We start from the raw sequence: 57,671 nt of genomic DNA on the forward strand, positions 1-57,671 counted from the left end.
AAGGTGGTTATTGCGGCGGGGCTCACCTCTTCCCATCCCGAACAGAGTAGTTAAGCCCGCCTGCGCAGATGGTACTGCAGTTATGTGGGAGAGTATGTCGTCGCCTTTCTTTAAAGACCCCGTTCTAACGAACGGGTTTTTTTATTCATACTTCTTCATTGTAAGTAAAGTATAATGGTACCTTAGCTCAGATGGTAGAGCAATGGACTGAAAATCCATGTGTCCCTGGTTCGATCCCTGGAGGTACCACATAATGCTCGGATGGTGAAATTGGTAGACACGCTGGACTTAAAATCCAGTGAACAGCAATGTTCGTGCGGGTTCAAGTCCCGCTCTGAGTACATTAAACTTCAGTTGGCTAACGCTGGCTGAAGTTTTTTTTATTTTACGATTACTATAAGAACTTTCTTTTTATTATAAAAGTAATCTGAATTTAAATTAGAGCATGCTTATGGACTTCATTTAAAGAATCCTTGTCATTATTTTAGACTGCACCCAAAAGTTTAGACGAATTTATAAATAATTTTGATAATAATGAGCTCGATATTGTATCGAGCTCATTCCTTTTAAATTTAGTTTGATTCTTTCGTTATTGTAGTATTTTATATATTCTTTAATTTCTGATTTCAAATGGTTTATATCCTTAAACTTCATGATATAAAAGAGTTCCGATTTTAATATTCCGAAGAAATTTTCTATAATTGCATTATCTAAGCAATTCCCTCTTCTTGACATGCTTTGCATGATTCCTTTCTCTTTGAGTAGTATTTGATATTGTTTCATTTGATATTGCCAGCCTTGATCGGAGTGTAATATTAAGTTGGGATTATCAGGTATTCGTTTAAAAGACTTTTTTAGCATATTGATTATTTGGTTAAAATTGGGTCTTTCAGATAATTCATAACTTATTATTTCTCCATTAAATAAATCAATAATAGGTGAGAGATACAATTTACTCCCAGAGACATTAAATTCAGTGACATCTGTTGCCCATTTCTGATTGGGTTTTGCTGTCTTAAAATTACGCTGTAATATATTTGGGGCGATTTTTCCTTGTTCGCCTTTATATGATTTATATTTTTTAATCCGTATTAGACTTTTTAATCCTAAAATTTTCATTAATCGAAACACTGTTTTGTGATTAATTATAATTCCTTTTTGTCTGATTATCAAAGTAATTCGGCGATAGCCAAATCTGCCTTTATGATGATTATAAATCTGTTTAATCAAATCTTTAATATCCTTGTATTTATCAACTACTTGACTTCTTTTTTCATAGTAATAATAACTACTTCTGACCATTTTCATACAATTGAGCAACAACTCTAAATCATACTTATGCCTTAATTCCATTATGGTTTGAGCCTTTTGTTTTGATTGGCTTGTTCGGCTTGAACTAAGGCATTGAACTTTTTTAGTATTTCGTTCTCTGCCCGCAAATACTCCAGCTCCTTTAAAAGTTCTTCTTCTCTGGTTAGAGGTTTGTCTGTTTTTCTCTGTTTTCTTTTAAAATTCATAGATCTTGGTCTGCCTTTGGGTTTAAGTTCTAAACCTGATAAACCTTCTTCTATATACTTCCTTCGCCAACTTATTATTGTTGAATTTGTTGGAATATTGAATTTTAAACAGGCTTCATTCAAAGATAACGAGTTCTTCTGAATAGTTTGCAGTACTTTCAACTTAAAGTTTACACTATACTTTTGGTTCTTTTTCCTAGGTAGAAGACCTTCGTTTCCAAATTTAATATAGACACTGATCCAGCGATTAAGACCCGTGGGATCTAAACCATTTTGAATAGAAACAGAATTAATTGATTGATGCTTTTTTAAAACTTCTTCTACACAGCGAAGTTTAAATTCATAATTGTACTTGACTTTTCTTTCCATAAAAATGCCCCCAAATAGTGTCTAACTTTTTGGGGGCAGTTCATTTGGCAAGGATTTTTGTATTATAACTCTATAGAGTGATATTTTATGAATGTATAATTGGATATGAAAATTATTATTAGGGATTGATATCTTTGTGAAAATTATGGTTATTCAAAGCATCAGAATTTAGAATTTTATTTTTGAGAATGATATGTAATAAGTATTTAGACTGCTTATTGCAAATAATTCCTCGTATAAATATTTGTTAGAAAGATATTTTTTGCGTGAGGGATAGCAGTGAAAAGCCCACAGTCCCGTTGAGTCTCAAATTCAACGGGACGAGGACTTGAAACGGATAGCCCGACCTGACTTTTTTCGGGAAGGTCACGCCCTGAAACATCTTCTGGATGAACCCAAGTACTATTGATAATGCTCTTTATAATACTTACATATCGAATTAATCGGACATTCTGTACATTTGGGTTGTGGGCGGCAAATTTCTCTCCCCAGGAATGAAATTGCCATTCCAATTTCGCCCCAGATTTCATTTGGGAGCACTTGCATGAGTTGTTTTTCGGCTTTAATTCCGTCTTTTGTTTCTGTGATTATTCCAATTCTGGGCGCTACGCGAATAACATGCAAATCGGCTATAATTCCTTCTGCGGGAACTTTTGCTTCGCGCATGATCACATTCGATGATTTTCGTCCGATGCCTTTCAGGGCGACTAAATCTTCCATAGTAAGCGGAATATTTTTGTCTTTTTTAACGATTTGAGCAATTTCCAGTAACCATTTGGCTTTATTTCCAAAATTCCTGACATTGGAGATATAGGGAATTAATGCATCGAAATTTGATACCGCCAAACTTTCCATATTGGGATAAGCTTCAAATAAAGTAGTAGCTATTTTATTTATATGGGCATCGGAGTCTTGTGCTGATAATACCACCACCACCAAAAGTTGGTATAAATTGTGATGGTCTAACGGATGTTTTCTTCCTTTGTATTTTGTTAGAATAGGCTCTAATTTTTTAGCCCAATCAGTTGAGTTTCCAAATAAGTCCATAGCATTATTCTTTAAAGTCCACTGATAAGGAATTTACACAATACCGTTGTCCTGTTTTAGTAGGTCCGTCATCAAATACATGCCCGAGGTGACTGCCACAATTAGCACAAAGGATTTCCGTACGTTTCATGCCGTGCGTAACATCTGAAATATATTCTACTTTTCCAGGAATGGATTCGTCAAAAGACGGCCAACCACAATGCGCATCAAACTTAGAATTACTTTCGAATAAAGGTTCTCCGCAAGCACCACAACAATAAGTTCCTTTTTCGTAATGCAAGTTGTAAGTTCCTGCATGTGGGTATTCAGTTCCTTTTAGTCGAAGAATTCGGTAGCGTTCCTCTCCTAATTGTTTTTTCCATTCTTGTTCGGTTTTTTCTACAGGATATTCCATGATTTATTAATTTTATTGAAAAATTATTATTCTTTATTTTTTATCTCTTGCGGATAAGATTATAAAAGTTTTTTTTATATTATTGTAAATCAGTTATTTATTCTGAATAAATTGAACTGTTCTTTCAATTACTTTAGAGTTACCTAGAATTTTTCTATGTCCTAATCCGTCAGTTAATAATAATTTCCCATTTTTTAAGTATTTATGAATGTGAATTCCCGCCTTTACAGGAACTTCAGGGTCATTGTTATCATGTATTACTAAAACTGGAATAGTAGTTTCTTTGGCTGCTAGAAAAGCAGAATAACTATTCATTTTTTCTCCGTATTTTTTTTCGAAATGCAAACGTAAAAGAGTACTTATAGTTGGTTTCAATTCTAATTTTGCTACAAAATCATCCATAATATCTGCTACAATGTCTCCACTGCCAATAACTACGGCATGATTTACTTTTAATCCTTTTTTTATCGCATTCAAAACGGACATTCCTCCTAATGAATGTCCAATTGCTGCTTCAAATGGTCCAAATTGCTTATCTATTTCTAAAATTGTAGCGATAAAGTCAACCATTATAGTAGTTTTTCCGGGTGATTTCCCATGAGCTGGCGCATCAAAACTAATAGTGGAATATCCTGCTTTTAGGAGTTCATCGGCTAGTTTGAATAATTGTGTTCCGCGTCCTGACCAACCGTGAACCAATAAAATTTTCTTCTCACTTTTTCCATACTGATACAAAACAACCTCTTTATCAATTGCTGGAATAATAATCAATTTTTGAATGCTTTTATGGTCCATTTCTAATTCTCTTTTTGGAATTTTATGTTTTATGGGGGTCGTAAATAGTTTGGCAGTAAATAATGTAATTAATTTTGGCGAAATAAAAGAGATTAATTTACTGGTTAGTAAGATAATCTTAGGAATTTTCAATGATTGTATATGAATAGAAGTTTTTTTTGTCATTTCAATAAATTTTCATGCGAGTTATTATGTTATGGTTTTTTTACTAAATTTAGAAAAACATAAAAGTAATATTTTTTATAAAGGTTTTATAGGTATTAACATAAAAGACGGAAATAATAAATATTTAGAATTGTTAAAAAAAATAGTTGAATAGCATTAGAATTAACTGAAAAACAACAAAATTTCATAAATGGAAATATTTCATATCAGTGCAGAGTGTTACCCAGTAGCAAAAGTTGGCGGTTTAGCCGATGTTGTAGGGGCATTGCCAAAATATCAAAATAATGTCGGGCATCTTGTAAGGGTTGTAATCCCTTGTTATGATTCAAAGTTCAGAAACGAGAATGATTTTGAATGTGTACATTGGAGTCATGTGAAATTGGGAAATTTTAATTTTCCGTTTAGCGTTCTCAAAGAAAAAACCGATAAATTAGGATTTGAATTGTATTTAGTAGAAATTCCAGAATTATTCGATAGAAAAGAAGTCTATGGCTATGAGGATGATATTGAACGATTTTTATCATTTCAAATTGCGACTTTGGATTGGATAATTGGAAGAGAAGATGTTCCGGACGTAATCAATTGCCATGATCATCATACTGGTTTGGTTCCTTTTATGATGTTGTATTGTAATAAATATGAAAAATTGAGAAATACGCCATCTATGATTACTATTCATAATGGTTTGTATCAGGGACAGTTTGGTTTTGATAAGTTACATTATATACCGGAGTTTGATTTGGCTCATGTGAATGTTTTGGAATGGGACAAGTGTATTAATTCACTCGCCGTAGGAATTAAGTGTGCTTGGGCGGTGACGACGGTTTCTCCAAATTATTTAAATGAAATCAATTATTCGGCTAATGGATTAGAATCTTTGTTTAATCTGGTGCGTTATAAATCCAGAGGAATTTTGAATGGAATTGATATTGAAGTTTGGGATCCGGATAAAGACGCGATGCTGGAAAAAAATTATTCGATTAAAAATTTCGAAAAAGGAAAACAAGAAAATAAAGAAAAGTTATGTAACCTGTTTAATCTAGACCCAACAAAGCCACTTTTTAGTTTTATTGGTAGGTTATTAGAAGAAAAAGGAGGCGATTTATTACCGCATGCTGCAGCGTTAGCTTTATCTGAAAATTATCAACAAATTAATATTCTAATTTTAGGTTCAGGAAATCCAGCTATTGAAAATCAACTGAATAGCTTACTAGCAGACTATAAAGGGAATTATAATACTTTCATTGGATATAATGAAGAATTAGCTCATTTGATTTATGCGGGTTCTGATTTTTTATTAATGCCTTCAAGAGTGGAACCTTGTGGTTTGAACCAAATGTATTCATTACGTTATGGAACAATTCCTATTGTCAGAAGAACAGGAGGATTGAAAGATACCGTTATTGATTTTGGAGATGATGGCAATGGAATTTGTCATGATCAGGCAACAGTGGGAGATGTTTGTTATTCGATTCAAAGGGCAGTGGATTTATATGACGATAAAAAACATTTAAATAAAATCAGAAAAATAGGAATGAGCACAGATCATTCCTGGGAAAGAGTCTGTCAGGAATATATAGAAATGTACAATTTAATAATTAAGAAGAAATGAAAGCTAAAAAGAAAAATGTTATTGCAATTATTTTAGGTGGAGGACAAGGATCCAGATTATACCCATTGACAGAAACAAGATCTAAACCAGCTGTGCCGATAGGAGGTAAATATAGATTGGTCGATATTCCTATTTCAAATTGTATGAATTCAGATATTTACAGAATGTTTGTTTTGACGCAATTCAACTCGGCTTCTTTAAATGCACACATTAAAAATACGTATAACTTTAGTATTTTTAGTCATGCCTTTGTTGATATTCTTGCAGCGGAACAAACTCCTGATAATCCAACTTGGTTTCAAGGTACGGCTGATGCTGTAAGACAGTGCATGCCTCATTTCTTAAATCATGACTTTGATTACGCTTTGATTCTTTCCGGAGATCAGTTGTATCAGATGGATTTTAACGATATGTTAGAGGAGCATATTAAAAGAGAAGCCGATATTACGATTGCTACTTTGCCTGTAAATGCAAAAGATGCACCTGAATTTGGAATATTAAAAACAAACTCTGAAAGTTGTATTGAATCTTTCATTGAGAAACCTGCAAAAGAATTGTTGCCAGATTGGGAATCAGATGTGAGCGAGCAAATGAAGAGTGAAGGCAAGCATTATTTGGCTTCGATGGGAATCTACATATTCAACAAAAAACTGTTGGTAGATATAATGTCCAATAAGGAAACCAAAGATTTTGGTAAAGAAATTATTCCACAAGCTGTAGGGCATAAAAAGATATTAAGTTACCAATATGAAGGATATTGGACTGATATTGGTAATATTGATTCCTTTTTTGAAGCTAATATTGGACTAACGGAAGATTTACCGAAGTTTAATTTATTTGATAACGATAATAAAATATATACTAGACCAAGGTTATTACCACCATCAAAATTTCAAAAAACAACCATTGATAAATCTTTAATTTCCGAAGGTTGTATTTTGAATGCCAAAGAGATAAACCATTCCGTGATTGGTATTCGATCCAGAATAGGTGAGGGGACCATAATTCAAAATTGTTATGTAATGGGTAATGATTTCTATCAGAATATTGATGATATGAATGAAGACATTAAAAATAATAAGCAATTGATAGGTATTGGGGAAAGATGTTTTATAAACAATGCTCTTGTAGATAAAAATTGCAGAATTGGTAATGATGTTTACATCAATGGAGGGAATCATCTAGAAGATTTTTCTAATGAATTATATGCTATTAAAGACGGAATTGTTGTTATTAAAAAAGGAGCAGTTATACCGGATAATTACATCATAAAGTAAATTTATAAACTGTTTTTTTCTTAAAAATAATATTCTATTCTTTTTCTAAAAATAGAATTATACAATTGTTATATGAGTAAAGTTATCTCACATTCCCTTTTTTCCGATTTTGATATCGATTTATTCAAATCAGGGAAACATTTCCGACTATACGAAAAACTAGGCGCACATCTTATAACGGTTGACGGAGTAGATGGTGTTTATTTTGCTGTTTGGGCTCCTACGGCTCATTCGGTATCGGTGGTTGGGGATTTCAATTTTTGGACACAAGGAGAGCATCTGTTGCAAGTACGTTGGGATTCTTCCGGTATTTGGGAAGGATTTATTCCAAATATCAAAAAGGGGACAACCTATAAATATAAAATACAATCCAATAATGGTGGAATTATAACAGAGAAAGCCGATCCGTTTGCTTTTTATTGTGAGAAACCGCCATATACGGCATCAGTAGTTTGGGATTTAGATTATAAATGGAAAGACAAAAACTGGATGGAAACGCGTCAAAATCATAATGGTTTAGACAAACCCTATTCTGTTTATGAAGTACATTTAGGCTCTTGGAAACGTCATGCAAAAGAAAATCGTTTTTTGACGTATCTAGAATTTGCAGAGGATTTAGTAAACTATGTAAAAGAAACAGGTTTTACTCACGTGGAGTTTATGCCTATCATGGAATATCCTTACGATCCTTCTTGGGGATATCAATTAGTCGGATATTTTGCGCCAACTTCCCGTTTTGGGAATCCGCAAGAATTCATGCATTTGGTGGATAAATTACATGAAGCTGGAATTGGAGTAATTCTTGACTGGGTCCCATCTCATTTTCCGGATGACGCCCATGGTTTAGGATTTTTTGACGGATCGAATCTTTTTGAACATCCTGATCGTAGAAAAGGCTATCATCCGGATTGGAAAAGTTTGGTTTTTAATTATGGACGAAATGAAGTTCGTTCCTTCTTAATCAGTAATGCGTTATTTTGGTTGCATCATTATCATGCTGATGCTTTGCGTGTTGATGCTGTTGCTTCGATGTTGTATTTAGATTATTCCAGAAATGATGGTGAATGGGAACCTAATATTTATGGAGGTCGAGAAAATCTGGATACGATTAGTTTCTTGAAGGAATTTAATGAAGCCGTTTATCTAAATTATGAAGGAGTTCAAACTATAGCAGAAGAAAGTACTTCGTTTCCAATGGTTTCCAGACCTACATCTGTTGGTGGTTTAGGCTTTGGTATGAAATGGATGATGGGCTGGATGCACGATACTTTGGAGTATTTTCAAAAAGATACCGTGTATAGAAAGTACCATCAAAATGATTTGACTTTTTCAATGACCTATACTTTCTCTGAAAATTTCATGTTGCCACTTTCGCATGACGAAGTAGTTTATGGAAAAAAATCAATTGCAGGAAGGATGCCAGGCGATGAATGGCAAAAATTCGCTAATTTGAGATTACTATACGGATATATGTTTATGCATCCCGGAACTAAATTGTTGTTTATGGGAAGTGAATTTGGACAAAGTAGTGAATGGAATTTTGAAGGAAGTTTAGATTGGCATTTGTTGCAATATCCCTATCATGAAGGCGTAAAAATATTGATTACAGATTTGAATAAATTGTACAAAACACAACCTGCATTGCATGAAAAACAATTCAGCCCTGAAGGTTTTGAATGGATTAATTATTCAGATCATCAAAATGCTGTGATGTCTTTCATCCGTAAAGGAAATGATCCAAAAAACGATGTAATTGTAGTTTGCAATTTTACTCAGGTAGTTCGTCCAAATTACCGTATTGGTTTACCAAAAAAAGGCAAATTAACAGAAATTTTTAATAGTGATGCTGCAAATTATGGAGGAAGTGGCGTTTTCAATCCTAAAAAAATAGCAATAGAAGCCTTGCCTTATGACGGAAGGGACTATTCAGCTGAATTGCTTTTACCTCCTTTAAGTGTTACTGTTTTAAAAATTTCATAAATAAATATTGTTTTATTATCAAATATGCATTGCTAATGATTTTCTTTAATTTATAGATAATTAGCAATGTAATTTTGATATTAGGATACGTTACAAACGATAACGTTTTCGCGAATAAACCTCAGATATATACCTGTTTACAAAGTATTTTTGTATGTTTGAGTTCCAAAAAAGATTAAAATTAATACCATAAAAGATGATTACAAATACAGAATTAGAATATAAAGGAGATTTATATCCCACAAAAATTGTTGCTTTTGAGCATGAAGTAGATTCGGTATGTTTTCATACAGATAATAGTGTTATTTTAAAAGTAACGGTATTAAGAGATAGTTTAATACGTTTCAGATTTACTACAAAAGGATATTTTAGTAACGATTTTTCCTACGCTATCGACAAAAGTCATTCTCATGGCTATAACTTTCTTGAGGTTTCTGAAGTAGAAGATTATTATCAGATAAAAACCAGTAAAGTACAATGCAGGATTCAAAAAGCAGATATGAGATTGTCTATTTTTGATTTGGATGAAAATGTTATTTTAGAAGATGAATTAGGTTTTCATTGGGAGGAAAGCTACGAATATGGGGGCAATATTGTGAAAATGAGCAAGGCTTCAAAAGAAGGTGAATGTTTTTATGGACTTGGAGATAAAGCAACCCAGTTAAATTTGAAAGGAAAAAGATTAGAGAATTTTGCTACGGATCAATATGCATTTCAAAAAGACCAAGAGCCGTTATACAAAGTTGTTCCTTTTTATATTGGATTGCAAAACAAACAATCTTACGGAATTTTCTTTGACAATACTTTCAGAACCTATTTTGATTTTTGTCATGAAAGAAGAAATGTAACCAGTTATTGGGCTGAAGGTGGAGAAATGAATTACTATTTCATTTATGGGCCACAAATGCAAGATGTAGTTACCACTTATACTGATTTGACAGGTAAACCAGAATTGCCACCACTTTGGGCATTGGGGTACCATCAATGTAAATGGAGTTATTATCCTGAAAGTAATTTAAAAGAAGTTGCTGCCAAATTTAGAGAATTGAGGATTCCATGTGATGCATTGTATTTGGATATTGATTATATGGAAGGTTTTAGATGTTTCACTTGGAACAAAGAATATTTTCCAGACCCAAAAAGAATGGTTGCTGAATTAGCCGAAGATGGTTTTAAAACCGTTGTAATCATTGATCCGGGAATAAAAATTGACAAGGAATACTCCGTATATAAAGAAGCATTAAAGAATGATTATTTCTGCAAAAGAGCCGATGGTCCTTATATGAAAGGAAAAGTATGGCCTGGAGAATGTAATTTTCCTGATTATACGAATCCAGCAGTACGAGAATGGTGGGCAGGATTATTTAAAGAATTGATTTCGGAAATTGGAGTAAAAGGAGTATGGAATGACATGAATGAACCTGCAGTTATGGAGGTTCCTAATAAAACATTTCCGATGGATGTAAGACATGATTATGATGGGAATCCATGTAGTCATAGAAAAGCACATAACATCTATGGAACGCAAATGGCAAGAGCAACGTATCATGGTGTAAAACGATTTGCTTATCCAAAAAGGCCTTTTGTTATCACGAGATCTGCTTATGCAGGGGCACAACGATACACCTCTTCTTGGACAGGTGATAATGTTGCTACATGGGAACATTTATGGATTGCCAATATTCAAGTGCAACGAATGTCTATTTCTGGAATGGGTTTCACAGGATCAGATATAGGAGGTTTTGCGGAACAACCTTCCGGGGAGTTGTATGCCCGTTGGATTCAATTAGGGGTCTTTCATCCTTTTTGCAGAACTCACTCCTCAGGTGATCACGGCGATCAGGAACCATGGGCTTTTGATGAAGAAGTGATTGATATCACCAGAAAATTTGTCAATTTGAGATATCAATTATTACCTTATTTATATACCATGTTTTGGCAATATATTGAGGAAGGAATTCCTATGTTGAAACCATTAGTTTATTATGATCAGGAGGATATTCAAACACATTACAGAAATGATGAGTTTGTTTTTGGAAACCAAATTTTAGTTTGCCCTATTTTAGAACCTAATTCTTTAGGTAGAAGAATGTATATTCCTCGTGGACAGTGGTATAATTATTGGACTAATGAAGAAGTTAAAGGAGGGAAAGAAATTTGGGTAGATTGTAAATTCGACCAAATTCCTCTCTTTGTAAAAGCAGGGGCAGTAATTCCAAAATATCCTGTTCAACAGTATGTTGGAGAACTGGAATTTGACGAATTAACATTAGATGTTTACTACAAAGAAGGAAAAGAAAAGTCAGTGGTTTATGAGGATGCTCAAGACGGATATGATTATAAAAAAGGAAGATATAGCTTTCAGTCATTTCAAACGATTGGTAAGGAAAAAGAGCTAATCATTCAGTTGCATAAAGAAGGAAAATACGACACCAATTATTCAAAGTATAAAATCAATCTAGTTGGATTGCCATTTAAAGTTAAGGAAATTGAAATTGACAATGAGATAGTTGTGTTTGATCAAAAAGCTTTCGAAAGTAAAGGTTATTTAGTTGTAGATAAGGAGTTTACGGAGTTACATGTAATAGGTGAATAACAAAAAGTTGATACATTTAAATTTAATTATGTAAATAAAAAATTCATAATAGTTGTATTTTTGTTTTAAACTAAATATAAAAATATATGAAAAAGAACTTATTACTAGGAATTTTTGCAATGGGATTATTGTACTCTTGTGCAACCAATCCTCTTACAGGAAAAAAAAGCTTAAATTTTGTTTCTAACAGTGAGTTGTTTCCATCGTCTTTTCAACAATATGGGACTTTTTTAAAGGAAAATAAAGTTATTGTAGGGACTGCTGATGCAAGAAGAGTAGAGACTGTTGGAGTGAGAATTAAAGCAGCCGCAGAAAAATATTTAACCTATTTAGGACAATCACAATATTTGAATGATTATCGTTGGGAATATAAATTAATTGACAGCAAAGAAGTTAATGCTTGGTGTATGCCTGGTGGAAAAATTGTTGTTTACTCAGGGATACTGCCAATAACAAAAGATGATGCAGGTTTAGCTACTGTAATGGGACACGAAGTTTCGCATGCATTGGCAAATCATGGTGCACAAAGAATGAGCGCAGCGCAATTGCAACAATTGGGAGCTGTAGGAGTTGCGGTTGCAACTGGTAGCCAAAGTGCCGAAAAACAACAAATGTGGCAACAATATTACGGATTAGGTTCACAAGTGGGCGTTATGCTTCCATTTAGTAGAAATCATGAAACTGAAGCTGATAAAATTGGACTTACGCTTATGGCAATTGCAGGATATAATGCAGATGATTCTGTAGTCTTTTGGCAAAGAATGGCTGCGCAATCTGCAGGACAATCGCCTCCAGAATTCTTAAGTACGCATCCATCTGATGCCACCAGAATTGCAAATTTAAAAGCATTGATACCAGAAGCTAAAGCATTAGCTGCTAAAGTTGGCGTTATTTACAGATAATGCTTAATATTTATAATGTTAACTAATTGTTACATTTAATAAAGATTTTAATAGGTTGCTCTCACAAGAGAGTAGCCTATTTTTTTTGTAATTTCATAACGTTGATTATTAATGATTAACGATTTTTTAAAGTCGAATTATTTACTTTTTGAATCATCTTAAACAAAAAATAAATAAATTCGCATCATAAAAAAAGAAACATGGCAGATTTACCAAAAGGGAGTGAAAAATTATTAAACGCTTGGGCTTTTTATGATTGGGCAAATTCAGTTTATACGCTTACCATAGCATCTGCAGTATTTCCAATTTTTTATGAAGCTTTGTTTTCTGAGCGAGATCATTACATTGATGTTTTTGGTTTGCATCTCAAAAATTCTGCATTAATTAGCTTTGTTACCGCCGTAGCATTTTTATTTGTAGCTTTTATGTCGCCTTTATTGTCTGGTATTGCAGATTATGTGGGGGATAAAAAAGCATTTATGAAATTCTTTTGCTATCTGGGAGCGTTGTCTTGTATGGGATTATATTGGTTCAATCTTGAAAATATATACATCGGATTGGTATTTTATTTTCTTGGATTGATTGGATATTGGGGAAGTTTAGTTTTTTATAATTCCTATTTACCAGACATTGCTTATGTAGAGCAACAAGATAAAATTAGCGCCAAAGGATATTCATTTGGATATATTGGAAGTGTTATTTTATTGATTATCAATTTAGCGATGATCATGAAACCAAAACTTTTTGGAATCACAGGAACAGATGGTGAAGCAGCCATGAAAGCCATGCGATATTCATTTGTTATGGTAGGAGTTTGGTGGATATTATTCAGTCAATATACCTATTGTTTTTTGCCAAAAGGAAATAAAAATGCCAATCGTAAAGTGACACATCATGTTGTCTTTAATGGTTTTAAAGAGTTAAAAAAAGTCTGGGTTTTATTGAAAGAAAACATTGCATTAAGACGATATTTAGGAAGTTTTTTTGTTTACAGTATGGCCGTACAAACGGTGATGCTAGTTGCCACTTATTTTGGAGCACAAGAAATTGCTTGGTCTTCTAAAGCTGAAAGCACAACAGGTTTAATTATTTGTATTTTAATAATACAACTAGTTGCTGTTGTTGGTGCCGTTCTAACTTCAAGAGCCTCTGAAAAATTTGGAAATATTCAAACTTTAATTGTAATAAATTGTATTTGGGTAGTATTTTGCGCACTTGCATTTTTTATTACTTTACCGATACATTTTTATGTTATGGCAGGGATCGCAGGACTTGTAATGGGTGGAATTCAGGCTTTATCACGCTCAACTTATTCTAAATTATTGCCTGAAACTGAGGATACCGCTTCATTTTTTAGTTTTTATGATGTTTCCGAAAAAATAGGAATAGTTATCGGGATGCTGGTTTATGGAATTATAGACCAAATTACAGGAAGTCCGCGGTTAGCAATTGTATTTCTTGGAGTGTTTTTTATTGTCGGAGTTCTATTACTCAGGAGAGTTCCCAAAAGAGATGTGTTAAATTAATAAAATACAAAATAGCTTTCTATTTTTTTATTTTTTACAATTATAGAAACTGGTATTTTCTTAATTATTAGTTAAAAATTTTTTCTTTATTTGTAAGAAGAAGTTATCGATTTTACTTTCACTTTGGCATAATGATTGACTCTTTTAGTGTCAAGCTAATTAATCATGTCATACATCGATTTTATTTAAATTACCGCTATGATAGTTTATATTTGCTTGGTAAATTAAATTTTTTAATGACAAAAAGACTTAAATTAATATATGTCAAATCATAAAATACTTACTATTGACAATCTGTCACTTCAGGAATTTGATTCGGAAGCAGATTTAATACCTCTATTGACTCCTGAAGACGAGGAGGAAATGAATAATGAAGCATTGCCAGACTCATTAGCTATTTTGCCGTTGCGCAACATGGTTTTATTTCCTGGTGTAGTGATACCAATTACTGCCGGACGTGATAAATCAATAAAATTAATTAATGACGCAAATGCAGTTGGCAAAATCATTGGTGTTGTAGCTCAAAAAAATGAGCAAGACGAAGATCCAACTCCCGAAGATATTCATAGTATAGGTACAGTAGCTCGAATTTTAAGGGTTTTAAAAATGCCTGATGGAAATATCACCGTTATACTTCAGGGGAAAAAGCGATTTGAAATTGATTCTGTAATTGCAGAAAGTCCTTATATAACAGCAAAAATTAAAGAAGTCCCAGAAAAAAGACCGAAAAAACATGATACAGAGTTTATCGCGATTCTTGATTCTATAAAAGAATTAGCGATTCAAATTATAAAAGAAAGTCCAAACATTCCCAGTGAGGCTACTTTTGCGATTAAAAATATTGAAAGCCAATCATTTTTAATCAATTTTGTTACGTCTAATATGAATTTAACGGTTAAAGAAAAACAAGACTTGCTTGCTATTAATGAGCTTAAATCAAGGGCTTTAGAAACTTTGCGTTATATGAATATTGAGTTGCAAAAACTCGAATTGAAAAATGATATTCAATCTAAAGTTCGTTTTGATTTAGACCAACAACAAAGAGAATATTTCCTTCACCAACAAATGAAAACGATCCAAGAAGAATTGGGAGGTGTTTCGCAGGAAGAGGAAATGGATGAAATGTTGCAAAAGTCTTTGACTAAGAAATGGGACGAGAAAACTAAAAAACATTTCGAAAAAGAATTGTCTAAGATGCGTCGCATGAATCCTCAAGCGCCAGATTTTGGTATTCAAAGAAATTATTTAGAGTTGTTTTTAGAATTGCCTTGGAACGAATATTCTAAAGATAATTTCGATTTAAAAAGAGCTCAAAAAATATTAGACAGAGATCATTTTGGTCTTGAAGATGTTAAGAAAAGAATGATTGAACATTTGGCAGTTTTAAAATTGCGAAATGATATGAAATCACCGATAATTTGTTTAACAGGACCTCCGGGAGTTGGAAAAACGTCTATTGGGCGATCTATTGCAGAAGCATTAGGTAGAAAATATGTTAGAATTTCATTAGGTGGTTTACGTGATGAAGCGGAAATTCGTGGACATAGAAAAACGTATATTGGTGCTATGCCGGGACGAATTATTCAAAGTTTGAAAAAAGCTGGGACCTCAAATCCTGTATTTGTTTTAGATGAAATCGATAAATTATCAAATAGTAATCAAGGTGATCCATCTTCTGCATTATTGGAAGTTTTAGATCCGGAACAAAATAATTCGTTTTATGATAATTTTCTGGAAATGGGTTATGACTTGTCGAAAGTGATGTTTATTGCCACTTCCAATAATATGGCTGCGATTCAACCTGCGTTGAAAGACAGAATGGAAATTATCAAAATGTCTGGTTACACAATTGAGGAAAAGGTAGAAATTGCGCGCCAGCATTTGTTTCCAAGACAATTGAAAGAACACGGTTTGACTACCAAGGATTTAACCATTGGAAAAAAACAATTAGAAAAAATTGTAGAAGGATATACGCGTGAATCTGGAGTTCGTGGTTTAGAAGCTAAGATTGCTCAAGTAATTCGTAATGCGGCCAAATCTGTTGCAATGGAAGAAGCGTATAACAAGAAAGTAACTGACGAAGATATTATAAAAACACTTGGGGTTCCTAGATTAGAAAGAGACAAATACGAGAACAATGATGTTGCCGGTGTGGTAACTGGTTTGGCTTGGACTTCTGTGGGTGGCGATATTCTTTTTATAGAATCTTTACTTTCTCCAGGAAAAGGAACGATGACCATTACTGGAAACTTAGGTACTGTAATGAAAGAATCTGCAACGATTGCTTTAGAATACATTAAGGCAAATGCGAAACTTTTGGGATTGGATTCAGAGATACTTTCTAAATATAATATCCACTTACACGTTCCGGAAGGAGCTACACCCAAAGATGGTCCTAGTGCAGGAATTGCAATGTTGACCTCATTAGTTTCGTTGTTTACGCAAAAACGAGTTAAGAAAAACATGGCCATGACAGGAGAAATCACCTTACGTGGAAAGGTTTTACCAGTAGGAGGAATCAAAGAAAAGATTCTGGCTGCTAAAAGAGCCAATATCAAAGAAATTATTCTGTGTCAGGAGAACAAAAGTGATATTGATGAAATAAAACCAGAATATCTTGAAGGGTTGACATTTCATTATGTTAAAGAAATGAGCGAAGTGCTTAAATATGCTTTGACAGATCAAAAAGTAAAAAATGCAAAAGATCTGAAATAACAGATAACAAGCAATAAGAAACGAATTCCAAATTCCAAAACCTGTTCTGCAGTGCTTGGGATTTGGAATTTTTATTTGTAATTACGAAATTTAAAGTTGCCATTTATTGTATTTATAATTTTATCTTCGCATTTGCGTTTTACCTTACATAAATCGCGATTTAAAGCATGTTAAAAAAACTTTTATCATACTCCTTAGTTTTTATTTGCGCTGTATCTTACAGTCAAATAGGAGGGAAGTACACCTATCAGTTTTTGAACTTAGTCACTTCACCAAGACAAGCCGCGTTGGGTGGAAAAGTAATCACGATTTATGATGATGATGTGAATCAGGTCAATTTTAATCCTGCAACATTAAATGCTGATATGGATAACCATCTGGCATTAAATTATGGAAGTTATTTCAAAGAAGTGACTTATGGAACGGCTTCTTATGCTTACACCTATGACCGCCATTTGCAAACTTTTCAGGCTGGTGTAAATTATGTGAACTATGGTAATTTTGAAGGCTATGACGAAAATGGTCAGCCAACTTCAGAATTCACCGGAAGCGAAATTGCCCTTTCTTTAGGTTATGCGTACAATATTCCTAACACCACTATTCATTTAGGTGCGAATGCTAAATTGATTTCTTCGACCTTAGAAAGTTATAGTTCTTTTGGCGGAGCGATTGACATAGGCGCTCTTTTTATAGACGAAAGAAACGATGTGAATTGGGGCTTGGCAATACGAAATATAGGAACTCAATTTACGACCTACAATGGAACAAACGAAAAACTACCCCTTGAAATTATAGCAGGAGTTTCACAAGAATTAGAAAATGTACCGATTCGTTGGCATCTAACACTGGAAAATTTGCAACAATGGAATATTGCTTTTTCTAATCCTGAAAGAGCCGAATTGTCAATTGATGGAAGTTCGACAGCCGAAAAAGTATCAGTTATAAATAATGCGTTGCGCCATGTAATTATGGGAGTAGAGCTTTTTCCTAAAAAATCGTTTAATATTCGATTGGGATATAATTTTCGAAGAGCAGAAGAATTAAGGCTTGAAGAACAACGCAATTTTTCGGGAGTCTCTTTAGGTTTTGGATTAAAAATGAATAAATTAAAATTCAATTATTCGTATTCCCGATATACCTTAGCGGGAAATACGAGCTTATTTGGTTTAACTATTAACTTACAATAATATTATTTTGGATAAAAAAATTACCATAGCAATTGACGGATTTTCATCCACAGGGAAAAGCACTTTAGCAAAACAACTTGCAAAGCACTTGGGTTATGTATATGTAGATACAGGAGCAATGTATCGCGCTGTTACATTTTTTGCGATGCAAAATGGATACATAAATATTGATTCTTTTGATAAAGAAATATTAATTAACAGTTTGCCAAGTATAAAATTGCAATTCAAATTCAATGCTGATTTGGGTTTTGCCGAAATGTATTTGAATGAAGTAAACGTTGAAACTGAAATCAGAACTATTGAAGTTTCTAATTTTGTGAGTAAAGTAGCTGAAGTCTCTGAAGTTCGTGCCAAATTAGTCGAGCAACAAAAAGAAATGGGAAAAGATAAAGCAATAGTAATGGACGGAAGAGATATTGGTACTGTAGTTTTCCCTTATGCCGAGCTTAAAATTTTCATGACAGCAAGTGCAACTACAAGAGCGCAAAGACGTTATGATGAATTGATTAAAAAAGGTGATACTGTTACATATGATGAAGTTTTAGCAAATGTAGAAGAACGAGATTATATTGATACTCACAGAAAGGATTCCCCTTTAGTTATGGCTGATGATGCCATAGAAATTGATAATTCGTATCTGACTCGAGAGGAACAATTTGAAGTTGTTTTGGATTTGGTAAATGAAATTATTAAAGCGTTGTAAACTTTTGTAGATATCTTTTTTAAGATTAGATTTACGCCTTGCTAATTTTTAAATTAAAAAAAACAATTCATTGTATGGGAATTAAAAACAGGTTGGTGATAATGAGTTTTCTTCAGTTTTTTGTTTGGGGAGCTTGGCTGATTACAATTGCAAATTACTGGTTTGGTACAAAAAATTGGGAAGGAACTCAGTTTGGGTTAGTTTTTGGAACTATGGGAATTGCTTCTTTATTTATGCCAACACTAACGGGAATTATCGCTGACAGATGGATAAATGCTGAAAAATTATATGGGACTCTTCATATTTTATATGCTGCAGTTTTATTCTATATTTCTCAAGTTACCACTCCCAATTCCTTTATATATATTATGCTTTTGGCGATGTGTTTTTATATGCCAACGATTGCTTTGAGTAACTCCATATCGTATAATGCACTCAAATTAAATAATAAAGATATTATTAAAAATTTCCCACCCATACGGGTTTGGGGAACTATAGGTTTTATAGTTGCGATGTGGATTACCAATTTAACTGGAAACAAAGCGACAGAATATCAGTTTTATATCGCAGGTTTAGCAGCAGTATTTCTAGGAATTTATTCCTTCACTTTACCAAAGTGTAAGCCGCAACGTTTGTCTAAAGAGAATGCATCCATTATGGAAACATTAGGTTTAGAATCGTTTAAATTATTTGCAGATTATAAAATGGCTTTGTTTTTTGTTTTCTCAATGTTTTTAGGAGGCGCTTTACAACTCACAAATGCGTACGGAGATGTTTTCTTGGATGAATTCAAACATTTTCCAAAATATGCAGATTCTTTCGTTGTGGAATATTCAACTATTATAATGTCAATTTCTCAAATTTCGGAGACATTATTTATTCTTGCGATTCCTTTTTTCCTAAGACGTTTTGGTATCAAACAAGTGATGTTAATTAGTATGCTTGCTTGGGTATTGCGTTTTGGACTATTTGCTTACGGAAATCCGACAAGTGGTTTGTGGATGATTATTATGTCTTGTGTGGTTTACGGAATGGCATTTGATTTCTTTAATATTTCAGGATCATTATTTGTTGAAACGAATACAGATCCTAAAAATCGTTCTTCAGCACAAGGTTTGTTTATGATGATGACCAATGGTTTTGGAGCAGTTTTGGGAAGTTTTACTTCGGGATGGGCTATTGATAAATACTTTACAAAATCATTTAGTAACACTACTGATTTGGCTGGTTTTCTTGAAACAGAAACGACTAATCCAAAAATGTTGGAATTTGTTACAGGTCAAGGGAATTCAATTACAGCCGATGGATTGTTTAGTAAAGTCATTTTTATGAAAGACTGGCATACAATTTGGATGGCTTTTGCAATTTACGCGTTGATAATTGCGGTTGCATTTGCAGTTTTGTTCAAGCACAAACACAATCCTATGGATGTTGAAAACGTAAGTCATTAAAATAGGATTTAAATAAATACATCCCGATATTTTCTGAGATATCGGGTTTTTTTTTGCTTAAAATCACCATAAAACCTATATAGCCCCGATGGATCCCGAAGCTTCGGGAGATATCCTCGCAGCGTAGCGGAGAGATAAAGGCGAGAGCGGGAACTTTGCCTGCAAAAAAGCCAATTAATTCGCTCCTGATTCTCAATCGATTATCTTGTCTGTAAAATTTTGCAGTTTAAGATAAATGTGTTACTTTTGCAGTCCTTTTGGTGAATAAGAGTTTCCTTTAGGGTTCAACTAATTATACAAACAACTTCTGTTGTTTTCTAGCACATTAAGAAACTCGAGAGAATACAGAATACAAATTTTTAATCAGCATGTCTGAACAAGTAAAATCACAAGAAGAGTTTTTAGCAAATTTTAACTGGCACAATTTCGAAGAAGGTATTGATGCAGTTGATGAGAAAAACTTATTAGAATTCGAAGAACTAGTTTCAAAAACATTTATCGCTACTGATCAAGAAGAAGTTGTAGATGGTGTAGTTGTTAGAATTACAGATAGAGACGTTATCGTTGATATCAACGCAAAATCGGAAGGTGTTATTTCATTGAACGAATTCCGTTACAACCCAGCCTTAAAAGTAGGTGATACTGTTGAAGTATTAATTGACATCCGTGAGGATAAAACAGGTCAATTGGTGTTATCTCACAGAAAAGCACGTACTATCAAATCATGGGATAGAGTTATTTCGGCTAACGAAACAGGAGAAATCGTTAATGGTTTTGTAAAATGCAGAACTAAAGGTGGTATGATCGTTGACGTTTTCGGAATTGAAGCTTTCTTACCAGGATCTCAAATTGATGTTAAACCAATTAGAGACTACGATGTATATGTAAACAAAATGATGGAATTCAAAGTGGTAAAAATTAACCACGAATTCAAAAATGTTGTTGTTTCTCATAAAGCGCTTATTGAAGCGGATATTGAAATCCAGAAAAAAGAAATCATCGGTCAATTACAAAAAGGACAAGTATTAGAAGGTGTTGTTAAAAACATTACTTCTTATGGTGTGTTTATTGACTTAGGTGGTGTTGATGGATTAATTCACATTACTGACCTTTCTTGGAGTAGAATTAACCACCCAAGTGAAGTTCTTGAATTAGATCAAAAATTAAACGTTGTAATCCTTGATTTCGATGACGAAAAAACAAGAATACAATTAGGATTGAAACAATTAAATGCTCACCCATGGGACGCTTTAGATGCTAACTTAAAAATTGGTGATAAAGTAAAAGGTAAAGTAGTTGTAATCGCTGATTACGGTGCATTTATTGAAGTTGCCGAAGGTGTTGAAGGTTTAATCCACGTTTCTGAAATGTCTTGGTCTACTCATTTACGTTCTGCTCAAGATTTCGTAAAAGTAGGTGATGTTGTTGAAGCAGTTATCTTAACATTAGACAGAGATGACCGTAAAATGTCATTAGGTATCAAACAATTGTCTCAAGATCCTTGGACTGATATCACTGCTAAATACCCAGTAGGTTCTAAACATACAGGTATCGTTAGAAACTTTACAAACTTTGGAATTTTCGTAGAATTAGAAGAAGGAATTGATGGATTAATTTACATCTCTGACTTATCTTGGACTAAGAAAATCAAACATCCGTCTGAATTTGTAAACGTTGGTGAAAAACTTGACGTTGTAGTATTAGAATTAGATGTTGAAGGACGTAAATTATCTTTAGGTCACAAACAAACTACTGCTAATCCTTGGGATCAATATGAAGATTCTTTCGCAGTTGGAACTATCCACACAGGTGAAATTTCTGAAATCGTTGACAAAGGAGCTACTGTAGAATTCGGAGATGATATCGTTGCTTTCATTCCTACTCGTCACCTTGAAAAAGAAGACGGAAAGAAATTGAAAAAAGGTGATTCAGCTGATTTCAAAGTAATCGAATTCAATAAAGAATTCAAAAGAGTAGTTGCTTCTCACACTGCTATCTTCCGTGAAGAAGAAGAGAAAAATGTGAAAACAGCTACTGAAAATACTTCATCAGCTTCAACATCTACAAATGCACCAGCTGCAACTTTAGGTGATAATAATGATGTATTAGCAGCATTGAAAGCTAAAATGGAAAAGTCAGAGAAAAAATAATTTCTTGAAACTTTTTGAATATAGAAAGCCCCGCAAATTGCGGGGCTTTTTTTGTGCTTACTTTTTTAGTCACTCTGAGCGGAGTCGAAGAGTCAGGAGCTTTTTCCTGCTATTCACTGCAATCTTTATGGTTTTAAAGAAAAATCATAAAGGATTTCCGTTTCTATCAGGGCTAAAATTTGCTTTCAAAAGAACTTTTTACAGCTAATAATTTTGCTTCATCTGCTACAAAATTATTGCAATTGTATAAGAACTTATATTGCAATTGCCTTTCATCAAGAATATCGACTAAATTTTTATAGTTACATTTTTACTTGGCCTTATAATTACAATGCCACCTTTATTTGGGGCTCCTGTGTAATCATGGATTATCCTGTTCTTATTTAATGATTCTTTGCGAATACCATTTTAAATAGTTTGGAGTAATTAATTACAGGACTTTTTTATGTGCGCTGCTACTTTGTATTATTTTATTTATTTTTATGATAAAATAAATAAGTTATTTCTTAAATTCAGTTCATTAAATACTGTAAATTTGAGATGAATTTAAGAAATAATTATGGCTTCAAAAATACTCTTTCCACCAAAGCTTAGCTTTTTACATTTTGTCATTATCGTTATATCTTTTTTTTTCGCAACAAATATTAATGCCCAGTGTGCTGGTAATGATAATGCTATAACGATTTGTGGCACTGATTTGATTAAATCAAGTAGTCAGGCGGTTAATCTTTTTAGTCTTTTGGGAGGCGGAGCTGTCTCTGGGGGAACTTGGACAGACAATCGGTTATCCGGAGGATTAAATCTTACCACAGGTTTTTTAAACGCCCAAGCCATTAGAAAAAGTGGTGTTTTTACCTATACATATATGAGTAATGTAGGTTGTGGAGATAATTCTTCGACAATTACGGTTATCGTTGGAGGATATTCAGGTGTATCCAGTCCAGATGTTTCGGCATGTGGTGATGATATGGCGTTTAATTTATTTCTAGGGTTTAACGGACAATTTTTAGGACCGCAAACTAACGGTTTTTGGTCAGATGATGATGGAACAGGGGCATTGAGCCCAGGAGGGATACTTAACGCAAATAAAGCGGGAATGGGGACGCATTCCTTTACTTATACCATGCCTGCCATAGATACATGCCCAGCGCAATCCTCTACGGTTAGTGTAACTGTATTTCTGCCTCCAGAACCAGGAACACCTTCTTTATTGCTATTGTGTAGTTCGGATAATCTAGCTTTATATAATGATTTTGATTTGAACAGCAAATTAGACGGTGAAGATGCAGGTGGAATTTGGTCTGAAGCTGGAACTTCTGAGATATCTGGGATTTTGGATTCAAAAGTCAATGTTCAGAATTTATACAATGTATTCGGAGCCGGGGTTTATAGTTTCACCTATTCAGTTTTTCCTGATAATCCAATTTGTAGCATAAAACAATCAACAGTACACATTATAATCGAAGAACAGCTTGATTTTACCGGAGCAACGTTGGTGGTCAACTCGGATATTTGTGAAAATGAAATCCCTTCAGCTAACTATAATGCCGTTTTAACGAAAGGAATCAAAAATGTACCTAACGGTAATTATTATGTAGAGTATTCCATTTTAAGTCCGTTAGGAACAACAACAAATACCATAATTGCTACTTTTAACAACGGGGTTTTGACTTTTCCGCTTTCATCAGTTAATTTTAAACAAGTAGCAGATTATACCGTGAGTATAACAGATATTAGAAGTGTTACCAGTTTGGGTGCTTGTATAAATGTAATTGACGTTTCAGATATTTTGCATGTTTTTCCTTTGCCAAAAATTAATACCGCAACGCTCACTATTGATCCTGTTTGTAAAAATAGTGATGCTGTAGTGGCTCTTTCCGGGAATACTAATTTGTCGGATGGAAATTACAGTATAGAGTATAATTTATTTGGTAGTAATACTTTGATTTCCAGACAGGAAATTTTTACGGTTAGTGGTGGATTAACTTCTTTTTCTATTCCGGCGAGTTTAATTCCTATTGCAGGTAACACGACAATCTCAATTACAAAGATTACAAATCTAACTACAGGTTGTACCAATACGTCAACACTAACTAAGGGATTTGTTATTAAAGCATTACCTGACGTCACAAACTTTAAGGTGGACATAAAAGATGTTTGCAAAAATCAGCCCGTTACAGTATTACTTACTGGATTAGGTACTTTAACGAATGTTACTTTAAATTATGATCTTACGGGAGTTAATACAGCGATTAATCAAACAGTGACTATACTTGTTAGCTCCGGTAAGGCAGATTTTATTATCCCTTCGGCTTTACTTATTAATACAGGGGCAACCTCTCTGGCTATCACTTATATTATTGATAACGGAACTAGTTGTGGAATCATAATTACAAATGGCACAAAGAGTTTTACGATTAATACTATTCCAAATGTGCCAATTGTAAATGACGAAAAATTTTGCAAAAATGAAAATAAAACTATTGGTGATTTGTCCCCAATAGGTACTCAATACCAATGGTTTGATTCTTTGACAAGCACCACAGTTTTAAGCAAGACTAGCTTTTTAGTTTCAGGGAATTATTACGTTAAAGAGGTAAATGCGACTACAGGGTGTGAATCAGGAAGAGCAGTGGTTAATATTGTGATAAACGAAATAGAAGTACCAATATTAAATCAAGACGGACAAAACTTTTGTGGTTTAGACCATCCCACTTTGCAAAATCTAACGGCTAATACCACTGCAAACGAAACCATGAGCTGGTTTGATGCGGCAATAAATGGAAACCAATTGGCACTAACAACATTGCTTAAAGAGGGAATTACTTATTATGGCTTTGATTATTCAAGTAGCACAAATTGTTATTCAAATGCTTTGGAAGTAACCATATCTCTTTCAAATTGTAATACAACTCCTGATTTTTTCATTCCTGACGGATTTTCACCAAATGGAGATACTGTAAATGACACTTTTAAAATTCCGAATATCGAGTTTATATTTCCAAATTATTCCTTGGAAATTTATAACAGATACGGAAACCTAATGTTTTCTGGCAATAAAAACAAGCCGGAATGGGATGGGAAAAATTCTGATTACAAAATTGGGATTGACGGATTTGCGCCAAACGGAGTCTATTTTTACATTATCAATTATAATAAAGAGAACAAATCACCCAGCCAAGGGCGGCTTTATTTGAATCGATAATTATCCTTCATTACTTTAAAATCAAATTTCAAATGAAAAAAACAATATTATTTGTAAGTTTTTTATTTTTTATAATAAATACCTCGGCCCAACAAGATCCGCAATACACACAATACATGTATAACATGAATGTAGTAAATCCTGCATATGCGACAGGAACGCAATCCATGTTAGATATAGGTACATTATATAGAACACAATGGGTTGGTGCTGTTGGTGCCCCAAAGACATTGACTTTTTTCGGACACATGCCCGTGAACAAAAAAGTGGAAATGGGTTTTTCGTTGATTTCTGACGATATTGGAGACGGGGCAAAAAAAGAGAATAACTTTTATGCAGATTTTGCATACGTACTTCAATTGAATAACAGACACCGTCTTTCTTTGGGATTAAAGGCAGGCGTAACGTCCCTACAAACTAATTTTAATGGTTTTAAGTTTGAGAGTACATCATCGGATTTTGCCTTTGAAAACAGAGATCTTTTAAAACCTAATATTGGAATTGGGGCTTATTATTTCACTGATGTATATTATGTTGGATTATCCGCTCCCAATCTGCTCAATTCAAAACATATTGAAGAGCGCTCTGGGATTAGTGATTATGGCTCTGAAAATGTTCATGTTTTTTTAACGGGGGGGTATGTGTTTACGTTGTCAGATTCATTCAAATTAAAACCCGCTTTTATGTCAAAATTTGTAAAAGGAGTGTCGGTAACTTTAGATCTTTCTGCTAATGTATTGTATAATGACAAATTTGAATTTGGTGCCGCTTATAGATTTGGGGATGCCGTAAGTGCTTTGATGAACGTAAAAGTAACTCCAAATATCAGGGTGGGCTATGCTTACGATTACACTACTTCTAATCTAGGGCAGTTTAATTCTGGAACGCATGAAATTTTTGTTCTATTTAATTTAGATTTATTAGGTAAAGGATATGATAAATCACCAAGATTCTTCTAAAAAATAAACATGAAATTGCCATGATTCCAAATCACAAATAGAAATGAAGAATGGCGATACCATATTCCGCTAAAAAACAAATATTATCTTCGTATGAAAAGAATATACCTCATTATAATCGTATTTTCAATACAATTTATGAATGCTCAAACGCAAGATTTGCAAAGAGCCAAACGCTATTTTGATAGAACTTTTTATAGCGAAGCAATCCCTTTGTATGAAAAAATCATTCAAGGGAACCGTTCTATTGAAGTAGTAAAAAACTTGGCAGATTGTTATTATTACACTAATAACTATACTAATGCCCAAAGGCAGTATCGTTTTCTTATTGAAAGATTCAATAAGGAACTCGAAGTGGAATACTACTTTAGATATTCGCAAACATTGAAAGCAACTGGGAATTACGAAGAAGCCAATTCAGTTATCCGTGATTATCTCATTAGTTCAAACAATAAGCAGGACCTACAAGATTTTGAAAAAGAAAATAAGGATCTTGAAAATGTATCAGCAATAGGAAGCAGATTCGAAATAAAAAACCTGGCTGTAAATACTGCAAATTCGGAATTTGGAGCAGTAAAACAAGGAGAAAATCTGGTTTTTTCGGGAGGTAAAAAGAAGGCCGATTTATTTGACAAAATCTACAAATGGAATAATGAATTGTATCTTGATTTGGTGACAATTCCTCTCAAAAACGTCAATTCCAGTGATTCAATTGTAAATTATTTTTCTAAAGAATTAAACACCTCCATGCATGAGGCAAATGCTGTTTTTACAAAAGATGGAAAAACAATTTATTTCACCAGAAATAATTACAAAAAAGGAAAAAAAGGTAAAAACAAAGACAAGGTTTCAAATCTACAAATTTTTAAAGCTGAATTCGTTGATGGTAAATGGACGAAAATTGAGTCGCTTCCTTTCAATAGTGATGATTATTCTGTAGAGCATCCTACGTTGAGTAATGATGCAAAAACATTGTATTTTGCATCGGATATGCCAGGTACGCTGGGTTTATTTGATATTTTTAGTGTATCTATAAATGGTGGGGCTTTTGGAACTCCAAAAAATTTAGGTGATAAAATTAATACAACTAAAAAAGAACAATTTCCTTTTGTCTCAAAAGACAATAAATTGTATTTTTCTTCAAACGGACATGTCGGATATGGATCATTGGACGTTTTTGTATCGGAAATTCAAAACAATACGTTCTCAAAGTCATTAAATGTAGGTCTTCCGGTAAATTCTGGTTTCGATGATTTTTCATTTACTATTGATTCAGAATCAAAAGAAGGTTATTTTTCGTCCAACAGACCGGGTGGAAAAGGGAATGATGATATTTATGAACTAAAAGAAATAAAACCTTTACTAATTGAAGATTGCAAGCAATTAATCGCTGGTATAATTATGGATGTGGATACAAAAATGCCTTTGGAAAACGCTTTGGTTAGTTTGCAAAATTCTGATAAAATTGAAATCCAAAAAGTTATGACTACTCAAGACGGAAAATTCAGTTTTGCCGTTGCTTGCGAGACCGGTTATTCTGTTTTGGCATCCAAAGTGGATTATACAAAGGATTCAAGATCATTTAAACTCAACAAAGAAAGAAATAAAATCAACGACGCATCCATGTCTTTGAAGTCTGATTTGATGATTAAAAAAGAAGAGGAAATAGCAATTCAGAAAAAGAAAAATGAGGAAATAGCCTTACTTGAAAAAGATAAAAAAGACAAGCAAATTTTCGCTCAAAAAGAAATTGATATTGCCCAAATTAAGAAAAAAGAAAAAATAGATAATATTATCGCTGCGGAAAAAGATGTGGTAAAAGATAAAGACCGTTTAATTATCAAAACGGATCCTATATATTTCGATTATGATTTGTGGTATATTCGTAAAGAATCAAAACCAATTCTAAATCGAGTTATTGAAATAATGAAAAAATATCCAGATATGGTTGTCGAAATTGGTTCTCATACTGATAATAGAGGAAATGATAATTACAATAGGAATCTTTCCACACATAGAGCTGAATCAACAAGAACGTATTTCATAAATCAAGGAATTGCTGAAAAAAGAATTATTGCAAAAGGATATGGAGAAACTGTTCAAATCATAAAATGTGAGCCAAGTGAGTCCTGTTCCGAAGAACAGCATGAATTGAACAGACGAAGTGAATTTGTAATTAAAAATTTGTAGCTATTAGATAAAATTTTAAATTCCAAGTAAAGTATTTAATTGGCTATTATTGCAAATAAAAAGCCCAATTCTTTAAAAGAATTGGGCTTTTTGCATTGTATCAAAAACTAATTTATCTCAAACTAGCTCCAAGCTCAGTTTCAAAATTATTTTGCAATTTGCTCATAATTTTATCAATTTGCGCATCAGTCAATGTCTTTGAATTATCTTGAATAGTAAAACTTAACGCGTATGATTTCTTACCTTCAGGAAGATTATTACCTTCGTAAACATCGAATAAATTAATATCTTTCAATAATGATTTCTCGGTTTGACGTGCAATATTGTAAATACTATCATAAGTTACGTTTTGGTCAATTAGCAAAGCCAAATCCCTACGAACTTCAGGGTATTTAGGAATCTCAGTATATTTTATTTTGGTTGAAATTAATTTTAAAATTAAAGCCCAATTGAAATCAGCAAAAAACACTTCTTGTTTTATTCCAAAATTTTTCAATATTGATTTTTTCACTACTCCTAATTCAACTAGAATGTCTTGACCAAATCCAATTGCAATTCCTTCAGAAAATACATCAGAAGTTACTGGTGAATTTTGTGTTTTTTGAATGCCTAATCTAGAAAGTATGCCGTTTACATATCCTTTGAATAAAAAGAAATCCGATGGTTTTTGAGCACTAGTCCAATTTTCCTGGTTTCTGTTTCCAGAAAGGAATAAAGTCAAATGTTTATGTTCCTCATAACCTGAAGGAAAATTATGGTAGGTTTTTCCAAATTCAAATAATTTTAAATCGGCATTTTTACGATTAATATTATAGGAAATCGCTTCTAGTCCAGAGAATAATAAAGATTGACGCATTGTTGCTAAATCATTGCTCAAAGGATTTAGCATTGTTACGTTATGTTCTGAATTTAAAACATCAGAAAGCTCTACATAAGATGCCGTAGTCAATGAATTAGCCATCATTTCATTAAATCCTTGAGAATTTAATTGAGTGGCAATTGTATTTTGTATTTTATAATCCTCGTTTCTTGGAGAATTAGAAACTGTAGCATTTAATTTTTTTGAAAAATTAATGTTGTTGTATCCATAAACTCTCAAAATTTCTTCTATAACATCAATTTCTCTTTGTACATCAACTCTATATGCAGGAATTGTTAATCCCAATCCAGCATCAGAAACACTGTTTACTTTTATGTCTAATGAAACTAATATTTTCTTAATGGTGTCTTTTGGCAATTCCTGACCAATAATTTTGGCTACTTTACTAAAGTTTAAAAAGACTGTAAAATCTTCTATTTTCTTTGGATACACATTAATGACATCCGAAGTTATTTCTCCACCGGCTACTTCTTGAATCAATAAAGCGGCTCTTTTCAATGCGTATTCAGTGATAGTAGGGTCGATTCCTCTTTCAAATCTAAAAGAAGCATCGGTGTTCAATTGATGTCTTTTGGCAGTTTTACGAATACTTACAGGATTAAAGTAAGCACTTTCTAAGAAAATTGAATTTGTATTTTCTGAAACTCCAGATTTTTTCCCACCAAAAACTCCTGCGATACATAATGGTCCTTTTTCATCACAAATCATTAAATCCTCTTCGTGTAACGTTCTTTCAATGTCATCAAGAGTTATGAATTTCGTTCCGGCAGCAAGTGTTTTTACAATTATTTTACCATTGATTTTTGAAGCGTCAAAGGCATGAAGTGGCTGGCCTAATTCATGTAAAACATAATTGGTCACATCGACAATATTATTTTTCGGATTTATTCCAATCGCTTTCAGTCGGTTTTGCAACCACGCAGGTGAAGGTTTTACAGTAATTCCAGAAATGGTAACACCGCAATATCTAGGAGCAAGTTTCGGTTCTTTTACATCAATATCAATTTTTAATATTCTTTTATCTACTCTAAAATTACTTACTGAGGGTGTAATTAATTCTACACTAACACCGCTTTGTAACATTCCGGCTCTCAAATCACGGGCTGTCCCCAAATGACTCATAGCATCGGCACGATTAGGTGTTAATCCAATTTCGAAAACTTCGTCATTTTCAATTTTAAAAACGGTTGCCGCTGGAGTTCCTGGTACTAAGGAATCGTCCAATATCATAATCCCATCGTGGCTTTCGCCAAGACCTAACTCATCTTCAGCACAAATCATTCCGTGACTTTCCTGTCCGCGTATTTTTCCTTTTTTAATCGAAAATGCTATACCTTCTTTATCATATAATGTAGTACCTATTGTAGCAACAGGAACTTTTTGTCCCGCAGCGACATTGCTGGCGCCACAAACAATTTGTAAAGGAGTACCGTTGCCTAAATCTACAGTAGTTATTTTTAGTCTGTCAGCATCCGGATGTGGAATACAGGTAAGAACATGTCCTACAACAATTCCTTCTAATCCGCCTTTTACCGATTGGTATTTTTCAACAATTTCCACTTCAAGACCTAAATCTGTTAGCAATGCTGCTGTTTCTTCGGATTTCCAATCTATTTTAATGAATTGTTTTAACCAGTTGTAAGATATTTTCATCTGTCAATTTTAATGAGATTACTTCGTCAGTTCGACCTACGGTCTCGGGTGCAAATATAAGGATTGCAGGTTGGAGTAAGAAACAATTTTTTTGGTTTTTTATAATTGATTTGTCACATTTTAGGAGTGTTCGAAATAGTGATTTAATAATGTTAGACGTAAATAGATACGAATAAAATAATAAAATAACGTTAAAAAAACACATATGGAAATTTAATGCTACTAGTTGAATGAATTGTGCTATTCTAATGATGAATAGGAGACTATTTTTGATAAAATAAAATAGATAACGACATGGACAACATAGTAAAAAGACCTGAATTCAAGGCAACGTATGATAATTATATAGGAGGAAAATTCGTTGCGCCAATCGGTGGCCAATATTTTGATGTTGTTTCTCCAATTGATGGAAAAGTATTTACAAGAGCTGCACATTCAACTAAAGTGGATATTGATTTAGCTGTTGATAAAGCACATGAAGCTTTTCAAACATGGGGGAAAACATCTGTAACGGAACGTAGCCTATTATTAAACAAAATTGCACAAGTTATTGAAGATAATCTAGAATATATTGCCACCGTTGAAACCATAGATAACGGGAAAGCAATTCGGGAGACTTTAGCCGCAGATATTCCTTTGGCGATAGACCATTTCAGATATTTTGCTGGCGTAATTCGTGCTGAAGAAAGTTCTATTGCTGAACTGGATTCACAAACAGTTTCTATTGCTTTAAGCGAACCTTTGGGTGTAATTGCCCAAATTATTCCTTGGAATTTTCCAATTTTAATGGCTGTTTGGAAATTAGCGCCGGCGTTGGCTGCAGGAAATACAGTAGTTTTAAAACCTGCAGAAAGTACACCAATTTCTATTCTAATTTTAATGGAATTGATAGGCGATATTCTTCCTCCGGGAGTTGTAAATATTGTCAATGGTTTTGGTGCTGAGCTTGGAAGAGCTTTGGTAACGAACAAAAAAGTATCAAAAGCCGCATTTACTGGTTCTACGCCAACCGGTCGTTTAGTAATGCAATACGCTACTGAAAATATTATTCCCGTAACATTGGAATTAGGTGGTAAATCTCCAAATATTTTCATGAAATCTGTTGGAGATGCTGATGATGATTTCTTTGACAAAGCAGTTGAAGGTGCTGTAATGTTTGCTTTAAATCAAGGAGAGATTTGCACCTGTCCTTCCAGATTATTAATTCATGAAGATATTTATGATAAATTTATTGCCCGAGTAATTGAAAGAACAGAAGCAATCAAAATGGGAAATCCATTAGACAGAACGACTATGATGGGAGCACAGACTTCATTGGTTCAAAAAGAAAAAATTCTTAGCTATATTAAACTAGGAAAAGAAGAAGGTGCCGAAGTGTTAATTGGCGGTGAAGAAAATCATTTGGAAGGAAATTTAGACGGAGGTTATTATATCAAACCAACTCTTTTCAAGGGACATAACAAAATGCGCATTTTCCAGGAAGAAATTTTCGGGCCTGTTTTGGCGGTTACCACTTTTAAAACAACAGAAGAAGCGATAGCAATTGCTAATGATTCGATGTATGGTTTAGGAGCTGGAGTTTGGACGCGTGATGCACATGAAATTTATCAGGTTCCAAGAGCCATTCAAGCAGGTCGTGTTTGGATTAATCAATACCATTCTTATCCAGCAGGCGCTCCTTTTGGAGGTTACAAACAATCAGGAATTGGTCGTGAAAATCACAAAATGATGCTTGGACATTATCGTCAGACAAAAAATATGTTGATTTCTTATGATAAAAAGAAATTAGGTTTCTTTTAGTAGTTACAGATTATTGGTTAATCTTGAACCTGACAGATTGTATGATTTGTCAGGTTTTACTTTAAATAAAAAAAGATGACAAAAAGAATTGATGCCACAGAAAAAGCAGTAGAATTAATCAAAATTTTACAGGAAAAACATGGTGATTTGATGTTTTACCAAGCCGGAGGATGCTGTGAAGGAACTCAGCCTCAGTGTTTTGAAAAAGGTGGGTTTTATCAACGAATGGGTGACGTTTGTATTGGAATAGTTGAAGATACTGAATTCTGGGTAGATAAAGATTTATTCGAATATTGGAAACATGCTCATTTTACTTTGGATGTAATTGACGCCTTTGGGGTAGGAGGATTTTCTTTAGAAACACCGTTAAAAAAAACATTCCGAATCGAATACCGGATTTTTACACCAGAAGAAGAGCAATCGCTTGGTCCTTTAAAATATATTGAATAAATCTAGTTTATTACATATAACAATTGATACTGTTTTGGCGTAATTCCTTCATGTTTTTTAAACAAACGAATAAAATAATTGGAATCTTCAAATCCGGATAAATAGCAAACTTCATTGATTTGTATTGTCGGGTTTTTGAGTAATTGTTTGGCGCATCTTATTTTTTCGCTAATGACAAATTCTATCGGACTCATACCTAATTCTCTCTTGAAAAGTCTGTAGAAAGAAGTGGTGCTCATACATGCCTTTTCGCTCAAATGTTTCATGCTGATATTTTCCTTCAAATTCAAACGGATGAATTCTACTACTTGGGTAATAGGATTTTTTGGATCGGTAAATAAACCGTCATCAATTGCTTTTGCAGTTTGCGTTTGAATAATTCGAATTAACAATTCTTGCAAAGTTAAATCGGCCAAAGCATCCTTGGTAATCGAAGTGCTCATGCATTCTTTTATCAATTTGTTGATTGTTGCAGCCAGTTCTACATTGTTGTAAAAAAAATAATTTTGGTAATTCAATTGCCAAAATTGTGAATTTCCTTCTTTTGGATAGCGTTCGTTTAAGAATTGTAATGTATCGGTAATTTTAGTTTGGTCTATCGCCAAAGCTAGACACTGCGTAGGATTGCTTTTTGTGGCCTCAGGAAAATCGATTTTCATTTCTACATTCGAAGGAATAACAACTGTTTCTCCGGGTAAATAATCAAAGCTCGGATCATCAAAAAGATGCATCACTTTTTTACCTCTTAGCATGCTTGTCACTACTAAATCATTAAACTTTAGCGGAACCAATGCAGAAGATTCATATGTTTCAAAAAGATTCAGTTCACAATGGTTTAAAGAGTAAACGGTTCTGTTTTCAACTAATGTTTTTAACGATTTTTCATTTGATAAATGTGGAGGATTTATAAAAGCACGATTATTATTCATAGTTTTAAACTTAAAGAAGACAAAGTTTAAATTTAATGAAAATAATTAGAACCAGAACACTGTTTAACAAAATTTAAATTAATTCTTCAATATGTTTTTTTATGTTTTCCGCAATTTTTTGGGTAGGTAAATCATTTTCATCGGTTCCAAAAGGATCCTCTATTTCCTCGGCAATTAACTCTAAACTAGCCAAAACATAAAAAATAAAAACGACAACAGGTGCTACATAATAACCCAAACTAAAGGAATAGCCAAATGGCAAAGTCATGACATAAAAGAAGATGAATTTTTTAAGAAAAGCGCTATAGGAGTAGGGAATAGGTGTGTTTTTAATTCTTTCGCAAGCACCGCAAATTTCGGTAAAGGATAGCACTTCATTATTTAGGATGATGAGTTGGTCTCCAGTAATTTTTTTGGAAACGTATAAATCATTGATTTTTTGAAATAATATTTTTGCAACCTGATTGGGTCTGTGTTTGTGATGATCAATTTCTAAATCTACATCATCAAATAATTGTTTGCCAGTTTCCTCATCTTTTAAATGTTTGTTTAAAATGGAAGCATAGCTAGGAATTATTTTTCTAAAATAAGCTCGATCTTTTTCATCCGTTAAAATTACGGAAAGTTTGATGGCTAAATTACGGCTATTATTAACTAAACTTCCCCACATTTTACGCCCTTCCCACCAACGGTCATAGGCAGTATTGGTTCTAAAAACTAGTAATAGCGAAATAACGAAACCTAACATTCCATGCATGATGGTAATGTTTTTCACATAACTGTTATCCGCTAATTGCCAATATTCGACTTCCAAATACCCAATAATTCCGGAATAAGCGCCTATGGCAAGCATAATTGGAAATAATGTTCTGAAGGTATCCGCTTTATGAAAACGAAAGATAAAAGTAAACCAGTCTTTTGTATTGTATGAAATCATTTTGGCTAAATTTTCAGCAAAAATATATTAAAAATTTAGATTTCCGGCCAACTCTCGTAATGCAATTTCGGATAATTTACCAAGAAACTGAGCATTGCTGTAACGTACTTTGGCATTCACATAATTCAATTGTGCGGTTCTGAATTCTAAAGTTGTTATGGTTCCAATACGAAATTTATCTAAAGTGATACTCAGATTTTGTTTGGCGATGGATTCGTTTTTTCCTTCTAAAGCAATCAATTCTAAATTAGTCAAATACGTTTGATACGAAGTTGCTAATTGTGAATGTAATATCAAATTTTGCTGTTCGATTGTCATCTTAGAATTCTCAATCTGAATTTTGGCGATTTTTTCGTTTCGGTTTTGTGAAAAACCATCAAATATATTTAAAGAAGCACTAAATCCATAATTCAATCCTCTGGATGCAGATTGTGACACAAACCCAAGACTGGATTGACTTTCAGAAAAATTGTAGCCTGTATTTACTTTTATCGTAGGATAGCGACCCGCTTTGATTTGTTTTAACTCTAATTCTGCTACTTTTTTGTTGATAATTTGCGCTTCTAATTGCGGATTTTGTTTTTCGGCTAAAGCGGTAAGTTCCGGTAGCAATAATTGGTTGTCAACCGCAATAGCATCAATTACTTTGAAATCTGATTTAAGATCTCTGGCCAATATTTGATTCAATAAAATCTTACTGTTGGCATACAATTCTTTTTGTCTCAGTATCGCAACCTGATCGGTATTTAAATCTACTTGGGCATTCAAAACCTCTAATTTAGACGCTTTTCCAATGGTGAACCTGTTTTTCGCCAATGTCAATCGCTGATTCGAAATAACAATTGTTGTATCTAAAGCTATTAGTTGTTGTTGTTGTTGTACCAAATCGTAATAGGCTGCATGTACATCACTTATTTTAGTGATTAAAGTCAGTTTTAATTGTGCTTCGCCTAATTTTTGTAATTCTTTCAGCTGATCTAGTCTGGCAAACATCCGCATTCCGTCAAAAATAGTCCAATCCAAACCAACACCATAACTCAAACTGTTGTTCTTGGCATTGTCTAACTCTGTTTGTGTTCCGTCCTGACGCGTTTGCGAACTGTTTTGAACACTATTATTGTCCACAATTGTTGCAGTGACTTTTGGTAACATACCGGCATTTCCAATTGCTACGTTTGTTTTTTCAATGTCTAAATTGTTTGTCGCAATTTTTATTTCGTAATTGTTTTCCAATGCTATTTTTACTGCACTTTCCAATGTCAAAACTTCTTGAGCATTGGTTTTTGCAACACAAAATAGGAGTAGTATAAAGCTTTGAAATAGTATTTTAGTGTTCATCATAATTCAATATCTTTTTAAAATCATTCAATTCTTGCAAACAATAAAATCATTTGACTAAGAATTAAAAAAGTATTTATTTTTTATATGAACTTAAATATCTGATGTGTTTAAAACATCTAAGATATTTAAGTTTTTTGATATAAATAAAAAAGGAAATTTGTTATTTAACTTCTTTTTCATATTCTTCGATATGATCAAATTCAGGGTAATGTTTTCTTGCTTTAGACCACATTAAATACATGGCTGGAATAACGAATAATGTTAAAACCAATGAGAAAACAGTTCCGCCTACAATCACAACTCCCATACCAATTCTACTGGTAGAAGCCGCTCCAAGTGACATTGCGATAGGCAATGCACCCAATGAAATAGCTAAACTAGTCATTAAAATAGGTCGTAATCTCGCTTCGGAAGCTTCTAATATTGCATCAATTTTCGATTTGCCCTGTTCTCGCAGCTGATTGGCAAATTCGACGATTAAGATTCCATTCTTAGTAACCAGTCCAATAAGCATTACGGTTCCAATTTGGCTAAAGATATTCCAAGTCTGGTCAAACAACCATAAGGAGAATAAAGCACCCGCTACAGCCATTGGAACGGTTAAAATGATAATAAATGGATCAATGAAACTTTCAAATTGTGCAGCCAGAATTAAAAATATCAATAGCAAAGCCAATCCAAATGCAAAGGCAGTATTCGAACTACTTTCGACAAAATCCCTTGATTCTCCACCTAAATCGGTGGTAAATGTATCATCAAGAACTTTAACCTTAATTTCGTTCATCGCATCAATTCCATCGCTGATACTTTTGCCTGGAGCGAGACCTGCAGAAACAGTTGCTGCCATATATCGATTGTTGTGGTATAATTGTGGCGGATTACTTTTTTCTTCAATGGTTACAACATTGTCCATTTGAATTAATTGTCCCAAATTATTTTTGACATACATTGAAGTTAAATCCAATGGTTTCGAACGGTCTTTTTGGTCAAATTGTCCAATAACCTGATACTGTTTTCCATTTCTCATGAAATAACCAAAGCGTTGACCACTTAATGAAAGTTGCAAGGTTTGTGCAATATCAATAACTGAAATTCCTAAACTTTCGGCTTTCTCTCTGTCTATTGTAACATTGATTTCTGGTTTATTGAATTTTAAATTCACATCGCTAACTGCAAAAGTTGGATTTTTAGACACTTCATCCATAAAAACAGGAATCTTTTCTTCCAGTTTTTTAAAGTTTGGAGCTTGTATGATGTATTGAATCGGCAATCCACCGCGTCTGTTTACTGCTATTGTGGGTTGTTCTATTACAGAAGTTTTGGCTTCAGGATATTTTTTGGTCAGTTTGGTCAATTTTTCGGCAATCTCTTTTTGAGAACGTTTTCTTTCGTTTGGTTCAGACAAGGAAATTCTTACCCTTCCACTATTTACTGTCGATGCACCAAAACCTGGAGAAGTAATAATTAAGGCCACTTTTTTTTCAGGAATGGAATCATCTACTAATTGAGAAATCTCCTGCATAAAGCGGTCCGTATATTCATAGGACGCCCCTTCTGGTGCGGTTATACTCATCATTAAGCCACTTCGGTCATCATACGGAGCCGTTTCTTTTTGGATTAAATTAAAAAATAAATAGATCAATCCGAAACAGGCAATCAATATGGGAAAACTCAACCATTTCTTTTTCATAAAACGTTGCAAAGCTTCGGCATAACCACTGTTTAGTTTTTGAAAATAAGGTTCTGTTTTAATATAAAACTTTGATTTTTTTTGCTCTCCGCCTTTCATCAAATACGCATTTAACATTGGCGTTAATGTCAACGAAACAAAGGCAGAAATCAATACTGCGGCACCAATGACGACGCCAAATTCCCTAAACAATCGCCCGACAAATCCTTCGAGGAAAATAACTGGAAGAAATACGGCTGCCAAGGTGATGGAAATGGATATGACCGCAAAAAAGATTTCGTTAGAGCCTTTGATGGCTGCTTCAATTGGCGACATTCCTTCCTCTACTTTTTTGTAGATATTCTCTGTGACTACAATTCCGTCATCGACAACTAAACCTGTAGCTAAAACAATCGCCAACAAAGTCAGTACATTTATCGAAAATCCGAAAAGCCACATAATGAAGAAAGTAGCAATTAACGAAACGGGAATGTCGATTAATGGTCTGAAAGCAATAGCCCAATCCCTAAAAAATAAATAAATAATTAAAATCACCAGAATTATTGAAATTCCCAACGTTTCCGCTACTTCAATAACTGATTTTTTGACAAAAACGGTAGTATCGATAACGATATCTAACTTGATATCTTTAGGTAAATCCTTTTTTAATACTTCGAATTCTTTGTAAAATTCCTTTGAAATATCTAAATAATTTGCCCCCGGAAGCGGAACAATCGCGACACCCACTAATGGCGTTCCGGATTGGGTCATTTTGGTTTCAATGTTTTCAGGACCAAGAACAGCCGAACCAATATCACTAAAACGAACTGTTTTTTCTCCTTCGGAACGAATGATGATATTATTAAATTCCTCGGCTGTGGACAGATTTCCAACAGTTTTTACAGTAAGTTCCGTATTACTTCCGGTTAATTTCCCCGAAGGTAATTCTACATTTTGTTTATTCAATGCATCTCTAACTTCTGAAACCGTGCAACCGTAAGACGCCAATTTTACAGGATCAATCCACAAACGCATCGCATATCTTTTTTGTCCCCAAATTTGAACACCACTTACACCAGGAATCGTTTCCAGTCGTTGGGAAATTACGTTTTCGGCATAATCACTTAATTCAAGTGCATTTCGAGTATCACTTTGAACTGTCATTGAAATAATCGCTTCACCATTGGCATCAGCCTTAGAGACTACTGGCGGTGCATCAATATCTTGAGGTAAACTTCGAACGGCTTGAGAAACTTTATCCCGTACATCATTAGCAGCTTCTTCAAGGTTTTTATTCAAATTAAATTCAACCGTAATATTGCTGCTTCCCTGAATACTAGATGAAGTTACATTTCGAATTCCATCAATGGAATTGATTGCTTTTTCCAGCGGTTCTGTTATTTGTGATTCAATGATATCAGCATTTGCACCGGCATAATTGGTACGGATGGAAACTTGTGCCGGATCAATCGACGGGAATTCACGAACGCCAAGAAAACTATAACCAATTATTCCAAATAACACGATGGATAAATTGATGACTATAGTAAATACGGGTCTTCTTATACTTGTAGTAGATAAACTCATTTTTTTTGAATTATGAATTATAAGTTATGAATTATGAGTTGCACTGTGTATACTCATAATTCATAACTTATAACTTTTAAAATTATTTAATTTTAACTTTTACAGGAGTTTCGTTTTTTAAAGACATTACGCCAGTTGTTATAACGGTATCACCAGCTTTTAAACCGGAAAGCACCAGAATTGTAGCGTCGGTTCGCGTGGCAGTTTCTACCATAATTTCTTTGGCCATTCCATTATCCGAAATAAAAATTTTCTTCCCATTTTGTACCGGAATAATTGCTTCAGTAGGAACTACGATAGCATCTTTAATAATGTCCAAAGCCAATTCAACATTGGCAAACGTACCCGGCAATAATTTTCCGTCTTTGTTTTCAGCAATGGCACGAACTTGCAATGTTCTGGTAGCTACTGCAACTTCTGGCTCGATTGCATATACTTTGGCAGTATGTTTTTCATCTGATCCAGCAACCGTAAAAGTTAAAACGGTATTTGTTTTTACCTGATTAGCATATTTTTCCGGAATCGAAAAAGTAATTTTTAATTTACCGGTATTCACTAATTTGGCAACTAAAATTGTTGGAGTAATATACGTTCCCGGTGAAATGGAACGCAATCCTATTTTCCCCGAAAATGGTGCTCTAACAGATGTTTTTGCAATTTGCGCTTTTATCAATTGACTTTGTGCTTGCGCCGATTTCAAATCAGCTCTTGCTATATCGTATTCTTCTTGACTTATGGCTTCTTTTTGCAGTAAAAGTTTTGCTCTTCTTTCGTTTTCCGATGCTAAACCTTCTTTTGTAGCAGTTTGTCTCAGTTGTGCTCTTAATTCTAAATCATTTACTTTAAAAAGTACTTGTCCTTTATTCACATTACTCCCTTCCTGAAAATAAATACCCTCAACGATACCGGAAACTTCACTACGAATCTCCACTTGTTCATTTGCTTCAATAGATCCTGAAAGCGACAGATTATTATCAAAAGTTTGTGGCTCAACAACAATTCCACTTACGTTCATGGTTTTATTCATGCCTTTATCTTTTGAATCTTCATTCTTTGCACTATTTGATGAAATTCGATAGGCTATAAAACCACCAATTCCAACTAACAATAAGGTGTAAACAAGGTATTTTATTTTCATATGTAGGGATATTTAATGAAATATGAGTAAAAGTAAAATTAGTGAATGTTTTTATTCGTGATTTAACAAATTTAGGTTTTAGAATTGGGAATTGTGATCTTGTTAATTTTTATTTAACGTTTGTACATACAAATATTAACACTTAGAAAATACAGTATTTACAAATGAATACAAACAATCACACCTTTTAAAGGTTAATGACTGCTAAAAAAGCAAATGGTTTAATCAAGAATTCAAAAAAATGACGTTTTTATGGAAATAAATTTAATAGCGTAATTTGAGACATATAAGAAATATAAGTTTTACTACTATTAAATGAGACATTTTTAAAAACAAAAAAATCAAATAAAGTGTTTATTACTAGGTTTTTAATGTGAATCTGCAGAGGCAAATAGTTGTTGACATTATAATGCTCCAATTTCTTAAATGAACTTATATTTCTTATATGCTTTAAAGAACGTAAGGTAAATATTGATTTAACTAATATAATTCCAAATGTTTTTCTTTTTGGTCATTTCGATAAAAACAGCTCTCAAAGCAGCATGTTCGGGTTTTTGCATTCCAGCATCTTCCTTAAGTAATTTCAAAGCATAATTTCTGGCTAAAGCCAAAGTATCTCTGTCCCGAACCAAATCGGCAATTTGAAGATTTAAAACCCCGCTTTGTTGGGTTCCCATTAAATCTCCGGGACCACGAAGCTTTAAGTCGACTTCGGCAATTTCGAAACCATCGTTCGTTTGTACCATAGTTTCCATTCGGGTTTTGCTGTCGGAACTCAATTTATGACTCGTCATCAGTATACAATAACTTTGCTCCGCACCACGACCCACGCGACCGCGAAGCTGATGCAGTTGCGACAATCCAAAACGTTCCGCACTTTCGATAATCATCACACTGGCGTTAGGAACATTCACGCCAACTTCAATTACGGTTGTGGCTACCATAATATTGGTTTTTCCTTCCGAAAAGCGTTTCATTTCGGCATCTTTATCCGCCGGCTTCATCTTTCCGTGTAGAATGGAAATCGAATATTGCGGCAATGGAAAATCTCGGGAAATACTTTCGTAACCGTCCATCAAATCCTTGAAATCCATTTTCTCCGATTCCTGAATCAGCGGATACACAATATAGATTTGCCTTCCCAAAGCGATTTCGTCCCGAAGGAATTTCCAAACCTTTAATCGGTTACTGTCAAAACGGTGTACGGTTTGAATCGGTTTTCGTCCCGGAGGTAATTCATCAATCACTGAAATGTCTAAATCGCCATACAAACTCATCGCCAAAGTTCGGGGAATAGGCGTGGCGGTCATCACCAAAACGTGTGGCGGAATTATTTCCCCTCCCTTGGAGGGGTCAGGGGTGGATTTTCGCCACAATTTAGAGCGTTGTTCTACGCCAAAACGGTGTTGTTCATCAATCACGGCTAAGCCCAAATTCTTAAATTTTACTTTGTCTTCCAGTAATGCATGCGTTCCGATAAGAATGTGTAACATACCGTTTTCCAGTTCTTCATGGATAATTCTGCGTTGCGCTATTTTGGTGGAACCCGTTAAGATTCTAATATTTATATTTAGAGTTTCTGCCAATTCAGATAAACCAATAAAATGCTGGTTTGCCAAGATTTCCGTGGGCGCCATCAAGCACGCTTGAAAACCATTATCAAGTGCCAAAAGCATGCTCATAAAAGCCACAATGGTTTTCCCGGAGCCTACGTCGCCTTGCAGCAAACGGTTCATTTGGGCGTTGCTGCCCATGTCAGTGCGTATTTCCTTGATGACTCTTTTTTGGGCATTCGTCAATTGAAAAGGCAAATGATTCTGATAAAAATCATTGAAATATTCGCCTACGGTTGTAAACGGGTGCCCTTTTATTTTATGTTTCCGAATCAGGTTCTTCGTGATTAATTGTAATTGGATAAAGAACAATTCCTCGAAGATTAATCGGAATTTGGCTTTCGCCAAAACTTCGGTGCTTTTTGGAAAATGAATGTTGAATAAAGCCGCTTTTTTAGGAATCAGTTTCAGTTCGTTGATTAAATAATCTGGTAAGGTTTCTGTGAACAATGCTTGAGTTTCCAGAAACAATTGTTGCATCAGTTTATTAATCACTCGGTTTGAAATCCCACGATTGGTCAAGGTTTCTGTCGAAGGATAAACGGGTTGCATAGCCGAACGCAGACTTTTTTCATGCTCGCTCATCAATTCAATTTCTGGATGTGCCATGTTGAAAGCGTTCCCAAAAGAAGTGCATTTCCCGAAAATTACACAGATTTCATTGAGCTTTAAACTTTCCCGAATCCATTTGTGACCTTGAAACCAAACGAGTTCCATTTGGCCCGTATCATCGACAAAAGTAGCGACCAATCGCTTTTGGTTTCTGCCAAATTCAACGGTTTTGATATTGATGATTTTACCGATAATCTGAACCTCGGCAATATTATTTTGAAGTTCGTTAATCTTGTAATATCGCGTTCGGTCAATGTATCTGTTTGGAAAAAAATTAACCAAATCCACGTACTTATAAATTCCCAATTCCTTACGCAACAATTCGCCCCGATTGGGACCAACGCCTTTGAGGTATTCGATGGGAGTTAGTAGGAGGTTTTGCATTTAGATTTTTTTGAACACAGATAAAACGGATTTGCAAAAGCAAAAACGCAGATTAAAACAGATTTTTAATTTGATGGAGCGAAGATAGTTTTTTGTTTGGAAATTTGGAAATGGGAATGCTTGGAAATCGAGTAGGAAAATTTGTATATTTGAAATTTGCATTGGGTTATTATACTTACAATAAAATTATGAAAAACGTTGAAATAACAGAAATAATACTGATGATAAATTAAATATTTATTTATCAACTTTATTGGCAAAATGCAAAGACATTGAGAAAGAAAATAATCTAATAGCTCTTATAATGCTAATTTTAATTTTACTTTTTTATATGGCGGACATTTCGCAAACAGAAAGTGTACAAATTGGTCCTTTATCTATTAAAGATATAAATTCTATAAAGGTTTTTATTCCGTTAGTCTTTGCTTTTTTGATATTTAGATATATTCTAATAAGTGCTCATAAAGCAGAATTGCATAAAATAATTAAAGTATTTACTAGAGATTTTTTCAACTTTAATGATTCAGCACAAGATGATCCTTTATATATGGACGATTTTACAAGAACAATTCTTCCCTTTTCTATTTATGGAGAACTTGGAAATTTAAGTTATAAAGGGAAATCAAAATTTGGATGTTTTGGAGCTATTCTAATTATTCCGATAAGTGGTCTTGTATTAGTTCCTTTTATTCTTGAGTTTATATGGATTAAGAAATTTATTATAGATTTTTCAACATTAAATTTCACACAAAAATCATCTGTTATTTTAAGCATTTGGATTTTAGCAATATCACTTTATTATTTTGTACATAATATGATTATTGCGGTTAAAGAAAATAACTAAATCTTGATTGATATACTTTTTTCTTGCTTCAAGTTATGTTTAACAATAAAAATTCCCTCTAAACCCAATACCTTTGCAAAAATAAAAAAGTTTAAATAATGACAACTCATCTCGCATTGCTTCGCGGCATTAATGTTTCCGGTCACAACATGATAAAAATGGAGGCGCTAAAAATAACTTTGGAAGCCATTGGTTTTCAAAATGTGCAAACGTATATTCAATCGGGAAATGTTTTTGTGGATACGGAGGAAGAAAGTCCTGCGAAAGTTGGTTTTCTAATCAAGCAGGAAATTTTTAAGGTTTTTGGTCATGAAGTGCCTATTGTGGTAATTGCCAAAGAAGACTTGGAAGCGTGTTTCAAGAATAATCCTTTTTTGAAGGAAAAAGACATTGATATCAAAAAATTATACGTGGCGTTTATTTCTACGACCTTGCAAAGTACCAGTATCAATGATTTGAAAATTAGTCAATTCAAGCCTGATGAAGCCAGTATTGATGCCAGTAGAATTTTTATTAAATACGCTGTTGGAGCTGGAAAAACTAGATTTGATCAAAAATACATCGAGAAAAAACTGAATGTTACCGCAACAATCCGCAATTGGAATACGGTGACACAGCTACTGAAACTCTACGAGGAAAGATAACATAATAAAGACTTTAATAAGTCTGTTTTAACCGCTAATTTGCTAATTATAAATGCTGTGATCCATTTAAAATTTGCGAATTAGCGGTATTTTTTTAGAGCCAAAACAAAGATGTTTCAGAATCTATTTTTAACTTTTTTCACTTTAGAAAAAAATAATTATAATTTGACGCAACCTTTTGTGTGATGTATCATCTACATAATAGCTGTAAAAACTGAAAAATGAAATATCTTACTATTCTGGTTGCTTTCTTTTCTATTTTTAATTCCTGCTCAAAAGACACTGTAGCAACTGACAGTGCTGATTATCAGGGAAAATGGACTTTGATTAAAATGTCTGGTTCTATGGTTGATTCAGAAACTACGGGTTCAGCTATGGAATGGCAAGAATTTTATTTGTTCAACTCTAACGGGACATTTACCAAATCCAGAGAACGAAATGGGATTAAAACAACAATTTCTGGAACCTACACGACTACAAATCATATAGAAGGATTTTATTTTGAATTAACATATCCTAATGATAGCGAGATTATAGGAAGCTGTTACGGAAATCAAAAAGAAGAACTTTATATTACAGAGAACAACACCTTGTCAAGTACTTGGAAAAACTGTGATGGTCCAGGATTAGAATACAAAAAGTAAATTATAGTGCCTGTTATTACATTTTTTATAAGATTTGGTTAGGGTTAATTTTAGAATTATGTAGCACTTTTTTAAATAGAGTACTCCGAAGTTGAAAACTTTTGTGTGCTCTTTTTCTATTTTTGATACTAAAATCCTAAACAATCCTATACAATGAAAAAATTGGATTATAAACACAAAATTATTTATATTTACTCCTAATTAATGATACCGAATTGTTGCGTATAGCATTTAAATCCCTAATCTATAAATAGATGACTTTTAAACTTTCTTTTATCCTCACAGTATTTTTTGTTTGTTTTTTGACTGCTCAAAATGGAAACCCAAACGATTATTTGTCGGCTCAATTTCATAAAGAACGAAGAGAAGCGTTACGGGCTAAAATGCCTAAGAATAGTGTGGCGGTATTTTTTGGTAATCCCATTCGGAACCGAGCGAATGATGTGGATTATGTGTACCATCAAGATCCTGATTTTTATTACTTGACAGGGTATAAAGAACCAAATTCTGTTCTGGTTATATTTTCTGATAATCAAACTAAAGACGGAAAATCATTTAATGAGCTGCTTTACGTTCAGGAAAAAAATCCTAGAGCGGAGCAATGGACCGGAATTCGTTTGGGAACGGAAGGCGCTAAAAAGGATTTAGGTTTTGAGCTTGCATTGAATGGAAAAGAGTTTCTCAACTCAGGGATAGATTATGCAAGTTTTAGCAATGTGCTGTTTAAGCAATTTGAAGAGGACACCCGAAATTCTAAAAATGAAAAAGCCGATTTATATAAATTAATTGGAGCTTTTAAATCCCAAATTGGTTACAACGAAAAATTGAAGACACAAACAGATTCAAATGTGCAAAATGAAATTAATCTTAAAAAAAGCATCACTTCAAAAAAGGTGACTATCGATACCAAATCAATTTTGACCTATATGGCCAGCTTACGTGAGATAAAATCCAAAGAAGAAATGGTTTTATTGACTAAAGCGGTTCGAATTTCGGCAATGGGGCAACGTGAAATCATGAAAGCGATGCATCCCGGAATGTCTGAAACTGAAATACAAGGTATTCATGAATTTGTTTATAAAAAGTACGGCAGTGAATATGAAGGTTATCCTTCAATAGTGGGTGCTGGGAACAACGGCTGCGTTTTGCATTATATTGAAAACAGCAAAATGAAAGTCGAAAATGATTTGGTTTTAATGGATTTAGGTGCTGAATATCATGGCTATACTGCCGATGTAACTCGGACTATTCCTGCTAATGGAAAATTTTCCCCAGAGCAAAAGTTAATCTATGATTTAGTATATGAAGCTCAAGAAGCGGGTATTGCCACTGCTAAAATAGGAAATGGCTTTGGTGCTCCGGATACTGCTGCACGAAAGGTTATCAGCGAAGGTTTGGTAAAACTGGGGATTACAAAAACGGAACAAGAATCCCGAAAATATTTTCCGCACGGAACTTCACATCATATCGGATTAGATGTTCATGATCCGGGTTTATACAACAATTTTGAAGCCGATATGGTTGTTACAGTAGAACCGGGAATTTATATTCCCAATGGGAGCGATTGTGATAAAAAATGGTGGGGAATTGCCGTACGAATTGAAGATGATATTTTAATAACGGCTAATGGTCCAGTAAATTTATCTGGAGAAGCACCAAGAAAATCAAATGAAATTGAAGCCCTTATGACTGAAAAAAGCGTTTTGGATGGTTTTACTTTACCAAAATTAGATTAGTTATCCATTACGATTTATAAAAAATAAAACTCCGTTGTCTTCTGGCTTCGGAGTTTTTCATTTACATTATTTGGTTACTAAATCACAATACCAAAATCCAAAATCAAAAGCATCAGAAGCGCTGGTGTCACAGGCGGTATCTGAAGAATCTTCATTTTCTGGTTTTTCGTATTTTCGGTACACGATTTCTCCAATTTCAAAATCAATTGGTTTCGAGAAAATTGGACCATCAAAAGTGAACGTATGGAATTCGCCGTTTTCGCCACAAACATCTACATTTTCTGGTAAATCATTAATGAAACTTTGATCGATAACACGACCCACGAAGCTTTTATCCAAAAATCGTTCGTTGACACAAACCACAATCGTTTTAAAACCTAAAATTAGGAATTCCTGAATAAGTTCCTGGGTTGGTATTTTCCAAAGCGGAAAAACACCTTCGAAACCTATTTCGGCTAATTTGTCTTCGCGGTATTTACGTAAATCTTCCAGAAAGATATCCCCAAAAATAGAATGGGTAACACCTGGTCTTTTAATTTGGACAATGTTTCCTCCATGACTTTTTCATAGACTTCCATCGTGGGCATTTCTGGAATTTGCATGATTTCAAGCGGCAAGCCAATCCTTTCGGCTTGTTGTTCTAATAATTCCACCCGTACGCCATGCATCGAAATACGCTGATACTGTTGGTTTACGCTGGTTAGCAAACAGGTAATTTCAATTTCGGGATTTTGTAAGGTTTTATATAAGGCAATCGCAGAATCTTTTCCGCTGCTCCAATTAAATAAGGCTTTCTTTTTCAATGTAATTTTCTTCTGATTTTCTGGAGGTAAACTTACAAAATTAGTCGGATTAGTTTGGGAAACCTTTGTAACTTTGGAAATCGCAGCATTAAATGCCATAATAATGAAATACCTATTCTTTTTTATTTCCACGTTCACATTTGCCCAACAAACCCAATTTGTTGATTTTAAATCGGTTCTGGGTAAAATTGCCATAAATCCAATTGAAAAGACTGTTTCAGGGGATATTGATTATGATTTTGACGTTTTAAAATCCATTGACACCATTAAAATTGATGCTCAAAACATGGAATTTTCTGATTTGAAATTGAACGGAAAACCGATTAATTATCTGAATACGCAGAAACAATTACAAATCATATTTCCGTTTACAAAAGGAAAAAATAACCTGACTTTTCATTATTCGGCAAAGCCAAAGCAAACTATGTATTTCGTTGGTTCAGAAGCAAATGATAACGTACAAATTTGGACGCAGGGACAAGGAAAATATACCAGTCATTGGTTCCCGAGTTTTGACGATGTCAATGAAAAAGTGGTTTTCAATTTAAATATTGTATTTAATAAAGACTATCAGGTAATTTCTAATGGAACTTTAAAATTTAAGTCAGGACTTGATGGACTTTCGGTTTGGCAATACCAAATGCAAAAACCAATGAGTTCTTATTTATTGATGCTTGCCATTGGTAAATTTGAAAAGCAAACACAAAAATCAAAATCTGGAATTCCTTTAGAAATGTATTTGGAACCAAAAGACGCAACTAAATTTGAACCAACGTATCGGAACTCAAAAAGGATGTTTGATTTTTTAGAAAAAGAAATAGGAGTGAAGTATCCTTGGGAAATATACAAACAAGCTCCCGTTCGGGATTTCTTGTATGCCGGTATGGAAAATACATCAGCAACGCTTTTCAATACGCGTTATGTGGTGGATTCTACAGGTTTTGAGGATAGAAGTTACACGAATGTCAATGCGCATGAATTAGCCCATCAGTGGTTTGGAAATTTAGTCACTGCCGAAAGCGGAAAACACCATTGGTTGCAGGAAGGTTTTGCGACTTATTATGCGTTGTTAGCCGAAAAGGAAATCTATGGTGAAGATTATTTTTATTCGAAATTATATGAATCGGGGCAACAACTGAAATTTGCTTCCCGAACGGATACTATTCCCGTTTTGAATGCCAAAGCCAGTTCGTTGACTTTTTATCAAAAAGGCGCTTGGGCACTTTTTGTTTTGCACGAAGAAATAGGCGATAAGGCGTTTAAAAAAGCGGTAAAAAACTATTTAAAAAAGCATGCGTTTCAAACGGTAAGTACACCCGATTTCTTTACTGAAATCAATAAAGTATCTGATTATGATTTGAATAGTTTTAGCAAAGTATGGCTTGAAACAACTGTTTTTAATACACAACAAGCCAATAGTTTATTACTTAAAAATAAATTAATTCAGATGTTGTTTGAAGTGGAGAAATTAAAGAATAAACCGTTGTCAGAGAAAGAAGTTTTTTTTGTGAAAACACTGCAATCTGATGTTTATTTTACGGTTAAAGAAGCAATCGTCAATCAATTGAAACCAGAAAAATTTGAAGACAAAGCCACACTTTTAAGATTGGCTTTGGAAACCAAAAACATACACGTTCGTCAAGCTGTTGCAGCATCACTAAATGAAATTCCCGAGAGTTTTAGAGTGCAATATAAAACTTTATTGGATGATAAATCGTATCAAACACAAGAAATAGCATTATATAATTTATGGAATAATTTTCCGGAGCAACGTATTCAATATTTAGATAAATCAAAAACTTGGATCGGTTTTAGTGATTATAATTTAAGAACGTTGTGGTTGACACTTGCTTTATCAACGTCAAATTATGCTATAGATAAAGTAGCATTGGTAAACGAATTAATAAATTATTCGTCAATTAATTACGAAGCGAATACAAGGCAAAATGCTTTGGAGAAATTGCTTGCTTTCAAAATAATAAATGATGTTGTTTTGGGGAATTTGGTAAATTCAACCACACATCACATGTGGCAATTCTCGAAATTCGGAAGGGATAACATTAGAAAATTATTGAAAAACCCGGAAATGAGAGTTTCTTTGGAAGGAATTTTGCTAAATTTAAATGAAGCTGAACAGTTTCAATTGAACCGATTATTAAAAGAATAGCAATTTATGTCAATTACAAACATAATTCATCTAGTCTTTTTTTAAACTTAAATGAACTTATATTCCTTACATGGTTAGTATTTATAGCCATGTAAGGAATACAAGTTTATTTAAGAAATTGTTTTATTATTAAATTTTGTTGGAGTAAAACAAAACGGATGGTATCAATATTCTACCACAATTGTCCCACTTCATTTTTAATATAAGCCAAGGCCGCATTACTTGGAGATTGTTTTTCCATCAAATCATTTAGAAGTACTTCACGCAATTTATCGGAGCTATCGACACGATCACTCCTATTTGCTTTTCGAATCATTTGAATAGTAGCATTTTTAGCAGTTACTATAATAGTCCAACATTCATCCGACATGTATATTTGTTGTGTCAAATTATGTTCGAATTCCTGTTCGATTTGTGCAATTATAAGATTTTCATAATCATTTTTATCCTGTGAAAGAGGAGCAATACGAATTAATAACTTAGTAGGATTGATACGTTCCATATACAATGCCATGCGTTCAAATGCTTGTAAACGCAAAGGTAAAGCGTTTTTTTGTGCTTCTTTGTGCAATAAATAACGGCGCCTTCCTTCTTCATTTTTAGTATGGAGATCAAAAAAATAATAGGCCACAACCCCTGTAACAACTGCTGGTAAAGTATAACTTAGTAATTCTATAATTGGTATTGATTCCATTTTTATTTTAAGATTTATAGAAGCAAAAATATACTTTTTTGATTATAAATCAACTTGATTTTATTAGCAATAAATCAATCCGAATAGTATTTTTACGATTTATTACCCAAAATGTTTAAATAGATTATTAGAATGGAAACGTACGTGTTGGTTTTACTTTGTTTAGCCGCTTTTGCCGCAGGATTTATAGATGCTATTGTTGGCGGCGGCGGACTGATACAAACACCTATGGGGTTAATTTTATTGCCTAATTTACCGGTTTCAACAGTAATAGGAACACTAAAAGTTCCTGCTTTTAGCGGAACTTCTTTTGCAGCCTATCAGTATCTCAAAAAGGTTGATATGAACTGGAAATTGCTAGGAATTATGATGCTTTTGGCTTTTCCTTCAGCATTTTTGGGTTCGACATTATTGACGTACGTGAGTAACGATTTCATGAAACCATTATTACTGGTTGTCTTATCATTTTTAGTTGTTTACACGTATGCCAAGAAAAATTTTGGACAGCATATTGAAAAGAATCACTCTCCTAAAACGCAAATCCTAAATGCCATTGGAATCAGTTTTATTGTTGGTATGTATGACGGATTTATAGGTCCAGGAACCGGAAGTTTTTTAGTAGTCGCTTTTATTGCTATCATGGGATTTGATTTTTTGCATGCTTCTGCAAATGCTAAAATGGTGAATCTGTCAACTAACTTTGGTTCTATTTGTCTCTTTATTTTAAAAGGCAAAATTATTTGGGCAATAGCAATACCAATGGCTGTAAGTAATGCTCTCGGCGGATGGATTGGAGCAAAATTAGCGATCAATAAAGGAAATAGTTTTATTCGGATTTTCTTTTTAGTTGTTGTAATCGGAACTTTAATCCGATTTGCCTACGATGTGTTTTTCAAATAATAAATACAGAATGTCTTATTAAAATTAATGGAATAATGAATTAGTCAATTGTTGTTTTTTGGTGCTTAAAACCTCATTCAAAATCGCTATTTTTGCATACAATAATATAAAAATTTCCATGCACAAATATATCGATCAACTTAATGAAGCCCAACGCGAACCCGTTCTCCAAAAAGACGGTCCTATGATAATTATTGCAGGTGCAGGTTCCGGTAAAACGCGGGTGTTGACTATTAGAATTGCTTATTTGATGAATCAGGGAGTCGATGCATTTAGCATTTTGTCGTTGACTTTTACCAACAAAGCAGCAAGAGAAATGAAAAAACGTATCTCAGATATTGTAGGTGCTGGCGAGGCTAAAAATCTTTGGATGGGAACCTTTCACTCGGTTTTTGCTCGAATTCTTCGTTCTGAAGCAGAACATTTAGGTTATCCTTCTAATTTCACCATATATGATTCCCAAGATTCACTTCGTGCCATTTCTGGAATAATTAAAGAAATGCAATTGGACAGAGATGTGTACAAGCCTAAACAGGTTTTAAGCAGGATTTCCAATTTCAAAAACAGTTTGATTACGGTAAAAGCCTATTTCAACGATCCTGATTTACAAGAAGCCGATGCGATGTCTAAAAAACCTCGAATGGGGGAAATTTATCAAAATTATGTAGACCGATGTTTCAAAGCTGGAGCCATGGATTTTGATGATTTGCTTTTAAAAACCAATGAATTATTAACTCGTTTTCCTGAAGTTTTAGCGAAATATCAAAACCGCTTCCGTTACATATTGGTGGATGAGTACCAAGATACGAATCACTCCCAATATTTGATTGTTAGAGCGTTGTCTGATAAGTTTCAGAATATCTGTGTGGTAGGTGATGATGCACAAAGTATTTATGCTTTTCGTGGGGCAAACATCAATAACATCCTGAATTTCCAGAAAGATTATGAAGGCGTTAAAACCTTTCGATTGGAACAGAATTACCGTTCGACAAAAAATATTGTGGAAGCGGCAAATACGATCATCGATAAAAATAAAGTCAAGCTTGATAAAATAGTTTGGACAGCCAATGATTTTGGTCCAAAAATAAAAGTGCATCGCAGTTTAACAGATAATGAGGAAGGCCGATTTGTAGCAAGTACCATTTGGGAGCAAAAAATGCAAAACCAGTTACCTAATGGTGCTTTTGCCATTTTGTATCGTACCAATGCACAATCTCGTGCTATGGAAGATGCGTTGAGAAAAAGAGATATTCCGTACCGAATTTATGGAGGACTGTCTTTTTATCAAAGAAAAGAAGTGAAGGATGTATTGTGTTATTTAAGATTAGTCATTAATCCAAAAGATGAGGAAGCACTAATACGAGTAATCAATTATCCGGCTCGTGGAATTGGGAATACTACTATCGAGAAATTAACCATTGCCGCCAATCATTATAAGCGTTCCATTTTTGAAGTAATGCAAAATATTGAGCGAATTGACTTAAAACTGAATTCGGGAACGAAACAAAAACTACTTGATTTTGTCACTATGATTCAAAGTTTTCAAGCCATAAATGAAAATCAGGATGCTTTTTATCTTGCAGATCATGTTGCCAAGAAAACGGGATTGGTTCAAGAATTAAAGAAAGATGCCACTCCGGAAGGAATGGCTAAAATCCAAAATATTGAAGAATTATTAAACGGTATCAAGGATTTCACCGAGGGGCAAAAAGAAGTTGATGGCGCCCGAGGTGCTTTATCTGAGTTTATGGAAGATGTGGCTTTGGCAACGGATTTAGATAAAGATACCAGTGATGAAGACCGCGTGGCATTAATGACGATTCACTTAGCTAAAGGATTGGAATTTCCTCATGTTTTCGTGGTGGGAATGGAAGAAGATTTGTTTCCGAGTGCGATGAGTATGAGTACGAGAAGTGAACTCGAGGAAGAACGTCGCTTATTTTATGTGGCTTTGACACGTGCAGAACATCAAGCCTATTTGACGTACGCACAATCCAGATATCGCTGGGGGAAATTAACGGATAGCGAACCTTCTCGTTTTATTGAAGAAATCGACAGTCAATATTTGGAATATTTGACACCGGCGGAATCCAATTATCGTTATAAACCTATGATTGACAGTGATATTTTTGGAGATGTGGATAAATCCAAATTACGTTTGGCAAAACCAATAGGGGGGACCCCACCAAAATCCATTACTGATAACGAACCTAAATCGGATATAAATATTCGGAAACTAAAACCAGTGTCTGCAGGTAATTCTTCGTCAGGAAGCGCCAATTTATTTGATAACAAACTGGTTGCAGGAAATGTGGTTATGCACGAGCGCTTTGGAAAAGGACAAGTTGTCAACTTAGAAGGAGTAGGAGCTGATAAAAAAGCCGAAATCAAATTTGAAGTGGGCGGAATTAAGAAATTATTATTGCGTTTTGCAAAATTGGATATTATAGGATAGTATTCAGTCGTCAGTTTTTCAGTATTCAGTGATAGTTGGAGTAAACTAAAACTAGATGTCTAAAAATTTAAATCAGGAAATCAAAAATCGTTAATCAAAAATCTTCAATCTCATGGCTCAATTTATAAAAATATACGAAGACAAACCAAACGAAGCGGCAATTGCGAAAGTCGTTAAGGTTTTAAAAGAAGGAGGTTTGGTAATTTATCCAACAGATACCGTTTACGGATTGGGATGTGATATTACCAATACCAAAGCACTTGAACGTATCGCCAAGATAAAAGGAATTAAGCTAGAGAAAGCTAATTTCTCTTTTGTTTGTCACGATTTGAGTAATTTGTCCGATTATGTGAAGCAAATTGATACAGCTACTTTTAAACTCTTAAAAAGAGCTCTGCCGGGGCCATATACTTTTATTTTACCGGGAAATAATAACTTGCCTAAAGAATTCAAAAAGAAAACGACAGTCGGAATTCGGGTTCCCGATAATGCGATTGCGCTAGAAATTGTTCGTCAATTAGGCAATCCGATTGTTTCTACTTCAATTCATGATGATGATGATGTCATTGAATATACGACTGATCCAGAACTCATTTTTGAGAAATGGCAAAACCTTGTTGATCTTGTTATCGATGGTGGTTATGGTGATAATATGGGGTCTACCATCATAGATTTGTCGGGTGATGAACCTATCGTAGTCAGAGAAGGAAAAGGAAGTTTAGATATTTTGTAGATTTCAGATTTCAGATTAATAATGTTAAACATCGTCCTAAAAAATTGTATAAAAAAAACGTCCCGATTGCTCGAGACGTTTTCTAATTATATGTAAACTGAACACTAATTACTGTTCACTGAATACTTTTTTATTTTTGTTGTTTTTTCATTTCTTTTTCAATCATTTCATAAAACTGATCGATCTTAGGCAATACAACGATACGAGTTCTTCTGTTGCGAGCTCTGTTTTCAGCTGAATCATTAGCAACTAAAGGAACATAAGAGCTTCTTCCTGCAGCAATTAATTGTTCAGGTTTAACACCTAATTGATTCGTCAATACACGAATTATTGAAGTAGAACGTTTCACACTTAAATCCCAGTTGTCAAGTAATATACCCGAACCATTATAAGGAACGCTATCGGTATGACCTTCAACCATACATTCAAAATCCGGTTTGTCATTTACCACTTTAGCTACTTTAGCTAAAACACTTTTTGCTCTGTCTGTTACATCATAACTTCCAGTTTTAAACAATAATTTGTCAGCAATAGATATAAATACAACTCCTTTTTCAACATTTATTTCAATATCTGGATCAGAAATTCCTACAGCGCTTTTCAAACTAGTAACTACAGCAAGGGTAACGCTGTCTTTTTTAGTTAAAGCATCTTGCATTCTGCTGATTTTTAAATCTTTTTCTTTGATAGATTCTAAAGCTTTCTCAATATTTTCAGCACCTTTTGTAGACAAGATAGTCATGTCTTTTGAAACACTTATTAAACCTTGATTTTGTTCTTTCAAAGTTGCAGCAGTTGCAGCAAGTCCAGCTTTTTCTTCCAAGCAAGAATTTAGTTTAACGGTGCAGCTATTTAATAAATCTTGGGTTTCTTTATTTCGAGCTTCTAAATCGGTGTATTTCTTTTTAGAAACACAAGATGTCAAAAGGGCCAATACGGATAAGGCAATTACAATTTTTTTCATAAAATGTTTAATTTAATTAGACGTTAATTACAAATTTAGTTTTTTAATATTTATTCCACTGCCAAATATATCACTAAATACTTTGACTTTTTTGATGAAGTATAAATAAACGATGCTTTTTTCATTATAGTATTTTTCCGATTGAAATTTGTACCTTTTTTTATAATGAACGGAAAAAAGGCTGTAAAAAGAACCATGTGCTTTTATTATCGCTAAAAAGTGGTTGAATTTTCCTTTCAAAAGAAATTGCAATCCTGCAATTGCATCCAAAACCATTCTGCAAAATAGAATCCAATATAATTTATCTTTGGGTAAATTTTTGGTAAGCATTAACAATGAATTTCTAAAATTTAAATAGGTTTTCTTTGGATTTCCTTGTTGTAAAGTGGCTCCGCCTACGTGATAAACAACTGATTCTGAAGTGTATTTTATCTTATATCCTTTATTAAAAGCACGCCAGCATAAATCAATTTCCTCCTGATGAGCAAAAAAATCGGCATCAAAACCTTTCAGTTCCTTATAAACAGAACTTCTAATGAAAAAACAAGCTCCAGAAGCCCAGAATATTTCACAGTTATTATCGTATTGTCCATTATCTTTTTCTAAAGTATCAAAAATGCGCCCTCGACAATAAGGATAACCATATTCATCTATAAAACCTCCTGCAGCACCGGCATATTCAAAGTATTCTTTACGCTTAAAATCTAATATTTTAGGTTGGATAATGGCTGTTTCAGGTTGGTTTTCGAAAGCTTTAAGGATAGGCTGCAGCCAATTTTCGGTAACTTCAATGTCGGAATTGACTAAAGCGTAAATTTCGGCATCAATGTGTTTTAATGCTTCATTATAACCGCCGGCAAAACCTAAATTACTATCATTTTTTACAATTTTGATAGAAGGGAAATTAGCCAATACAAATGAAATGGAATCATCTGTTGAAGCATTATCGGCAATATACACAGTAGCTTCGGGTGAATATTGCAGAACCGAAGGTAAAAATTGTTCTAATAATTGTACTCCGTTCCAATTGAGTATGACAACAGCTATTTTCATTTAGGTTATTTGATTATTGGATTTCATACATTGGTAATTCGGGTAAAAACTGATATTTCTCATTTTCAAAATCCATTTGACAAAAGTAATGATTCAATCCATTGGTCACCATCAAAAATTGGGCTTTCATCGTCATATTATAACGGGCAATTTGGTCGAAAGTCGCTTGTGCAATTTTTATTTCGGGTGCTTTGCATTCGATTAAAATGAAAATTGAGCCATCAGGGTTGAAAACGACAACATCATATCTTTTGCGCAAGCCATTGATTTTTAAAACTTTCTCTACATTTATCAATGATTT

The 57,671-nt window shown here is 33.8% G+C and carries 40 protein-coding genes, 2 tRNA genes, 1 rRNA gene and 1 pseudogene (1 of these 44 running past the window's edge); 27 read left to right on the plus strand and 17 right to left on the minus strand.

The features are described from left to right. The 3 genes from rrf to ACM55F_RS14650 all read left to right on the plus strand — a co-directional run bounded on the left by rrf (nt 1) and on the right by ACM55F_RS14650 (nt 341). Nucleotides 1-109: ribosomal RNA gene (gene rrf, locus ACM55F_RS14640) — 5S ribosomal RNA — on the plus strand. A 67-nt stretch (nt 110-176) separates the two neighbouring features. Next, nucleotides 177-249, plus strand: a tRNA-Phe gene (locus ACM55F_RS14645). A 6-nt stretch (nt 250-255) separates the two neighbouring features. Then, nucleotides 256-341, plus strand: a tRNA-Leu gene (locus ACM55F_RS14650). A 172-nt stretch (nt 342-513) separates the two neighbouring features. Here ACM55F_RS14650 and ACM55F_RS14655 read toward each other — a convergent pair. From ACM55F_RS14655 to ACM55F_RS14675, 5 genes are all read right to left on the minus strand, one after another. Beyond that, entirely contained in the window at nt 514-1,356 is an 843-nt protein-coding gene (locus ACM55F_RS14655; protein ID WP_416854671.1) for an IS3 family transposase, read from the minus strand. Continuing rightward, the gene (locus tag ACM55F_RS14660) at nt 1,353-1,886 is read right to left on the minus strand and encodes a transposase (protein ID WP_416854563.1); all 534 of its coding nucleotides are present in this window, start codon (nt 1,884-1,886) and stop codon (nt 1,353-1,355) included. The genes ACM55F_RS14655 and ACM55F_RS14660 overlap by 4 nt, the downstream gene beginning before the upstream one ends. Nucleotides 1,887-2,288: 402 nt before the next feature. Next, nucleotides 2,289-2,933, minus strand: coding sequence for an endonuclease III domain-containing protein (locus ACM55F_RS14665; protein WP_416854564.1), 645 nt, complete (start codon nt 2,931-2,933; stop codon nt 2,289-2,291). Between the two features lie 4 nt (nt 2,934-2,937). After that, on the minus strand, nt 2,938-3,327 hold the full coding sequence (gene msrB, locus ACM55F_RS14670) for a peptide-methionine (R)-S-oxide reductase MsrB (protein ID WP_416854565.1): 390 nt from the start codon (nt 3,325-3,327) through the stop codon (nt 2,938-2,940). A 93-nt stretch (nt 3,328-3,420) separates the two neighbouring features. Then, entirely contained in the window at nt 3,421-4,287 is an 867-nt protein-coding gene (locus tag ACM55F_RS14675; protein ID WP_416854567.1) for an alpha/beta hydrolase, read from the minus strand. Nucleotides 4,288-4,477: 190 nt separating this feature from the next. Between ACM55F_RS14675 and ACM55F_RS14680 the strand changes: the two genes are divergently transcribed. The 14 genes from ACM55F_RS14680 to ACM55F_RS14745 all read left to right on the plus strand — a co-directional run bounded on the left by ACM55F_RS14680 (nt 4,478) and on the right by ACM55F_RS14745 (nt 28,740). Then, the gene (locus ACM55F_RS14680) at nt 4,478-5,899 is read left to right on the plus strand and encodes a glycogen synthase (protein WP_416854568.1); all 1,422 of its coding nucleotides are present in this window, start codon (nt 4,478-4,480) and stop codon (nt 5,897-5,899) included. Continuing rightward, nucleotides 5,896-7,176, plus strand: a complete 1,281-nt coding sequence (locus tag ACM55F_RS14685; RefSeq protein WP_416854569.1) for a glucose-1-phosphate adenylyltransferase — start codon at nt 5,896-5,898, stop codon at nt 7,174-7,176. Before ACM55F_RS14680 ends, ACM55F_RS14685 begins: the two co-directional genes overlap by 4 nt. Nucleotides 7,177-7,248: 72 nt before the next feature. Continuing rightward, entirely contained in the window at nt 7,249-9,156 is a 1,908-nt protein-coding gene (glgB, locus tag ACM55F_RS14690; RefSeq protein ID WP_416854570.1) for a 1,4-alpha-glucan branching protein GlgB, read from the plus strand. A 196-nt stretch (nt 9,157-9,352) separates the two neighbouring features. Next, the gene (locus tag ACM55F_RS14695; protein ID WP_416854571.1) at nt 9,353-11,752 is read left to right on the plus strand and encodes a glycoside hydrolase family 31 protein; all 2,400 of its coding nucleotides are present in this window, start codon (nt 9,353-9,355) and stop codon (nt 11,750-11,752) included. Nucleotides 11,753-11,838: 86 nt separating this feature from the next. Then, complete coding sequence (locus ACM55F_RS14700) at nt 11,839-12,654, plus strand: M48 family metallopeptidase (protein ID WP_416854572.1); 816 nt, start codon at nt 11,839-11,841, stop codon at nt 12,652-12,654. A 200-nt stretch (nt 12,655-12,854) separates the two neighbouring features. Continuing rightward, nucleotides 12,855-14,180, plus strand: a complete 1,326-nt coding sequence (locus tag ACM55F_RS14705) for an MFS transporter (protein ID WP_416854573.1) — start codon at nt 12,855-12,857, stop codon at nt 14,178-14,180. A 261-nt stretch (nt 14,181-14,441) separates the two neighbouring features. Then, the gene (lon, locus tag ACM55F_RS14710) at nt 14,442-16,895 is read left to right on the plus strand and encodes an endopeptidase La (protein ID WP_416854574.1); all 2,454 of its coding nucleotides are present in this window, start codon (nt 14,442-14,444) and stop codon (nt 16,893-16,895) included. Between the two features lie 167 nt (nt 16,896-17,062). Next, nucleotides 17,063-18,082 (plus strand): type IX secretion system protein PorQ, encoded by a 1,020-nt coding sequence (gene porQ / locus ACM55F_RS14715; protein WP_416854575.1) that lies wholly within the window; start codon nt 17,063-17,065, stop codon nt 18,080-18,082. 7 nt (nt 18,083-18,089) lie between these two features. Beyond that, nucleotides 18,090-18,785, plus strand: coding sequence for a (d)CMP kinase (cmk, locus tag ACM55F_RS14720; RefSeq protein ID WP_416854576.1), 696 nt, complete (start codon nt 18,090-18,092; stop codon nt 18,783-18,785). A 74-nt stretch (nt 18,786-18,859) separates the two neighbouring features. Beyond that, nucleotides 18,860-20,236, plus strand: coding sequence for a nucleoside permease (locus ACM55F_RS14725; RefSeq protein WP_416854577.1), 1,377 nt, complete (start codon nt 18,860-18,862; stop codon nt 20,234-20,236). A 368-nt stretch (nt 20,237-20,604) separates the two neighbouring features. Continuing rightward, entirely contained in the window at nt 20,605-22,386 is a 1,782-nt protein-coding gene (gene rpsA, locus ACM55F_RS14730; RefSeq protein WP_416854578.1) for a 30S ribosomal protein S1, read from the plus strand. Nucleotides 22,387-22,945: 559 nt separating this feature from the next. Then, nucleotides 22,946-25,591: a gliding motility-associated C-terminal domain-containing protein gene (locus ACM55F_RS14735; RefSeq protein WP_416854579.1), complete on the plus strand. Its 2,646-nt coding sequence runs from the start codon at nt 22,946-22,948 to the stop codon at nt 25,589-25,591. Between the two features lie 32 nt (nt 25,592-25,623). Further along, a complete protein-coding gene (locus tag ACM55F_RS14740; RefSeq protein ID WP_416854580.1) occupies nt 25,624-26,550 on the plus strand; it encodes a PorP/SprF family type IX secretion system membrane protein in 927 nt (308 codons plus the stop codon). A 93-nt stretch (nt 26,551-26,643) separates the two neighbouring features. After that, on the plus strand, nt 26,644-28,740 hold the full coding sequence (locus tag ACM55F_RS14745) for an OmpA family protein (RefSeq protein WP_416854581.1): 2,097 nt from the start codon (nt 26,644-26,646) through the stop codon (nt 28,738-28,740). A 112-nt stretch (nt 28,741-28,852) separates the two neighbouring features. Here the strand turns inward: ACM55F_RS14745 and pheT are convergent, their stop codons facing one another. Continuing rightward, a complete protein-coding gene (pheT, locus tag ACM55F_RS14750) occupies nt 28,853-31,273 on the minus strand; it encodes a phenylalanine--tRNA ligase subunit beta (RefSeq protein ID WP_416854582.1) in 2,421 nt (806 codons plus the stop codon). Nucleotides 31,274-31,567: 294 nt separating this feature from the next. On the opposite strand from pheT, the gene ACM55F_RS14755 reads away from it, so the two are divergent. Beyond that, nucleotides 31,568-33,073, plus strand: coding sequence for an aldehyde dehydrogenase family protein (locus ACM55F_RS14755; protein WP_416854583.1), 1,506 nt, complete (start codon nt 31,568-31,570; stop codon nt 33,071-33,073). A gap of 75 nt (nt 33,074-33,148) precedes the next feature. Further along, nucleotides 33,149-33,523 carry a DUF779 domain-containing protein gene (locus ACM55F_RS14760; RefSeq protein ID WP_416854584.1) on the plus strand — a complete coding sequence of 125 codons (375 nt, stop codon included), beginning with the start codon at nt 33,149-33,151 and terminating at the stop codon, nt 33,521-33,523. A 2-nt stretch (nt 33,524-33,525) separates the two neighbouring features. On the opposite strand, the gene ACM55F_RS14765 is transcribed toward ACM55F_RS14760, so the two are convergent. The 6 genes from ACM55F_RS14765 to recG form a co-directional block, all read right to left on the minus strand. After that, nucleotides 33,526-34,452, minus strand: a complete 927-nt coding sequence (locus ACM55F_RS14765) for an AraC family transcriptional regulator (RefSeq protein ID WP_416854585.1) — start codon at nt 34,450-34,452, stop codon at nt 33,526-33,528. A 73-nt stretch (nt 34,453-34,525) separates the two neighbouring features. Continuing rightward, nucleotides 34,526-35,389: a bestrophin family protein gene (locus ACM55F_RS14770; RefSeq protein ID WP_416854586.1), complete on the minus strand. Its 864-nt coding sequence runs from the start codon at nt 35,387-35,389 to the stop codon at nt 34,526-34,528. Between the two features lie 27 nt (nt 35,390-35,416). Then, nucleotides 35,417-36,727 carry a TolC family protein gene (locus ACM55F_RS14775; RefSeq protein WP_416854673.1) on the minus strand — a complete coding sequence of 437 codons (1,311 nt, stop codon included), beginning with the start codon at nt 36,725-36,727 and terminating at the stop codon, nt 35,417-35,419. Between the two features lie 163 nt (nt 36,728-36,890). Continuing rightward, nucleotides 36,891-39,986, minus strand: coding sequence for an efflux RND transporter permease subunit (locus ACM55F_RS14780; protein ID WP_416854587.1), 3,096 nt, complete (start codon nt 39,984-39,986; stop codon nt 36,891-36,893). An 82-nt stretch (nt 39,987-40,068) separates the two neighbouring features. Beyond that, nucleotides 40,069-41,124 (minus strand): efflux RND transporter periplasmic adaptor subunit, encoded by a 1,056-nt coding sequence (locus ACM55F_RS14785; protein ID WP_416854588.1) that lies wholly within the window; start codon nt 41,122-41,124, stop codon nt 40,069-40,071. A 476-nt stretch (nt 41,125-41,600) separates the two neighbouring features. Continuing rightward, nucleotides 41,601-43,733, minus strand: coding sequence for an ATP-dependent DNA helicase RecG (recG, locus tag ACM55F_RS14790; protein ID WP_416854589.1), 2,133 nt, complete (start codon nt 43,731-43,733; stop codon nt 41,601-41,603). A 304-nt stretch (nt 43,734-44,037) separates the two neighbouring features. Between recG and ACM55F_RS14795 the strand changes: the two genes are divergently transcribed. The 4 genes from ACM55F_RS14795 to ACM55F_RS14810 all read left to right on the plus strand — a co-directional run bounded on the left by ACM55F_RS14795 (nt 44,038) and on the right by ACM55F_RS14810 (nt 47,601). Then, nucleotides 44,038-44,577, plus strand: a complete 540-nt coding sequence (locus ACM55F_RS14795; RefSeq protein ID WP_416854591.1) for a hypothetical protein — start codon at nt 44,038-44,040, stop codon at nt 44,575-44,577. A gap of 98 nt (nt 44,578-44,675) precedes the next feature. Beyond that, nucleotides 44,676-45,221, plus strand: coding sequence for a DUF1697 domain-containing protein (locus ACM55F_RS14800; RefSeq protein ID WP_416854592.1), 546 nt, complete (start codon nt 44,676-44,678; stop codon nt 45,219-45,221). Nucleotides 45,222-45,442: 221 nt separating this feature from the next. Continuing rightward, nucleotides 45,443-45,865, plus strand: a complete 423-nt coding sequence (locus tag ACM55F_RS14805) for a hypothetical protein (protein WP_416854593.1) — start codon at nt 45,443-45,445, stop codon at nt 45,863-45,865. Between the two features lie 254 nt (nt 45,866-46,119). After that, a complete protein-coding gene (locus ACM55F_RS14810; protein ID WP_416854594.1) occupies nt 46,120-47,601 on the plus strand; it encodes an aminopeptidase P N-terminal domain-containing protein in 1,482 nt (493 codons plus the stop codon). A gap of 66 nt (nt 47,602-47,667) precedes the next feature. Here ACM55F_RS14810 and ACM55F_RS14815 read toward each other — a convergent pair. Continuing rightward, nucleotides 47,668-48,404, minus strand: a pseudogene (locus tag ACM55F_RS14815) (Dph6-related ATP pyrophosphatase). A gap of 103 nt (nt 48,405-48,507) precedes the next feature. Here ACM55F_RS14815 and ACM55F_RS14820 point away from each other — a divergent pair. Beyond that, a complete protein-coding gene (locus ACM55F_RS14820) occupies nt 48,508-50,571 on the plus strand; it encodes a M1 family metallopeptidase (protein WP_416854595.1) in 2,064 nt (687 codons plus the stop codon). 172 nt (nt 50,572-50,743) lie between these two features. Here the strand turns inward: ACM55F_RS14820 and ACM55F_RS14825 are convergent, their stop codons facing one another. Beyond that, on the minus strand, nt 50,744-51,265 hold the full coding sequence (locus ACM55F_RS14825) for a DUF7935 family protein (protein WP_416854596.1): 522 nt from the start codon (nt 51,263-51,265) through the stop codon (nt 50,744-50,746). Between the two features lie 132 nt (nt 51,266-51,397). Here ACM55F_RS14825 and ACM55F_RS14830 point away from each other — a divergent pair, with 132 nt between their 5' ends. From ACM55F_RS14830 to ACM55F_RS14840, 3 genes are all read left to right on the plus strand, one after another. After that, a complete protein-coding gene (locus tag ACM55F_RS14830; RefSeq protein ID WP_416854597.1) occupies nt 51,398-52,165 on the plus strand; it encodes a sulfite exporter TauE/SafE family protein in 768 nt (255 codons plus the stop codon). A gap of 118 nt (nt 52,166-52,283) precedes the next feature. After that, nucleotides 52,284-54,620 (plus strand): ATP-dependent helicase, encoded by a 2,337-nt coding sequence (locus ACM55F_RS14835; RefSeq protein ID WP_416854598.1) that lies wholly within the window; start codon nt 52,284-52,286, stop codon nt 54,618-54,620. A gap of 112 nt (nt 54,621-54,732) precedes the next feature. Continuing rightward, nucleotides 54,733-55,353, plus strand: coding sequence for an L-threonylcarbamoyladenylate synthase (locus ACM55F_RS14840; protein ID WP_416854599.1), 621 nt, complete (start codon nt 54,733-54,735; stop codon nt 55,351-55,353). A 130-nt stretch (nt 55,354-55,483) separates the two neighbouring features. Here ACM55F_RS14840 and ACM55F_RS14845 read toward each other — a convergent pair whose 3' ends face one another. The 3 genes in view from ACM55F_RS14845 to ACM55F_RS14855 are tightly spaced (at most 27 nt apart) and all read right to left on the minus strand, a layout consistent with a single transcriptional unit that may run on beyond the window. Then, complete coding sequence (locus tag ACM55F_RS14845; protein ID WP_416854600.1) at nt 55,484-56,317, minus strand: OmpA/MotB family protein; 834 nt, start codon at nt 56,315-56,317, stop codon at nt 55,484-55,486. 27 nt (nt 56,318-56,344) lie between these two features. Then, nucleotides 56,345-57,370 carry a glycosyltransferase family 2 protein gene (locus ACM55F_RS14850; RefSeq protein WP_416854601.1) on the minus strand — a complete coding sequence of 342 codons (1,026 nt, stop codon included), beginning with the start codon at nt 57,368-57,370 and terminating at the stop codon, nt 56,345-56,347. Nucleotides 57,371-57,383: 13 nt separating this feature from the next. After that, nucleotides 57,384-57,671, minus strand: the 3' portion of a protein-coding gene (locus tag ACM55F_RS14855) for a type I restriction enzyme HsdR N-terminal domain-containing protein (protein WP_416854602.1). Its footprint extends 162 nt past the window's final position; only the last 288 of its 450 coding nucleotides appear in the window; its start codon lies beyond the right edge, outside the window — the gene reads right to left on this strand; it ends in the stop codon at nt 57,384-57,386.

Source organism: Flavobacterium melibiosi (genome assembly GCF_048158545.1).
In the GTDB taxonomy this organism is placed as follows: Bacteria; Bacteroidota; Bacteroidia; order Flavobacteriales; family Flavobacteriaceae; genus Flavobacterium; species Flavobacterium melibiosi.

Excerpts from the sequence above, each read along its gene's own strand:
- ACM55F_RS14695 (WP_416854571.1), top strand. The coding sequence starts at position 9,353 with ATGATTACAAATACAGAATTAGAATATAAAGGAGATTTATATCCCACA.
- ACM55F_RS14800 (WP_416854592.1), top strand. The coding sequence starts at position 44,676 with ATGACAACTCATCTCGCATTGCTTCGCGGCATTAATGTTTCCGGTCAC.
- ACM55F_RS14680 (WP_416854568.1), top strand. The coding sequence starts at position 4,478 with ATGGAAATATTTCATATCAGTGCAGAGTGTTACCCAGTAGCAAAAGTT.
- pheT (WP_416854582.1), bottom strand. The coding sequence starts at position 31,273 with ATGAAAATATCTTACAACTGGTTAAAACAATTCATTAAAATAGATTGG.
- ACM55F_RS14830 (WP_416854597.1), top strand. The coding sequence starts at position 51,398 with ATGGAAACGTACGTGTTGGTTTTACTTTGTTTAGCCGCTTTTGCCGCA.
- ACM55F_RS14660 (WP_416854563.1), bottom strand. The coding sequence starts at position 1,886 with ATGGAAAGAAAAGTCAAGTACAATTATGAATTTAAACTTCGCTGTGTA.
- ACM55F_RS14755 (WP_416854583.1), top strand. The coding sequence starts at position 31,568 with ATGGACAACATAGTAAAAAGACCTGAATTCAAGGCAACGTATGATAAT.
- ACM55F_RS14850 (WP_416854601.1), bottom strand. The coding sequence starts at position 57,370 with ATGAAAATAGCTGTTGTCATACTCAATTGGAACGGAGTACAATTATTA.
- ACM55F_RS14770 (WP_416854586.1), bottom strand. The coding sequence starts at position 35,389 with ATGATTTCATACAATACAAAAGACTGGTTTACTTTTATCTTTCGTTTT.
- ACM55F_RS14705 (WP_416854573.1), top strand. The coding sequence starts at position 12,855 with ATGGCAGATTTACCAAAAGGGAGTGAAAAATTATTAAACGCTTGGGCT.
- ACM55F_RS14745 (WP_416854581.1), top strand. The coding sequence starts at position 26,644 with ATGAAAAGAATATACCTCATTATAATCGTATTTTCAATACAATTTATG.
- ACM55F_RS14735 (WP_416854579.1), top strand. The coding sequence starts at position 22,946 with ATGGCTTCAAAAATACTCTTTCCACCAAAGCTTAGCTTTTTACATTTT.
- ACM55F_RS14685 (WP_416854569.1), top strand. The coding sequence starts at position 5,896 with ATGAAAGCTAAAAAGAAAAATGTTATTGCAATTATTTTAGGTGGAGGA.
- ACM55F_RS14740 (WP_416854580.1), top strand. The coding sequence starts at position 25,624 with ATGAAAAAAACAATATTATTTGTAAGTTTTTTATTTTTTATAATAAAT.
- ACM55F_RS14665 (WP_416854564.1), bottom strand. The coding sequence starts at position 2,933 with ATGGACTTATTTGGAAACTCAACTGATTGGGCTAAAAAATTAGAGCCT.
- ACM55F_RS14825 (WP_416854596.1), bottom strand. The coding sequence starts at position 51,265 with ATGGAATCAATACCAATTATAGAATTACTAAGTTATACTTTACCAGCA.
- ACM55F_RS14845 (WP_416854600.1), bottom strand. The coding sequence starts at position 56,317 with ATGAAAAAAATTGTAATTGCCTTATCCGTATTGGCCCTTTTGACATCT.
- ACM55F_RS14780 (WP_416854587.1), bottom strand. The coding sequence starts at position 39,986 with ATGAGTTTATCTACTACAAGTATAAGAAGACCCGTATTTACTATAGTC.
- ACM55F_RS14760 (WP_416854584.1), top strand. The coding sequence starts at position 33,149 with ATGACAAAAAGAATTGATGCCACAGAAAAAGCAGTAGAATTAATCAAA.
- ACM55F_RS14675 (WP_416854567.1), bottom strand. The coding sequence starts at position 4,287 with ATGACAAAAAAAACTTCTATTCATATACAATCATTGAAAATTCCTAAG.
- ACM55F_RS14785 (WP_416854588.1), bottom strand. The coding sequence starts at position 41,124 with ATGAAAATAAAATACCTTGTTTACACCTTATTGTTAGTTGGAATTGGT.
- ACM55F_RS14765 (WP_416854585.1), bottom strand. The coding sequence starts at position 34,452 with ATGAATAATAATCGTGCTTTTATAAATCCTCCACATTTATCAAATGAA.
- glgB (WP_416854570.1), top strand. The coding sequence starts at position 7,249 with ATGAGTAAAGTTATCTCACATTCCCTTTTTTCCGATTTTGATATCGAT.
- ACM55F_RS14835 (WP_416854598.1), top strand. The coding sequence starts at position 52,284 with ATGCACAAATATATCGATCAACTTAATGAAGCCCAACGCGAACCCGTT.
- ACM55F_RS14700 (WP_416854572.1), top strand. The coding sequence starts at position 11,839 with ATGAAAAAGAACTTATTACTAGGAATTTTTGCAATGGGATTATTGTAC.
- msrB (WP_416854565.1), bottom strand. The coding sequence starts at position 3,327 with ATGGAATATCCTGTAGAAAAAACCGAACAAGAATGGAAAAAACAATTA.
- ACM55F_RS14725 (WP_416854577.1), top strand. The coding sequence starts at position 18,860 with ATGGGAATTAAAAACAGGTTGGTGATAATGAGTTTTCTTCAGTTTTTT.
- ACM55F_RS14805 (WP_416854593.1), top strand. The coding sequence starts at position 45,443 with ATGAAATATCTTACTATTCTGGTTGCTTTCTTTTCTATTTTTAATTCC.
- recG (WP_416854589.1), bottom strand. The coding sequence starts at position 43,733 with ATGCAAAACCTCCTACTAACTCCCATCGAATACCTCAAAGGCGTTGGT.
- ACM55F_RS14810 (WP_416854594.1), top strand. The coding sequence starts at position 46,120 with ATGACTTTTAAACTTTCTTTTATCCTCACAGTATTTTTTGTTTGTTTT.
- rpsA (WP_416854578.1), top strand. The coding sequence starts at position 20,605 with ATGTCTGAACAAGTAAAATCACAAGAAGAGTTTTTAGCAAATTTTAAC.
- porQ (WP_416854575.1), top strand. The coding sequence starts at position 17,063 with ATGTTAAAAAAACTTTTATCATACTCCTTAGTTTTTATTTGCGCTGTA.
- lon (WP_416854574.1), top strand. The coding sequence starts at position 14,442 with ATGTCAAATCATAAAATACTTACTATTGACAATCTGTCACTTCAGGAA.
- ACM55F_RS14795 (WP_416854591.1), top strand. The coding sequence starts at position 44,038 with ATGCTAATTTTAATTTTACTTTTTTATATGGCGGACATTTCGCAAACA.
- ACM55F_RS14820 (WP_416854595.1), top strand. The coding sequence starts at position 48,508 with ATGAAATACCTATTCTTTTTTATTTCCACGTTCACATTTGCCCAACAA.
- ACM55F_RS14775 (WP_416854673.1), bottom strand. The coding sequence starts at position 36,727 with ATGAACACTAAAATACTATTTCAAAGCTTTATACTACTCCTATTTTGT.
- ACM55F_RS14840 (WP_416854599.1), top strand. The coding sequence starts at position 54,733 with ATGGCTCAATTTATAAAAATATACGAAGACAAACCAAACGAAGCGGCA.